This is a genomic window from Streptomyces sp. NPDC038200, assembly GCF_055600785.1.
In genome coordinates this window covers 55,965-111,559 of record NZ_JBVJYH010000025.1, presented here as the reverse complement: position 1 = coordinate 111,559, position 55,595 = coordinate 55,965, and the positions used below count along the sequence as shown (strand labels likewise).

General features: G+C 72.4%; 50 protein-coding genes and 2 pseudogenes (2 of these 52 cut by a window edge). 21 read left to right on the top strand and 31 right to left on the bottom strand.

From position 1 onward, the window contains the following. Window positions 1–372, bottom strand: partial view of a helix-turn-helix domain-containing protein gene (locus tag ACZ7KF_RS36255; RefSeq protein WP_471085063.1) — the beginning only. The gene continues 540 nt to the left of window position 1, outside the view; only the first 372 of its 912 coding nucleotides appear in the window; the start codon lies at window positions 370–372; its stop codon lies off the left edge, out of view. A gap of 172 nt (window positions 373–544) precedes the next feature. Between ACZ7KF_RS36255 and ACZ7KF_RS36250 the strand changes: the two genes are divergently transcribed. Then, window positions 545–1,585, top strand: coding sequence for an NAD(P)-dependent alcohol dehydrogenase (locus ACZ7KF_RS36250; RefSeq protein ID WP_471085060.1), 1,041 nt, complete (start codon window positions 545–547; stop codon window positions 1,583–1,585). Between the two features lie 306 nt (window positions 1,586–1,891). On the opposite strand, the gene ACZ7KF_RS36245 is transcribed toward ACZ7KF_RS36250, so the two are convergent. Together ACZ7KF_RS36245 and ACZ7KF_RS36240 are read right to left on the bottom strand one after the other, a co-directional pair. After that, the gene (locus tag ACZ7KF_RS36245; protein ID WP_471085057.1) at window positions 1,892–2,617 is read right to left on the bottom strand and encodes a type 1 glutamine amidotransferase family protein; all 726 of its coding nucleotides are present in this window, start codon (window positions 2,615–2,617) and stop codon (window positions 1,892–1,894) included. Window positions 2,618–2,690: 73 nt separating this feature from the next. Further along, complete coding sequence (locus tag ACZ7KF_RS36240; RefSeq protein WP_471085054.1) at window positions 2,691–3,506, bottom strand: amidohydrolase family protein; 816 nt, start codon at window positions 3,504–3,506, stop codon at window positions 2,691–2,693. Between the two features lie 82 nt (window positions 3,507–3,588). On the opposite strand from ACZ7KF_RS36240, the gene ACZ7KF_RS36235 reads away from it, so the two are divergent. Further along, complete coding sequence (locus ACZ7KF_RS36235) at window positions 3,589–3,963, top strand: MerR family transcriptional regulator (protein WP_471085051.1); 375 nt, start codon at window positions 3,589–3,591, stop codon at window positions 3,961–3,963. A 138-nt stretch (window positions 3,964–4,101) separates the two neighbouring features. Here the strand turns inward: ACZ7KF_RS36235 and ACZ7KF_RS36230 are convergent, their stop codons facing one another. The 3 genes from ACZ7KF_RS36230 to ACZ7KF_RS36220 form a co-directional block, all read right to left on the bottom strand. Next, complete coding sequence (locus ACZ7KF_RS36230) at window positions 4,102–5,202, bottom strand: hypothetical protein (RefSeq protein WP_471085048.1); 1,101 nt, start codon at window positions 5,200–5,202, stop codon at window positions 4,102–4,104. 36 nt (window positions 5,203–5,238) lie between these two features. Continuing rightward, entirely contained in the window at window positions 5,239–6,870 is a 1,632-nt protein-coding gene (locus tag ACZ7KF_RS36225; protein ID WP_471085045.1) for a M48 family metallopeptidase, read from the bottom strand. A 260-nt stretch (window positions 6,871–7,130) separates the two neighbouring features. After that, window positions 7,131–8,249, bottom strand: a complete 1,119-nt coding sequence (locus ACZ7KF_RS36220) for a hypothetical protein (protein WP_471085042.1) — start codon at window positions 8,247–8,249, stop codon at window positions 7,131–7,133. A gap of 154 nt (window positions 8,250–8,403) precedes the next feature. On the opposite strand from ACZ7KF_RS36220, the gene ACZ7KF_RS36215 reads away from it, so the two are divergent. Then, window positions 8,404–9,558 (top strand): cystathionine gamma-synthase, encoded by a 1,155-nt coding sequence (locus tag ACZ7KF_RS36215; protein ID WP_471085039.1) that lies wholly within the window; start codon window positions 8,404–8,406, stop codon window positions 9,556–9,558. A gap of 46 nt (window positions 9,559–9,604) precedes the next feature. On the opposite strand, the gene ACZ7KF_RS36210 is transcribed toward ACZ7KF_RS36215, so the two are convergent. The 3 genes from ACZ7KF_RS36210 to ACZ7KF_RS36200 form a co-directional block, all read right to left on the bottom strand. After that, window positions 9,605–9,853 carry a hypothetical protein gene (locus ACZ7KF_RS36210; RefSeq protein WP_471085036.1) on the bottom strand — a complete coding sequence of 83 codons (249 nt, stop codon included), beginning with the start codon at window positions 9,851–9,853 and terminating at the stop codon, window positions 9,605–9,607. 70 nt (window positions 9,854–9,923) lie between these two features. After that, window positions 9,924–10,427 carry a sigma factor-like helix-turn-helix DNA-binding protein gene (locus tag ACZ7KF_RS36205; RefSeq protein WP_471085033.1) on the bottom strand — a complete coding sequence of 168 codons (504 nt, stop codon included), beginning with the start codon at window positions 10,425–10,427 and terminating at the stop codon, window positions 9,924–9,926. A gap of 99 nt (window positions 10,428–10,526) precedes the next feature. Beyond that, window positions 10,527–11,033 (bottom strand): MarR family winged helix-turn-helix transcriptional regulator, encoded by a 507-nt coding sequence (locus tag ACZ7KF_RS36200; protein ID WP_225826950.1) that lies wholly within the window; start codon window positions 11,031–11,033, stop codon window positions 10,527–10,529. 162 nt (window positions 11,034–11,195) lie between these two features. Here ACZ7KF_RS36200 and ilvA point away from each other — a divergent pair, with 162 nt between their 5' ends. The 3 genes from ilvA to ACZ7KF_RS36185 all read left to right on the top strand — a co-directional run bounded on the left by ilvA (window position 11,196) and on the right by ACZ7KF_RS36185 (window position 14,551). Next, window positions 11,196–12,425: a threonine ammonia-lyase gene (gene ilvA / locus ACZ7KF_RS36195; RefSeq protein WP_471085030.1), complete on the top strand. Its 1,230-nt coding sequence runs from the start codon at window positions 11,196–11,198 to the stop codon at window positions 12,423–12,425. 288 nt (window positions 12,426–12,713) lie between these two features. Beyond that, the gene (locus ACZ7KF_RS36190) at window positions 12,714–13,697 is read left to right on the top strand and encodes an ATP-binding cassette domain-containing protein (RefSeq protein ID WP_471085027.1); all 984 of its coding nucleotides are present in this window, start codon (window positions 12,714–12,716) and stop codon (window positions 13,695–13,697) included. Continuing rightward, the gene (locus tag ACZ7KF_RS36185; RefSeq protein WP_471085024.1) at window positions 13,694–14,551 is read left to right on the top strand and encodes an ABC transporter permease; all 858 of its coding nucleotides are present in this window, start codon (window positions 13,694–13,696) and stop codon (window positions 14,549–14,551) included. Before ACZ7KF_RS36190 ends, ACZ7KF_RS36185 begins: the two co-directional genes overlap by 4 nt. Before the next feature lie 73 nt (window positions 14,552–14,624). Here ACZ7KF_RS36185 and greA read toward each other — a convergent pair whose 3' ends face one another. Together greA and ACZ7KF_RS36175 are read right to left on the bottom strand one after the other, a co-directional pair. Further along, a complete protein-coding gene (gene greA, locus ACZ7KF_RS36180) occupies window positions 14,625–15,125 on the bottom strand; it encodes a transcription elongation factor GreA (RefSeq protein WP_225826927.1) in 501 nt (166 codons plus the stop codon). 190 nt (window positions 15,126–15,315) lie between these two features. Continuing rightward, window positions 15,316–15,714, bottom strand: coding sequence for a DUF4307 domain-containing protein (locus tag ACZ7KF_RS36175; RefSeq protein WP_471085020.1), 399 nt, complete (start codon window positions 15,712–15,714; stop codon window positions 15,316–15,318). A gap of 156 nt (window positions 15,715–15,870) precedes the next feature. On the opposite strand from ACZ7KF_RS36175, the gene mca reads away from it, so the two are divergent. Then, a complete protein-coding gene (gene mca / locus ACZ7KF_RS36170; RefSeq protein ID WP_471085017.1) occupies window positions 15,871–16,752 on the top strand; it encodes a mycothiol conjugate amidase Mca in 882 nt (293 codons plus the stop codon). After that, entirely contained in the window at window positions 16,745–16,993 is a 249-nt protein-coding gene (locus ACZ7KF_RS36165; RefSeq protein WP_471085014.1) for a hypothetical protein, read from the top strand. Before mca ends, ACZ7KF_RS36165 begins: the two co-directional genes overlap by 8 nt. An 81-nt stretch (window positions 16,994–17,074) precedes the next feature. Here ACZ7KF_RS36165 and ACZ7KF_RS36160 read toward each other — a convergent pair whose 3' ends face one another. Together ACZ7KF_RS36160 and ACZ7KF_RS36155 are read right to left on the bottom strand one after the other, a co-directional pair. Further along, on the bottom strand, window positions 17,075–20,278 hold the full coding sequence (locus ACZ7KF_RS36160) for a tetratricopeptide repeat protein (protein WP_471085011.1): 3,204 nt from the start codon (window positions 20,276–20,278) through the stop codon (window positions 17,075–17,077). 130 nt (window positions 20,279–20,408) lie between these two features. Next, entirely contained in the window at window positions 20,409–20,786 is a 378-nt protein-coding gene (locus tag ACZ7KF_RS36155) for a hypothetical protein (RefSeq protein ID WP_471085008.1), read from the bottom strand. 134 nt (window positions 20,787–20,920) lie between these two features. On the opposite strand from ACZ7KF_RS36155, the gene ACZ7KF_RS36150 reads away from it, so the two are divergent. Further along, entirely contained in the window at window positions 20,921–21,508 is a 588-nt protein-coding gene (locus ACZ7KF_RS36150) for an ArsR/SmtB family transcription factor (RefSeq protein ID WP_471085005.1), read from the top strand. A gap of 278 nt (window positions 21,509–21,786) precedes the next feature. On the opposite strand, the pseudogene ACZ7KF_RS36145 reads toward ACZ7KF_RS36150, so the two are convergent. Both ACZ7KF_RS36145 and ACZ7KF_RS36140 read right to left on the bottom strand, forming a co-directional pair. Then, window positions 21,787–21,969 (bottom strand): annotated as a pseudogene (locus ACZ7KF_RS36145) (hypothetical protein); the annotation flags it as partial. A 25-nt stretch (window positions 21,970–21,994) separates the two neighbouring features. Then, window positions 21,995–22,392, bottom strand: a pseudogene (locus ACZ7KF_RS36140) (Uma2 family endonuclease); the annotation flags it as partial. 140 nt (window positions 22,393–22,532) lie between these two features. Between ACZ7KF_RS36140 and ACZ7KF_RS36135 the strand changes: the two are divergent. Further along, window positions 22,533–24,566 (top strand): thioredoxin domain-containing protein, encoded by a 2,034-nt coding sequence (locus ACZ7KF_RS36135; protein WP_471085003.1) that lies wholly within the window; start codon window positions 22,533–22,535, stop codon window positions 24,564–24,566. Between the two features lie 61 nt (window positions 24,567–24,627). Here ACZ7KF_RS36135 and ACZ7KF_RS36130 read toward each other — a convergent pair whose 3' ends face one another. After that, window positions 24,628–25,824, bottom strand: a complete 1,197-nt coding sequence (locus ACZ7KF_RS36130; RefSeq protein ID WP_471085000.1) for a glycosyltransferase — start codon at window positions 25,822–25,824, stop codon at window positions 24,628–24,630. Next, a complete protein-coding gene (locus tag ACZ7KF_RS36125) occupies window positions 25,821–27,047 on the bottom strand; it encodes a glycosyltransferase family 2 protein (protein ID WP_471085121.1) in 1,227 nt (408 codons plus the stop codon). Before ACZ7KF_RS36125 ends, ACZ7KF_RS36130 begins: the two co-directional genes overlap by 4 nt. Before the next feature lie 513 nt (window positions 27,048–27,560). Here ACZ7KF_RS36125 and ACZ7KF_RS36120 point away from each other — a divergent pair. Beyond that, complete coding sequence (locus tag ACZ7KF_RS36120) at window positions 27,561–28,991, top strand: ArnT family glycosyltransferase (protein WP_471084997.1); 1,431 nt, start codon at window positions 27,561–27,563, stop codon at window positions 28,989–28,991. A 36-nt stretch (window positions 28,992–29,027) separates the two neighbouring features. Next, window positions 29,028–31,529: a galactose oxidase-like domain-containing protein gene (locus ACZ7KF_RS36115; protein WP_471084994.1), complete on the top strand. Its 2,502-nt coding sequence runs from the start codon at window positions 29,028–29,030 to the stop codon at window positions 31,527–31,529. On the opposite strand, the gene ACZ7KF_RS36110 is transcribed toward ACZ7KF_RS36115, so the two are convergent. The 5 genes from ACZ7KF_RS36110 to trhA form a co-directional block, all read right to left on the bottom strand. After that, window positions 31,516–31,863 carry a hypothetical protein gene (locus tag ACZ7KF_RS36110; protein WP_471084991.1) on the bottom strand — a complete coding sequence of 116 codons (348 nt, stop codon included), beginning with the start codon at window positions 31,861–31,863 and terminating at the stop codon, window positions 31,516–31,518. The two genes, ACZ7KF_RS36115 and ACZ7KF_RS36110, sit on opposite strands and share 14 nt — an antisense overlap. Window positions 31,864–31,910: 47 nt before the next feature. Beyond that, entirely contained in the window at window positions 31,911–32,642 is a 732-nt protein-coding gene (locus ACZ7KF_RS36105; protein ID WP_471084989.1) for a Mut7-C RNAse domain-containing protein, read from the bottom strand. A 33-nt stretch (window positions 32,643–32,675) separates the two neighbouring features. Then, window positions 32,676–33,308 (bottom strand): TetR/AcrR family transcriptional regulator, encoded by a 633-nt coding sequence (locus ACZ7KF_RS36100; protein ID WP_471084986.1) that lies wholly within the window; start codon window positions 33,306–33,308, stop codon window positions 32,676–32,678. 5 nt (window positions 33,309–33,313) lie between these two features. Then, complete coding sequence (locus tag ACZ7KF_RS36095) at window positions 33,314–34,906, bottom strand: MFS transporter (protein WP_471084983.1); 1,593 nt, start codon at window positions 34,904–34,906, stop codon at window positions 33,314–33,316. A gap of 113 nt (window positions 34,907–35,019) precedes the next feature. Further along, window positions 35,020–35,733 carry a PAQR family membrane homeostasis protein TrhA gene (gene trhA / locus ACZ7KF_RS36090; protein ID WP_471084981.1) on the bottom strand — a complete coding sequence of 238 codons (714 nt, stop codon included), beginning with the start codon at window positions 35,731–35,733 and terminating at the stop codon, window positions 35,020–35,022. Window positions 35,734–36,012: 279 nt separating this feature from the next. Here trhA and ACZ7KF_RS36085 point away from each other — a divergent pair, with 279 nt between their 5' ends. Next, a complete protein-coding gene (locus ACZ7KF_RS36085; RefSeq protein ID WP_471084978.1) occupies window positions 36,013–37,836 on the top strand; it encodes a phosphoenolpyruvate carboxykinase (GTP) in 1,824 nt (607 codons plus the stop codon). A 112-nt stretch (window positions 37,837–37,948) separates the two neighbouring features. On the opposite strand, the gene ACZ7KF_RS36080 is transcribed toward ACZ7KF_RS36085, so the two are convergent. The 6 genes from ACZ7KF_RS36080 to ACZ7KF_RS36055 all read right to left on the bottom strand — a co-directional run bounded on the left by ACZ7KF_RS36080 (window position 37,949) and on the right by ACZ7KF_RS36055 (window position 44,243). After that, window positions 37,949–38,533, bottom strand: coding sequence for a hypothetical protein (locus ACZ7KF_RS36080; protein ID WP_471085118.1), 585 nt, complete (start codon window positions 38,531–38,533; stop codon window positions 37,949–37,951). 4 nt (window positions 38,534–38,537) lie between these two features. Next, complete coding sequence (locus tag ACZ7KF_RS36075) at window positions 38,538–40,076, bottom strand: vWA domain-containing protein (protein ID WP_471084976.1); 1,539 nt, start codon at window positions 40,074–40,076, stop codon at window positions 38,538–38,540. Continuing rightward, window positions 40,073–41,236: a toxic anion resistance protein gene (locus tag ACZ7KF_RS36070; protein WP_471084974.1), complete on the bottom strand. Its 1,164-nt coding sequence runs from the start codon at window positions 41,234–41,236 to the stop codon at window positions 40,073–40,075. Before ACZ7KF_RS36070 ends, ACZ7KF_RS36075 begins: the two co-directional genes overlap by 4 nt. A gap of 17 nt (window positions 41,237–41,253) precedes the next feature. Further along, window positions 41,254–42,330, bottom strand: coding sequence for a substrate-binding domain-containing protein (locus ACZ7KF_RS36065; protein WP_471084972.1), 1,077 nt, complete (start codon window positions 42,328–42,330; stop codon window positions 41,254–41,256). A gap of 192 nt (window positions 42,331–42,522) precedes the next feature. Further along, entirely contained in the window at window positions 42,523–42,942 is a 420-nt protein-coding gene (locus ACZ7KF_RS36060; protein WP_471084970.1) for an SCO4983 family protein, read from the bottom strand. Window positions 42,943–43,031: 89 nt separating this feature from the next. Next, the gene (locus ACZ7KF_RS36055; protein ID WP_471084968.1) at window positions 43,032–44,243 is read right to left on the bottom strand and encodes a pyridoxal phosphate-dependent aminotransferase; all 1,212 of its coding nucleotides are present in this window, start codon (window positions 44,241–44,243) and stop codon (window positions 43,032–43,034) included. 127 nt (window positions 44,244–44,370) lie between these two features. Between ACZ7KF_RS36055 and ACZ7KF_RS36050 the strand changes: the two genes are divergently transcribed. The 3 genes from ACZ7KF_RS36050 (at window position 44,371) to ACZ7KF_RS36040 (ending at window position 46,944) form a co-directional block, all read left to right on the top strand. Next, entirely contained in the window at window positions 44,371–45,162 is a 792-nt protein-coding gene (locus ACZ7KF_RS36050) for a hypothetical protein (protein WP_471084966.1), read from the top strand. A gap of 161 nt (window positions 45,163–45,323) precedes the next feature. Next, on the top strand, window positions 45,324–45,935 hold the full coding sequence (locus ACZ7KF_RS36045) for a DUF1707 SHOCT-like domain-containing protein (RefSeq protein ID WP_471084963.1): 612 nt from the start codon (window positions 45,324–45,326) through the stop codon (window positions 45,933–45,935). A 157-nt stretch (window positions 45,936–46,092) separates the two neighbouring features. Continuing rightward, window positions 46,093–46,944 carry a trypsin-like peptidase domain-containing protein gene (locus tag ACZ7KF_RS36040; protein ID WP_471084960.1) on the top strand — a complete coding sequence of 284 codons (852 nt, stop codon included), beginning with the start codon at window positions 46,093–46,095 and terminating at the stop codon, window positions 46,942–46,944. Window positions 46,945–47,006: 62 nt separating this feature from the next. Here ACZ7KF_RS36040 and ACZ7KF_RS36035 read toward each other — a convergent pair whose 3' ends face one another. After that, entirely contained in the window at window positions 47,007–48,617 is a 1,611-nt protein-coding gene (locus ACZ7KF_RS36035) for an N-acyl-D-amino-acid deacylase family protein (protein ID WP_471084957.1), read from the bottom strand. 9 nt (window positions 48,618–48,626) lie between these two features. Continuing rightward, entirely contained in the window at window positions 48,627–49,922 is a 1,296-nt protein-coding gene (locus ACZ7KF_RS36030) for an amino acid deaminase (protein WP_471084955.1), read from the bottom strand. Between the two features lie 200 nt (window positions 49,923–50,122). Between ACZ7KF_RS36030 and ACZ7KF_RS36025 the strand changes: the two genes are divergently transcribed. The 5 genes from ACZ7KF_RS36025 to ACZ7KF_RS36005 all read left to right on the top strand — a co-directional run bounded on the left by ACZ7KF_RS36025 (window position 50,123) and on the right by ACZ7KF_RS36005 (window position 54,661). Beyond that, on the top strand, window positions 50,123–51,223 hold the full coding sequence (locus ACZ7KF_RS36025; protein WP_471085115.1) for a sugar kinase: 1,101 nt from the start codon (window positions 50,123–50,125) through the stop codon (window positions 51,221–51,223). Next, the gene (locus ACZ7KF_RS36020; RefSeq protein ID WP_471084952.1) at window positions 51,220–51,984 is read left to right on the top strand and encodes an IclR family transcriptional regulator; all 765 of its coding nucleotides are present in this window, start codon (window positions 51,220–51,222) and stop codon (window positions 51,982–51,984) included. The genes ACZ7KF_RS36025 and ACZ7KF_RS36020 overlap by 4 nt, the downstream gene beginning before the upstream one ends. Before the next feature lie 28 nt (window positions 51,985–52,012). Further along, the gene (locus ACZ7KF_RS36015; protein WP_471084949.1) at window positions 52,013–52,423 is read left to right on the top strand and encodes a RidA family protein; all 411 of its coding nucleotides are present in this window, start codon (window positions 52,013–52,015) and stop codon (window positions 52,421–52,423) included. 119 nt (window positions 52,424–52,542) lie between these two features. Continuing rightward, window positions 52,543–54,021, top strand: a complete 1,479-nt coding sequence (locus ACZ7KF_RS36010) for a GntP family permease (protein WP_471084946.1) — start codon at window positions 52,543–52,545, stop codon at window positions 54,019–54,021. A 37-nt stretch (window positions 54,022–54,058) separates the two neighbouring features. Then, window positions 54,059–54,661, top strand: coding sequence for a hypothetical protein (locus ACZ7KF_RS36005; RefSeq protein ID WP_471084943.1), 603 nt, complete (start codon window positions 54,059–54,061; stop codon window positions 54,659–54,661). 3 nt (window positions 54,662–54,664) lie between these two features. On the opposite strand, the gene ACZ7KF_RS36000 is transcribed toward ACZ7KF_RS36005, so the two are convergent. Beyond that, a protein-coding gene (locus tag ACZ7KF_RS36000; protein WP_471084940.1) for a M14 family metallopeptidase crosses the window boundary here: on the bottom strand, window positions 54,665–55,595 show its 3' portion. 413 nt of this gene lie beyond the right edge of the window; 931 of the gene's 1,344 nt are visible here — the last part of the coding sequence; the start codon falls outside the window, past its right edge — the gene reads right to left on this strand; it ends in the stop codon at window positions 54,665–54,667.

The following is a 55,595-nucleotide window of genomic DNA, read 5'->3' as shown; positions in this document are numbered from 1 at the left end:
CACCTGCTGCTGGCGCCCCGACTGCTTCTTCTTGCCGTGCGCCTTCGGCTTGGCCAGATGCGTGAGGTGCGCGTGCTCGGCGTCCGTCAGCCGCAGCGCCCGGGCGATCGAGTCCAGCACCTCCGCCGAGACGTTCCGGCCGTTCCCCTGTTCGAGCCGGGTGTAGTACGCCACCGACACCCCGGCCAGCTGCGCCAGCTCCTCGCGGCGCAGCCCCGGTACCCGCCGGTGCCGGCCGAAGCCGGCCAGCCCCACGTCCTCCGGTTTCAGCCGGGCCCGCCGGCTGCGCAGGAACTCGCTCAGCTCCGCACGCCGGTCCAGGGGCCGGCCGGCGGCGACCGCTGCGCCCGGCTGCTCGTCCCTGCTGTCCATACGTCCAGTATTCCTGGTCGTACGCTCAGCAGCCTGACCCCGCCGGTGGTAGGCACGGCAGTCGTACGCAAAGGCGTGGTCTGGGCGGACGTCCGCGTGCGCGGCAGGCTGGACGCCGTGCCCCGCCGGAAGGCGGCCGGGCACGCTACCCCCCCGCTAGGAGATCCCCGGCATGACCACTGTTGCCGCGTACGCCGCGCCCGCCGCGAAGGCCCCGCTGGAGCGGACCACCATCGAGCGACGCGCGGTCCGCGAGTTCGACGTCCTGATCGACATCAAGTTCGCCGGCATCTGCCACTCCGACATCCACCAGGCCCGCGAGGGCTGGGGCGAGGCGATCTTCCCGATGGTCCCCGGCCACGAGATCGCGGGCGTCGTCGCCGAGGTGGGCGCCGGTGTCACGAAGTTCCGGGTCGGCGACCGGGTGGGCGTCGGCTGCCTGGTCGACTCCTGCCGCGAGTGCGAGAACTGCGAGGCCGGTCTGGAGCAGTACTGCCTGGGCGGCAGCGTCGGCACCTACAACGCCATCGGCAAGGACGGCGAGCCCACCTACGGCGGCTACTCGGAGAAGGTCGTCGTCGACGAGAACTTCGTCGTCCGCGTCCCCGACGGCCTGTCCCTCGACGTGGCCGCGCCGCTGCTCTGCGCCGGCATCACCACGTACTCCCCGCTGCGCCACTGGAACGCCGGTCCCGGCAAGAAGGTCGCCGTCGTCGGCCTGGGCGGCCTCGGCCACATGGGCGTCAAGATCGCCCACGCCATGGGTGCCGAGGTCACCGTCCTCTCCCAGTCCCTGCGGAAGAAGGACGACGGCCTCAAGCTGGGCGCCGACCACTACTACGCCACCAGCGACCCGAAGACCTTCGAGGAGCTGGCCGGCACCTTCGACCTGATCGTCTCGACGGTGTCCGCCCCGATGGACTTCGGCGCGCTGCTGTCGCTGCTGAAGGTGGACGGCGCCCTGGTGAACGTGGGCGCCCCCGAGGAGCCCGTCTCCCTGAACCTGTTCTCGGTGATCGGCGGTCGCAAGACCCTCGCCGGTTCCATGATCGGCGGTATCCGCGAGACCCAGGAGATGCTGGACTTCTGCGCCGAGCACGGCATCGGCGCCGAGATCGAGCTGATCAGCGCGGCCGAGATCAACGAGGCGTACGAGCGGGTGCTCTCCAGCGACGTCCGCTACCGCTTCGTGATCGACACCGCCACGATCTGACCGAGGACGCCGCACCGGCGGCTCCGCCGGGGGGCCGGCCGTGATGCCGGTGCCGGTGCCGGTGCGGGTGCGGGTGCGGCGGCCGGCTGAGGCGGCCTGCGCGACGGACCCGACCGGCCCGGCCGCCCCCGTCGAGGGGGCGGCGAGGGCCACCCCGAGGGCATCGTCCCGGTGGGCCCGGTGCGCCTGGTGCGCTCGGTGTGCCTGGTGGGCCCGGGGTGCCAGGTGGGCCCGGGTGCCTGGTGTGCCTGGTGTGCTCGGTGCGCCCGGTGTGCCGTGTGCCCGGCGGGGCCGCCGGGCCCCGCGCTACGCCGGAACGAACCCCTCCCCGGCGCCGTACGCCCGCACGACCACGTCCCCGCCGGCCCCGGGCCGTACGACGTGAACCCGCCCGGCCCCGGTCACCCGGGCCTCCGCGTCCCCCACCGCGAGCAGCGTGTTCTCGTCCACGGCGACCCCGAACGGCACCTGGCCCCGGGCGACCGCCGCCACCAGCCGCGGCAGCGTGCCCCACTGGGCCGCGTGCACGTCCACCGCGAACGGCACCAGACCGAGCCCCGCCCGGACCTCGACCTCCGCCAGATCCTCGCCGGTCTCCTCCGGGCAGACGGCGACGCCGTCCACCAGCCATCCGCCGACCACGGCCCGCCGCGCCGCGACGGCCGCACCCGCGGAGAACCCGGCGTACGGCATCCCGCGCGCCGCCAGCAGTCCCGGCAGCCGCTCCAGGCATCCCGCGAGCGCCTCCTGGTAGGCGGGCGTGAGCCCGCCGCACACCAGCAGCCCGTCGACCCCGTCCAGCACGGCCTCCGGCTCGAACCGCCCGCCGAGCGGCACGAGCAACGGCACCGGCGCGCACGCGGGCCCGGCCTTCCGCAGCGCCGCCGCGTACCGCTCGAACTGCGCGGCCCCGTCCCCCTCGTCGACGATCAGACACCCGACTCGCCGCTCGCCGGGCACCTCCCGCAGGAACGGTTCGTACACCTCGGCGTGGTCCCAGCCACCACCGATCAGAAACGTACGACTGCCCATACCCTCCCTTTCACCTTCCGCCTTCCGGCCGAGGGGCGAATCTACGGGGCGGGCGCGGACGCCGTCGCCCGATTTAGCGGGCCCCCGCGCGGGCGGCTTCGCGGGGCACGCCGAACAACTCGGCCGCGGTGCCGCCGAGCACCCGGTCGCGGACCTCGCCGGAGACCGTGGCCCGCTCCACCATCACGCGCGCCACGACCGGGTCGCCGTAGGGCGCGTCGGAGCCGAAGAGGGTGCGCTCGGGGAGTGCGTGGACGGCGAGCCGTACGGCGATGACGAGGAAGGCCGTGGACAGCTCCAGGTACATGCCCGGGGTGTCCCGAACCAGTTCGACCGCCTCCATCCAGTGCAGACCGCCGAGTTGGCTGACGACCAGCGGGACACGGGGGTGACGGCGGGACAGCGCGGCGAGCGTGCGCAGGTCGTCCGCGGTGGTGGGCGCGAAGCCGTGCACGACCACGGGCAGCCCGCCGTGGTCGGCGGCGGCCCGCAGCACCGGCTCCAGCAGGCCGGCCCGCCCCGGCGCCGGCGTCAGCTCGCCGATCCCGCGCAGCCCCCGCCCCACCACGTCCTCGGCGACGGCCCGCTCGACCTCGGCCGCCGGCAGCCCCAACGGCACGGACCCGAAACCGATGAACCGGTCCGGGTGCGCGGCGACCGCCGCGCTCACCTCGTCCAGCGCACCGGCGAACCCCTCCCGGGACCCGCCGTGCCCGCCGAGCGCGCTCTCCAGCACGGCGAACTCCCGCCGCAGGGAGGGCAGGTCCGCGGCGCGCTCGGGGTGCGGCCGGGTCGGGAACAGGACGGCCCTGTCGACGCCGGCGGCGTCCAGGGCGTCCAGATGGAGGCCGACGGGGTCGTGCACGTGCCCGTGCGCATCGATGATCATTGTTTCTCCCGCGGAGTCGCGAAACGACGCTGTCCGGGGGAGAGTTGCAGCCTGACACAGTGGCAAGGTCAAGTGAGCGGCCGTGCGAGAGGGGAGAACCGGCGTGCTGATCGGCGAACTGGCGGCCCGCACCGGCACCGGACCCCGCCTCCTGCGTCACTACGAGGCCACCGGCCTGCTGACCCCGCACCGCCGCTCCAACGGCTACCGCGAGTACACGGAGGCGGACGTCCTCCGGGTCCGGCGCATCCGCACCCTTCTCGCCGCGGGACTGCCGACCCGCGTGGTCGCGTCCCTGCTGCCGTGCACGACGGACACGGCGGCGGGCCCCGCCCTGACCCCCTGTCCCGGTGTCCCCGAGGCGCTCCGCCGCCGCCTGGCCGAACTGGACGAGAAGGCCGGACGACTGGAGGCGGAGCGTAGGGAGCTGCGCCGCCTGCTGACCGAACTGGCCTGACGGCGTCCGCCGTGCCGCGAGGGCGAGGCGAGAGGCTCCCGAGGGCGGCGGCGCGAGGCTCCTGCCACGGCGCGGCGCGAGGCTCCTGCCACGGCGCGGCGAGCGGCGAGGACAACGCCCCGGCGCTCGCCGGCCCGGTCAGGCCCGCGCCGCCGCGGCCTGCGCCACCTCGTGCGCCACCGTGTTGCGGACCTGGCAGTAGTACTCGGCCATGTCGCCGCGGTAGCGCCACGGCAGCGCGTTCACGTGCCCGTCGACCAGCTTGAACTGCTCCAGCGCCGCCTCGTTGCGGTCCTGCAGGTGCAGATAGAACGCCAGCAGGTGACGCAGTTCCGGCAGCCGCGGGTGGGACGGGTCCGCGGCCGCCACGTCCGCGAGGGCCGCTTCGACCCGGGCCACCATCTCCGGCGTGTTGTCGGCCGCGGCGTCCGTCGAGTCGTCGTGCTCGTAGTGCGCGATGAGCGGCAGCGCCGTCAGCAGGCTGCCCGCCGGCGCCTCGGCCGCGGCCCGCTCGGCGAACTCGAACGCCAGCCGCTCGGAGCCCCGCCACTTCGCGCACCAGTACTGCAGTGCCGAGAAATGCGCCTCGTAGTGGTGCGGAGCGCGGGAGGTGATCTCCGCCCACAGCTTGTCCATCTCGGCGTTCGGATAGCCGAGGCCGAGCGCCACCCAGATCTCCGCGATGTACGGGGTCGGGTCGTCGGGGTTCAGCTCCGCCGCCCTGGCGACCTCCTTGCGGGCGGCGGCCAGCGTGCGGTGGAAGCCGTCGAACTGCTCCCGTGTCGTGTACTGCGCCTGCTTGCCGCCCCGCAGCTCCCAGGCCAGGATCACCGTGCTGCGCGCCCGCACCACGGCCGCGTCCGGATCGTCACGCCGCTCGGCCTCCCACGCCAGCAGCCACGTGTCCTCCTCGGCCGCCAGCTCCGCCAGCAGATAGGCGACCGACGACCGCCGGTCCCAGTCCCGGCCGATCTCCGCGAGCAGGTCGGCGGCCGGCCGCCAGTCACCGCCGCGCACCGCGGTGAGCACGGCGGCCCACTCCGCCGGCAGGGGCGCGGCCAGATCGGTGTTCTGCCGCTCGGCGGGCAGCAGGCCGAGCTTCTCCGCGGCCTCCTGGGCCTCCGAGCCGTCGTCACGGCTCGGGGAGAACAGCTCCTTGACGAACACCCAGGCCAGCCACAGCACGAAGATGCCCGTGGGGACGGCCAGGATGCCCAGGATCCAGAAGAGGACGGTCATCGGGATCGGTCCGTTCGTTCGCTCGGAAGGGGCATGTCAGACGTTCTGCACGGCCGGCGGCAGCAGCGCGCGCAGCGGGGCGGTGTCGGGATGGTCGGCGACCGCCGCCTCCAGAGCCGCCTCCAGCGCGGCCTCGGGGGTGTCGTCCGCCGTCTCCGAGGCCCAGCCGGGCAGCCGTACCTCCGCCGGGCGCGTCCAGGAGAACTCCCAGTGCAGCAGCGAACGGGAGCTGAAATCGGCCAGCACCATGGTGCGCAGCGAGCGGTGCAGCCCGGGCCGTACGAACTCGCGGAACGCCCGCCCCTTCGCGACGGACGCCTCCTCCGACAGCGGCAGCCGCTCCGCCAGCCGCCACAGCCGGCCGTCGTCGATGACGTCCAGCAGCGCGGCCAGCGTCGCCGGCCGCCCGGTGTACGCGGCCAGCGCCTGGTGCAGCGGGGTCTGCGCGGACGACAGCCCCGCGGCCATCGAGGCGTCCAGCAGCTCCTGCCAGCCGGCGGCGCGCGGATAGGCCAGCAGCCTGTTGACGAGGACGGCGTTCTCCAGGGCGGCCAGGGTGCGCGCCGGGTCGGCCAGCAGCGCCAGCGCCGCCTCCTTGGCCTCGTCGGTGCGCCCGTCGGCGGGCAGCGACTCGATCCGGCGTACGCGTTCGGCGATCGGCGGGTGCGAGTCGTACGCCCCGGCCGGCTCGTCCGGCAGCTGCCGGCGCAGCTTCGCCAGTTCCGGTTCCCGGGCGGTCAGCAGCCGGCCGAAGCCGCCGAAGAACTCGCCGAGCGGCGGCATCAGCCGGGCCTGGAGGCCCAGGGTGGCGTAGGACTCCACGTAGAAGTCGTGCGAGGCGGACAGCACCGGGATCTCGCGCAGCGCCGACGCGGTCGCGTCGCGTCCGGCGATCCGGGCGGCGGCCAGGTCGGCGGCGTACTCCTGCCCGCGCGCGGTGGAGAGGGAGGCGCGCAGGTAGAGCTTGCCGTAGGCGGTGTAGATCCGCGCCATCGTCCGGTACGTCGCCCCGACACCGGCGGTGTCGACCTGCTTGGCCTTCTTGCCCTTGGCGACCCGCTTGGCGGACGCCCGTTCCTGGCGGGCCCGGTCGGCGGCCACCTTGTCGTCCGCCCGCTCGTGGAACTGGCCGATGACCCGGCCGATCTGCACGCGTCCGCGCACGACGAGCGCGGACAGCCGGGTGTCACCACCGGTGAAGTGCCCGAACTCGTGGGCGAGCACGGACCGCAGCTGGGCCTCGGTCAGACCGATCAGCAGCGGGACGCCGAGCGTGAGCAGGCGCCGTCCGGGGAACAGGCCGAGCAGCCGCGGGTTCTCGCTGACGGAGGCGTTGACCTCGCCGGTGAGCACGATCCGGTGGGGAGCGCGGGTGCCGGCCGCCGCGGCCAGCTCCCGGACCAGTGCCCACAGCCGGGGCTCGTCGGCGTCCGTGACCGGGATGCCGGGCGGGTCCTCGCCCTTGGGGGTGCGCAGCATGAGCAGGCCGCGGACGACGGGGACGGCCAGCAGCACCGTGACGATGCCGACCTTCAGCGTGAGCGGGCCGTGTCCCCAGCTGAAGACGAGGACATCGATACCGATCAGCGCGGCGAGCAGGACGAGGCTCAGCAGATAGAAGCCGAGCAGCAGGACGAGAGCGCGCAGCGCGCGCAGAGTTGCGCCCATTAGGCAGATCCCCCCACAGGACCTCAGAAAGAGGACATGACAAAACGGTTGATAAAGGGCATGGCGGAGCGCCGACCTGACGGACGATCGGTAATGGGTGGTGCGGGTGGTGCGTGTGGGGGGATGCCGGAGTATGCCCTACCGCAGGTCAGGAGGGCAATGCGGGCGGGGGAGGGGAGGGGTGGGGCGGGGACGGCGTGAGGGGGCCGGGGGCGGCGGGGTGCGGGCGGGAGGTGAACCGGCCCCCGGCGGGGTGCCGGTCAGCCGGGCAGGGTGGCCGGGCTGCCGCCGTTGGCCTCGTAACCGGCGACCGCCAGCGCGCGGTGGAGCGCGAACGCGGCGGCCGGGTCGTCGGACAGGGTCCACGGCAGCGCGCCCACGTGCCCGTCCACGTGCACCAGCTGGTCCATGGCCTCCGCCCAGCGCTCCGCGCGGACCAGGAAGAAGGTCAGCAGATGACGCACGTGCGGGAGCGTCGGGTCGTCGGGGTCGGCCGAGTGCACCGCGTGCAGCGCGCCGTGGATCGCCTTGGTGACGACCTCGCTCTGGTAGAAGCTCCTGACCAGGTTCACCTCCGGCAGGTGCTCGAACACCGCGAACAGCGGCAGCGCGGCCAGCGGGGAGCCCTCCGGGGCCCGCGCCGCGGCGGCCTCGGCGAAGGAGTACGCCTGCTCACGCGAGCCGTGCCACTTCTCGCACCAGTAGTGCAGGGCGGCCAGGTGCGCGCCCATGTGCAGCGGAGCACGGTCGAGGACCTTCAGCCACAGCTGCTCGAACTCGGCCTGCGCATAGGCCAGCCCGCGCGCGATGGACAGCTCCACGACGTACGGCACCGGGTCGCCGGGGGCCAGCAGGGCCGCCTGGGCGCAGGCGTCCCGGGCCTCCTCCATGATGATCCGGAAGTCGTCCGTGCCCGGCGTCGCCGTCCGCCAGGCCTGCTGCACCAGGAACTCCGCGTGGACGGCGGCACCGCCCGCGTCCTTGGGCTGCTCGGCCCGCCACACCCGCAGCCACTGGCCGCCCGGCGTCTCGTGCACCCCGCCGGGCCGCTGCTGCAGCTCCAGCGCGGCGGCACCGGCGAACGCCTGGACGCGCTGCCAGCGCCGCTCGCCCTCGGACTCCGTGCCGGCCAGCAGCTGGGCGGCGGCCCGGTAGTCCTGGGTGCGCTGCACCAGCTCCAGGACCGCCAGCAGGTCCTGGTCCGGGCCGGGCAGGCGCACGTCCTGCTCCTCCTCGCGCAGGAAGCCGTACGCCGCCGGGTCGGCGGCATCCGGGTGACCCGGAGGAACCTGCTGGATCATGCCGCGCCTGCGCCGCATGACCGGAAGCAGGACGAGGCCCAGCATGAGCAGCGCCATCAGCAGCCAGAGAATCGCCATGCGTCAAGCGAACCAGACGCCGCCGACAATTGGCGAACCCCGCCGACACCCTGTGGATAACTCCCGGTCAGAGCATGACAGAGAGATTGCAGAACATGACGACCACCTCATTGCGGACGTCAGGAACCTGCCGGGCGCACTACGCTCGATGCACATGAGCGACAGGCATATCAGTGACCACTTCGAGACCCTCGCGATCCATGCGGGCAACACCGCGGATCCCCTCACCGGCGCGGTCGTCCCGCCGATCTACCAGGTCTCGACCTACAAGCAGGACGGCGTCGGCGGACTGCGCGGCGGCTACGAGTACAGCCGCAGCGCCAACCCCACCCGGACCGCTCTCGAGGAGAACCTCGCCGCGCTGGAGGGCGGTCGCCGCGGCCTCGCCTTCGCGTCCGGCCTGGCGGCCGAGGACACCCTGCTGCGCACGCTGCTCACCCCCGGTGACCACGTGGTGATCCCGAACGACGCCTACGGCGGCACCTTCCGGCTCTTCGCCAAGGTCGCCACCCGCTGGGGCGTGGAGTGGTCGGTCGCCGACACCAGCGACCCGGCCGCCGTCCGGGCCGCGATCACCTCGAAGACCAAGGCCGTCTGGGTGGAGACCCCCTCCAACCCGCTGCTCGGTATCACCGACATCGCCGCGGTCGCGCAGGTCGCCCACGACGGCGGCGCCAAGCTCGTCGTCGACAACACCTTCGCCACTCCCTACCTCCAGCAGCCGCTGTCCCTCGGGGCGGACGTCGTCGTGCACTCGCTCACGAAGTACATGGGCGGCCACTCGGACGTGGTCGGCGGCGCGCTGATCGTCTCCGACCAGGGACTCGGCGAGGAGCTGGCCTACCACCAGAACGCGATGGGCGCCGTCGCCGGCCCCTTCGACTCCTGGCTGGTGCTGCGCGGCACCAAGACCCTCGCGGTGCGCATGGACCGGCACAGCGAGAACGCCACGAAGATCGCCGACATGCTGACCCGGCACCCGCGCGTGACCGGCGTGTGCTACCCCGGGCTGCCCGACCACCCCGGCCACGACGTCGCCGTCAAGCAGATGAAGGCGTTCGGCGGCATGGTGTCGTTCCGGGTCGAGGGCGGCGAGCAGGCCGCGCTCGAGGTGTGCAACCGCGCCAAGGTGTTCACCCTCGGCGAGTCCCTCGGCGGCGTCGAGTCCCTGATCGAGCACCCCGGCCGGATGACGCACGCGTCCGTGGCCGGTTCCCAGCTGGAGGTCCCGGCGGACCTGGTGCGCCTGTCGGTGGGCATCGAGAACGTCGAGGACCTGCTGGAGGACCTCAAGCAGGCCCTCGGCTAGCAGTCGGCCGGGGTCATCCAGGCTCTCGGCCGGCAGTCGGCCGGGGTCACCAGCCGCTGATCGGTGGAGTCGTCTGCGAGGGCGGCTCCACCCACGGGCGGGCGTCGGCCGCCCACACGGCGAACGCGACCACCGCCGCGCACGCCAGCAGCCACAGCACCCGCAGGACGAACCGCCGGTGGCGCAGCAGACGCTCCCCGCGGCGCACCGCGTCGCCGCACATGTCCGGCGGCACCGGCGCCACGGACCGCTCCATGATCCGCCGCACGGCGGCCTCCCGCTCGCTCCGCTTCACCCCGCCCTCCCCGGGCCGCCCCCGCGGCTCCGCGTGGCCCCGCCCGGCGAAGCGGCCCGCCCCGCGCCTCTCACGGCGCCGCCGCCTTCGCGCCCACCGCCCGCGGGGCCGGCTTCCGGGCGGGGTGCAGCACGGTGGCCGTCGCCCGGTCGCAGAGGGTGTGGACGCGTTCCGCCGGCAGGCCGAGCAGGGCCGCCGCCTGCTCCTCGGCGACCCCCTCGTAGAGCCGCAGGACGAGGATCAGCCGTTCCCGGGGCGTGAGCGCGGCGAGCGGGGCGCCCGGATCCGGGCGGGCGCGGCCGAAGGCGCCGTACCGGTGCCAGGTGGTGCGGGCGAAACGGGTGGCGAGGTACTGGCGGGCGCAGTCGTAGGGGTCTTCCCCGCGCAGCCGGTCCCAGCGGGCGTAGGTGTGGGCGAGCGTCAGCGTCAGCAGGCGTCGCGCGCGCGGGTTGGCGTCCGGCGCCTCGGCGGTGAGCAGGGTGGCGGCGTGCAGCAGACGCCCGGCCGCGCCCGCGACGAACGACTCGAACTCCCGGGCCCGGCGGACATCGCGGGCCATTTGCCGATCACGCACCGCGCCTCCCCCCGACGGGGCCCGTCCGGACCCGGTCTCATATGAGGCCAGCGGCGGCCCGGGGTCAAGACTCCGGAGCCGTCCGGTAGAGCACCCGGTTCAGGAGGCCGGCGGCTGCTCCGCCGCCGGAACGCCCTGCACCGTCATCCGCGCGGACAGCGCGTGATTGAAGCGAGTGAGGAGCGTGCAGAACTGCTCGCGCTCCTCCGGCGCCCAGTCGTGTGTCAGCTCGGCCATGAGCTGACGCCGGGACGAGCGGACCTCCTCCAGCCGGGCCGCGCCGCGCGGCGACAGCTGCAGCACCACCGCACGCCCGTCCTCGGGGTGCGAGGTGCGCTTGACGAGCCCGGTGTCGACCAGGGGCGCCACCTGCCGGGTGACCGTGGAGGAGTCGATGCCCATGCTCGCGGCGAGCGCCTTGACGCCCATCGGGCCTTCCTTGTCGAGGCGGTTGAGCAGCAGGTACGCGGCGCGGTCCATGGAGTTGCGCACCTGGCCGACGCCACCGAGCCGCGTCTGTTCGGCACGGCGGGCGAACACCGCCACCTCGTGCTGGAGGGTGTCGAGAAGACCGGTGTCACCGACGGTCGTCATGTCCATCGACATTTCAGGTGTTGTGGGCATGGCCGGAGGCTCGCTTCATGAAGGGCTGCTGGGTTGGGGGACAGGGTACGCGGCCCGGCGCCGGGCCGTACCGGCGCTGCGCAAACCGGTCTCGCAGCTTGGTCACACCCGTCGGGCGCAAACGTGAACTGCGATGCTGGAGGCATGAGCTACCGCACGGCCGACTCCTTGCGTTCCGTCACCCTCGACGATGTGCGCGGCGCCCAGAAGATGCTCTCGGGTGTGGCACGGGTGACGGCGATGGAGGGCAGCCGGCACCTGTCCCAGCTGGTCGGCGCGCCGGTGCACCTGAAGTGCGAGAACCTGCAGCGGACCGGCTCGTTCAAGCTGCGCGGCGCCTATGTGCGGATCGCCGGGCTGCTCCCGGAGGAGCGGGCGGCGGGTGTGGTGGCGGCGAGCGCCGGGAACCATGCGCAGGGTGTGGCACTGGCCTCCTCGCTGCTGGGCGTGCACGCGACGGTGTTCATGCCGAAGGGCGCACCGCTGCCGAAGATCAGCGCGACCCGGGAGTACGGCGCCGAGGTGCGCCTGCACGGACAGGTGGTGGACGAGACACTGGCCGCCGCCCAGGAGTACGCGGCCGAGACGGGCGCGGTGTTCATCCACCCCTTCGACCACCCGGACGTGATCGCCGGCCAGGGCACGGTCGGCCTGGAGATCCTGGAGCAGTGCCCGCGGGTGCGCACGGTCGTCGTCGGCATGGGCGGCGGCGGGCTCGCGGCCGGTATCGCGGTGGCGGTGAAGGCGCTGCGGCCGGACGTCCGGATCGTCGGTGTGCAGGCGGAGGGTGCCGCCTGCTATCCGCCCTCGCTCGCCGCCGGCCGGCCGGTGTCGCTGGAGAGCCCGGCGACGATGGCCGACGGCATCAAGGTGGGCCGGCCGGGTGTGGTGCCGTTCGCGATCGTCGAGGAGCTGGTCGACGAGGTGCGCACGGTCAGCGAGGACCAGCTGTCGGCCGCGCTGCTGCTCTGCCTGGAGCGGGCCAAGCTGGTCGTGGAGCCGGCCGGGGCGAGTCCGGTCGCGGCGCTGCTGGCGGCGCCGGACACCTTCGGGGGCCCGGTCGTCGCGGTGCTCTCCGGCGGCAACGTCGACCCGGTGCTGATGCAGCGCGTGCTGCGGCACGGCATGGCCGCGCAGGGCCGCTACCTGGCCGTGCGGCTGCGGCTGACGGACCGGCCGGGTGCGCTCGCCACGCTCCTCGGCGTGCTGTCGGCGGTCGACGCCAACGTCCTCGACGTCAGCCACGTCCGCACCGACCCGCGGCTCGGGCTCAGCGAGGCGGAGGTGGAGCTGCACCTGGAGACGAAGGGCCCGGTGCACTGCCTGGAGCTCGGCCAGGCCCTGCGGGACGCCGGCTACACGGTCATCGACTGACCCCCGGCGCACGGCGCGCCGAGCACACGTCATCGCCACCTGTCCGGGTGAAATGCATTGAGCAACGCGATACATCGCGTTATGGTCTCTCGTGTGCTCGCCGGCCCGCCTGCCCGCGGCCACGGAGACGGCCGTCGCCGTCGGCGGACGCCGCGGAAGGGTGCGGACGTCCGACGGTGGCGCACGCCCGCGGGCACAGGGCGGGCGGAACCAGGCGGGCGCCCACCTCGGTGCGGAATCCGCACGACGATCCCGCACCCCTCTATCCCCGACGACGTGGAGACAGACATGCCAGGTGCCATCCATGCCGAAGGACTGGTGAAGACCTTCGGCGACGTAAGGGCACTGGACGGCGTCGACCTCGATGTGCCCGAGGGCACGGTCCTCGGCCTGCTCGGGCCGAACGGCGCCGGCAAGACGACGACGGTCCGCTGCCTGACCACCCTGCTCCGCCCCGACAGCGGCAAGGCCGTCGTCGCGGGCGTGGACGTCCTGCGGCACCCCGACGCCGTGCGCCGCTCCATCGGCCTGTCCGGCCAGTTCGCGGCGGTCGACGAATATCTGACCGGCCGGGAGAACCTGCAGATGGTCGGCCGGCTGTACCAGATGAGGGCGAAGGCGGCCAAGGCCCGCGCGGCGGAGCTGCTGGAGCAGTTCCACCTCACGGATGCCGCCGACCGCCCCGCCAAGACCTACTCCGGAGGCATGCGCCGCCGCCTGGACCTCGCCGCGGCCCTCGTGGTCTCGCCCCCGGTGATGTTCATGGACGAACCGACGACGGGCCTCGACCCGCGCAACCGCCAGCAGCTGTGGGAGGTCATCAGACAGCTCGTCTCCGGCGGTACGACGCTGCTGCTCACCACGCAGTATCTGGAAGAGGCCGACCACCTGGCCCACGACATCGCGGTCGTCGACCACGGCCGGGTCATCGCCAAGGGCACCTCCGACCAGCTCAAGGCCCGCACCGGCGGCGAGCGCGTCGAGGTCGTCGTGCACGAGCGGGACCGCATGGCGACCGCCGCGCAGGTGCTGCGCGGCTTCGGCAAGGGCGAGACCACGGTCGAGGAGCACACCCGCAAGCTCACGGTGCCCGTCACCGGCGGCGCCAAGCTGCTCGCCGAGGTCATCCGCGAGCTGGACGCGCGAGGCGTCGGGATAGACGACATCGGACTGCGCCGTCCCACCCTCGACGACGTCTTCCTGTCCCTGACGGGACATGCGGCGAAGACCGCCGGCCGGGACGAGCGGAACGACAAGGAGACCGTGAAATGAGTGCCGCCACCGAGGCCGGGCCCGTCGCGGCGCCCGGCAACCCCTTCGGCCGGTCCGTCCGGGACTCGCTGATCGTCGCCGGACGCAATCTGATCCGCATGTCGAGAATCCCCGAAATGATGATCTTCGGGCTCATTCAGCCGATCATGTTCGTGGTGCTTTTCACCTATGTCTTCGGCGGGTCCATGAAGATCGGTGCCAGCACCAGCGCGCTGGACTACAAGAACTTCCTGATGGCCGGCATTTTCGCGCAGACCGTCACCTTCGCCACCGCGGCATCCGGTGCCGGCATCGCCGACGACATGCACAAGGGCCTCATCGACCGCTTCCGCTCCCTGCCCATGGCGCGCGGCGCGGTGCTGACCGGCCGCACCCTCGCCGACCTGGTGCAGACGGCGCTCACCGTGCTGGTCCTCGCCCTGGTCGCGCTGCTGGTCGGCTGGCGGGCCGGCTCCGACGGCGACACGAACGCCGGCAGGGTCCTCGCCGCCTTCGGTCTGCTGCTCCTGCTCGGGTACGCGTTCACCTGGATCGGCGCGCTGATCGGTCTGTCGGTGCGGACCCCGGAGGCGGCCACCTCCGGCGGGCTGGTCTGGCTCTTCCCGGTGACCTTCCTGTCCAACGCGTTCGTGGACACCGGCAACATGACGCCGTGGCTGCGGCACGTCGCCGAGTGGAACCCGTTCAGCGCGACCGTCCAGGCGACCCGTGTGCTGTTCGCCAACCCCGGGCGGTCCGGTTCGGGCGCCTGGCCGATGGAGCACCCGGTCTGGGCCTCGTTGATCTACTCGGTCCTGATCATCGCCGTGTTCCGCACCCTCGCCGTGCGCAAGTACCGCTCCGCCACCGCCTGAGCGCCGCGCACACGATGAAGCCCCCGGCGGCCCTGAGGGCGGCCGGGGGCGCACAGCGAACCGGAGACCTGCATCAGCCCACGTAGGGCTCGGCCTTCAGGATCCGCACCGAAGCCTTCTTGCCGTTCGGCAGCTCGTACTCGGCGTCCTCACCGACCTTGTGGCCGGTGACGCCCGCGCCGAGCGGTGACTGCGGCGAGTACGTCTCGATGTCGGCGCTCGCGTACTCGCGCGAGGCGAGCAGGAACGTCAGCGTGTCGTCCTCGTCACCGTCGAAGGCGATCGTGACGACCATGCCCGGCGCGACGGCACCGTCCGCGGAGGCCGGAGCTTCGCCCACCTTGGCGTTCTCCAGCAGCTGGGTCAGCTGGCGCACACGCAGCTCCTGCTTGCCCTGCTCCTCCTTGGCCGCGTGGTACCCGCCGTTCTCGCGCAGGTCGCCCTCCTCGCGCGCAGCCGCGATCTTGGCGGCGATCTCCGTGCGCGCAGGACCAGTAAGGTACTCAAGCTCGTCCTTGAGCTTGTTGTACGCCTCCTGGGTCAGCCAGGTGACGTTCTCGCTGGTCTGGGTCACAGGGTGCTCCTCGTCGGTACTGGGAATACAAAGCATCGCCCTACCCAGAAGAATGTTCCCTCTTGGATGGGCGAAACCACGAGCCTAACAATTCGCGGGCGGAAGGGGGAGGACATAAGCCATCAGAATCACATCAATGCAGGTCGGAGCCTACGCATTCCGGGTGAAGCGGGGCCGCCCTCGCCGGACGTCAGTCGGTGTGACAGCCCAGCAGCTGGGCCGTCGTCCCCCGTGCGGTGGTGCGGAGCGTGACGACCCGGTCGATCCGCGTGGCGGACCCGGAGAAGCGGAAGTCGGCCCGGCCCACCTCGGCGCCGTCGGCCGACTGGGACCGCACGGTGCAGTAGCCGGAGGCACCGGCGTCCTTGCGGACCTCCAGATGGGCCTTGACCGTGTCCTGTGACGCCTGGAAGGTGATGACCTCGGCGCTGATCTCGTTCTGCGCGACGTAGTGGTAGGCGAAGTAGCCGATCAGTGCGAGCAGGGCCGCGCCCAGCACCGAGCCGGCGATCTTGAGCTTGCGGTCGGCGCGCTCGTCCGAGGAGCGGCCGTAGCGACCCTCGGGCAGTCGCGTGCTCGCGGTACTCATGATCGTCCTCTCCGCGGAATTATTCGCCCCCCGATTCGGTCACTATAGAAGCCTCTCGACCGCCGCCCGACCGCCACCCCTGCAACGACGTCCCTTCGGGACGGCCCCTGCTGAATGCCCCACGAACCGGGGCGCCGACTTACCAAGGATTGAGTCTTGACTGACCAGCTGCGACTGATGGCCGTTCACGCGCACCCTGACGACGAGTCGAGCAAGGGCGCGGCCACCATGGCGAAGTACGTGTCCGAGGGAGTGGATGTGCTGGTGGTGACCTGCACCGGCGGAGAGCGCGGCTCCATCCTCAATCCGAAGCTGCAGGGCGACAAGTACATCGAGGAGAACATCCACGAGGTCCGCCGCAAGGAGATGGACGAGGCCCGCGAGATCCTCGGCGTCAAGCAGGAGTGGCTCGGCTTCATCGACTCCGGCCTGCCGGAGGGCGACCCGCTGCCGCCGCTGCCCGAGGGCTGCTTCGCCCTGGAGGACGTCGACAAGGCGGCCGGTGAGCTGGTGCGGAAGATCCGTTCCTTCCGCCCGCAGGTGATCACCACCTACGACGAGAACGGCGGCTACCCGCACCCCGACCACATCATGACCCACAAGATCTCCATGGTGGCGTTCGAGGGCGCGGCGGACACCGAGAAGTACCCCGAGGGCGAGTTCGGCCCCGCCTACCAGCCGCTGAAGCTGTACTACAACCAGGGCTTCAACCGCCCCCGCACCGAGGCGCTGCACCAGGCCATGCTCGACCGCGGCCTGGAGTCGCCGTACGGGGAGTGGCTCAAGCGGTGGAACGAGATGGAGCGCACCGAGCGCACGCTGACCACCCACATCCCGTGCGCGGACTTCTTCGAGATCCGCGACAAGGCGCTGATCGCCCACGCCACGCAGATCGACCCGGACGGCGGCTGGTTCAAGGTGCCGCTGGAGCTCCAGAAGGCGGTCTGGCCGACGGAGGAGTACGAGCTGGCGAAGTCCCTCGTCGACACTTCCCTCCCCGAGGACGACCTCTTCGCGGGCATCCGGGACAATGCCTGACATGAGCGCAAGCGTGAGCCTGGCAGTGACGCACCTCGTCCCCCTCGCCAAGGAGGTCGACGAGAACAAGGTCACCCCCGGTGTCCTCGGCTTCATCGTCTTCGCGGTGATGGCCCTGGCCGTGTGGGGCCTGATGAAGTCGATGAGCAAGCACATGCAGAAGGTCGACTTCAAGGAGGCCCCGGACGCCGGAGCGGAGCCGGCCGGCACGAAGGCCGACTCCACGGCTCGGCAGAGCTGACCGGACGGCCCGACCGGGCCGACCCGGCGGCTCGCCCGGGCCGACCCAGGTGGGGCCGGCCCGGACAGGGCCGGTCCCGGGTCACCGTTCCGCCGGTACCGCCACCCCCATCACCTCACGGGCGTGGCGGTCCGGAGTCATGCGCAGCCGCCATGCCTGCCAGCCGGCCTCCAGCTGGACGCCCCGCTCCAGCAGCAGGGCGTAGGCCGAGACGTAGTCGCCCAGCTTCTCGTCGCGCAGCGGATGCGTGGCGCGGGCCAGCTGCGCCAGCTCCTCCTCGGCCACCGCCGTGCCCACCTCCACCCCGCCCGGCGCCGCGTACGGCAGCAGGGTGCAGCGCAGGAAGCGGGCCCAGTCCTCGCCGCGCCGGTCGCCGTAGGCCGTGAACAGGGCGAGCGCCTCGTCGCACAGCGCCAGTGCCTGCGGGGTACGGGCGTTGCCCGCGTCCACCACGGCCAGCTCCAGGCAGGTCCAGGCCTCGCCGTGGGCCACGCCGATCCGCTGGAAGTCGGCGCGCGCGTCGACCAGGAGCTGCCGGGCGAAACCGGAGTTGCGCAGCGATCCGGTCTGCGCGGCCCGCTGGTCCCGGGTCGCCCGCGCCGAGTGGTGCCGGGCACAGGCCAGGCCGTACACGTCCCGCATCCGGGAGAACATCGTCCGCGACCGCTCCAGGTCCCGGACCGCCTGGTCCAGCTCGCCGGTCTCCTCCAGCGCCTGGCCCAGGTAGTACAGCGTCCAGGCCTCACCGCGCACGTCCTCGTTGTCCCGGTGCCGGACGACCGCGCGGCGCAGGCTCTCCACGGCGGCGGACGCCTCGCCGGCCACCAGCCGGGCCCGGGCCAGCTGGGTCAGCGCCCATGCCTCCCCGCGGGCGTCGTGCGTCCGGCCGTACCGCTCCAGGGCGGCCCGCAGCTCCGTCTCCGCACGCGGTACGTCCCCCAGCCGCAGCGCCAGCTGGCCCAGCTGGAAGTGCGCCCAGGCCTCGCCGTGCAGCGAGCCGCCCTCGCGGTGCTGGACGAGGGAGCGGGTGAGCAGGTCCAGCGCCTCCGCCAGCCGGCCCCGGTCCCGCTGGACCGCCGCCAGCGCGTGCATCGTCCACGCCCGGTCGGTCGCCAGCTCCGGCGCCGTCTGCAGATCCAGCGCCTCCTGCAGCTTGGCCGCCGCCTCCTGGAGGTTGCCCTGGTGGTGCAGCGTGATCCCGAGCGAGCACAGCGCGCGGGCCGCCCCCGCGTCGTGGTGCGCCTCCCGGTACAGGTCCACGACCGAGGCCAGGGTGGCGCGCGCCTTGTCCAGCTCGCCCAGCTGCCGGGCCGCGATGCCGGTACGCCACTGCACCGAACGCACCAGCAGGCCCTGGTCCACCGACTGCGCCAGCTCGCTGATCTCACCGAGCCGGTACAGGTCGCCGCGCAGCAGGCAGTAGTCGCACAGCGCGCCGAGCAGGTTCAGCACGGCGCCCTGGTCCACGCCCTCCGCGTGCCGCAGCGCCGCCGTGATGAAACTGGACTCGTCGTCCAGCCAGCGCAGCGCCTCGTCGAGCGAGGGGAAGCCGTGCGAACCGAACTGGTTCGACCGCGTGGACATGTTCCCGTCGACCAGGCGCAGCACCGAGTCGGCCAGCTCCGCGTAGTTCACGATCAGCCGTTCCTGCGCCGCGGCGCGCTCGGCCGGGTCCTCCTCGTCCAGCAGCCGGGCGTGCGCGAAGGCCCGCACCAGGTCGTGCAGCCGGTAGCGGTTGCCGCGCACATGGTCGATCAGTCCCGCCCGCGCCAGCGCCACCAGGTGCCGGGTGGCCTCCGCCTCGTCGGTGCCGAGCAGCGCGGACGCCGCCGCCGTGCCCAGCGAGGCCCGGCCCGCCAGGGCGAGCCTGCGCAGCAGCCGGCGGGTGGGTTCGGACTGGTCGGTGTAGCGCAGCCACAGGGCCCGCTCCACCGGCTCCACCGGGCCGTACGCGCCCAGGTCCGTGGCCAGCTGCCGCGGCGAGCGCGGGCCGAGCGCGGAGCCCGCGATCCGCAGGGCCAGCGGCAGGCCCCCGCACAGCCCGCGGACCCGGTCGGCGGACTCGGCGTCGTACGGCCCCGACGCGTCCTCGGCCGCCGCGGTCAGCAGTTCCTCCGCGCCCGCCCCGTCCAGCGCCCGCACCGGCAGCTCGTGCACCCAGGCCTGGAGGTCCCCGGGCAGGGCCAGAGCCGTACGGCTGGTCACCAGCACCAGGCTGTCCGAGTGCTCCGGCACCAGGGCGCGCACCTGCTCCGGGTCCGAGGCGTCGTCCAGCACGATCGTCACCGGCAGCCCGGTCAGATGCCGGTGGTACAGCTCGCCGAGCCGTTTGACCTGCTGGTCGGGGGCGGAACGCTCGCGGAACAGCAGCTGCTCGCGAGGGGCGCCCAGCCGGTTGAGCAGATGCAGCAGGGCGTCCCGGGTGGCCAGCGGCGCCTCCTCCCGGCTGCCCCCGCGCAGGTTCACCACGACCGCGCCCCGGAAGTGGTCCCGCAGTTCGTGCGCCGCGCGCACCGCGAGCGTGGTCCGGCCGGAGCCGGGCTCGCCGTGCAGCACGACCACCGTCGGCCGGGTCTCGGTGGCCGCGCGCGCCGCCTGCGCCCACTGCCGGATTCGCCCCAGCTCCGCCCGCCGCCCCGCGAACGGACCTTCGGCGTCCGGAAGCTGCCCGAACGACTGCTCCAGCACCGAACGCCTGCGGGCCGCCGCGCTCTTGTCCGTGCCGCGCAGCGCCGGGCCGCCGCCCTTCTTCGCGCCGGTGGAGGCGCTGAGCACCCGCTGCTGGTCGAGGAACGGCCGGATGCCCCGGACGTCCAGCGCGGTCAGCCACTGCAGCCGCAGCTGCTCCGGGCCGCCCGGCTGGCCGGCCGCGCCCGCACGGTGGTGGGCGGCGGGCAGATGCGTACCGGCCACCTTCACCACCGTGGTCGCCGCGCCGACCGCGGCCGCCGTGACACCCGCGCCGAGGGCCGTGCCCGTGCCGGTGCCCAGGGTCAGGTCGGCCACGGCGGCGGCGACGGCGGCAACGGCAGCCACCAGCAGGGCCGTTCCGGCACCCGCGCGGGCGTAGCGCTGCCCGAAGGTCAGCCGCCCGGCGTCCGCCTCGTCCAGGGCGCGGGTGTACGCCTCGTACTCCTCGACGGCCGCCCCCGCCATCGCGTCCAGCGCCTCGCGCGCCCGCGACAACAGCACCTGCCCGTCGATCCGCCCGCCCGAGCGCCGTACCTCCTCCTCGACCGCCCGCCCGAGCAACTGCTCGGCCTCCGCCCGATGGCCGTCCCGCATGTCCCGTCCCCCTCCGGCGGCAACTCTGTCGCGTACGAGTGTCCTTGGAGGGAGGCGGCAGCGCGAGAGGGTGACGATCGACGGGATGTGGGGGAAGTGTGCCGGGGCGGCGACCGCGCCGGGAGGGCGGCTACCGGGGCTCCGCACGCCCGCGCCCCTTGGACAGCGCCAGCGCCACGCAGACCCCCGCCACCGCCCCCTCCGCCACCGCGCACGCGGCGGCCTGGAGCAGGGCCGTGCCGGTATGGGCGGTGGTCATGTCGAACCAGGCGTCCAGGACGGCCGCGCTCGCCGTCGCCGAGGCCGTCAGGCGGGCCCGGGGGTCGCCGCGCAGGCCGAGCAGGGCGGTCGTGGCGCAGCCCGTGGCCAGGAGGACGTCCAGGCCGATCCAGGCCAGCGACCAGTGGTGGACGCGGGTGCTGCTCGGCAGCGTCATCGCGAGCACCGCGGTCCACGGCACCAGCACCGCCGCCGCCGCCCCCAGCAGGATCAGTGTCCACTTCCTCATCCCGGCCCCCGGTCCTCGCTCCGATCCGTCACTGCCCCCACCGTAGACCGCAGAGAAATCTCTGCAAAGAAAAATCGGCAGACGTCAGGGACGGCTCAGGGTGTCTCGGGGGTGCCCGGGGTTACCGTGAGCCCATGACCGACGGCCTGCCCGAGATGACCAGCCTGGAGCGCACCGCTCTCTACAAGTCCCTCGGCAACCCCCTGCGCCGCCGGATCCTCGACTACCTCGGCCGGCACGGTGAGGCGAACTCCACCGTCCTCGCCCGCGAACTCGGCGAGAGTTCCGGCACCACCAGCTACCACCTGCGCAAACTCGCCGAACAGCGGCTCATCGAGGAGATCCCGGAGAAGTCCGGCGGGCGGGAGCGCTGGTGGCGCTCGCTGCCGTTCCGGCACACCACGCCCGACCCGGCCACCATGGCCCCCGACGAGTACGCGGCAGCCGCCGAGCTGGCCCACCTGAAGATCGAGTTCGACACCGCCCTCTACCGGCGAGCCCACCAGGAGTACCGCGGCCCCGAGGGCTGGGCCCAGGTCCAGCGCCACGGCACCTGGATGACCAGGGAGGAACTTCACGACTTCCTGCGCGAGTACCACGCGCTGCTCGACCGGTACACCCGCTCGCGCGAGGAGGCCCCGGACGGGGCCCGCCCGGTGCTGATGCGTTTCTACGCCGTCCCCGAGCCCGCGGAGGAGCGGCACGGCGAGCCCACGGGCTGACGACGCCCCGGCCGGTGCGAGGGCACGGCGAAACCGGAGGTCACCCTCTGGGCCTGACGCCCGCTGTGCGGGTGGTGCGGCAGGACGGGGTCATGGCGAACCGGCTGGCCCATGCGACGTCCCCGTACGCGCGGCGCGCAGGCATGACAAGGAGACGTTCGAGGAGCTCGCCAAGCATGTCACGCACTGATCGCCCGTAACGGGCGACGAGCAGTTGTGGGTGTCCGTGCCGTGCCTGAGGGTGCCGGCGATGGTTGCATCCAGGTCGTGTTCCAGAGCTCGCTGGCCTGTCTGGTCGGCCGTCCGGGGAAGTTGCGGGTGGCCCACCAGAGGGTGAGGTCGCGGGCGATGGCGTTGATGCTGGTCGCCGTGGTGGCCGCGTACTCGTCGCGGACGGTGTCGCGCCGGACGATCTCGTAGCCACCTTCGTCCAGGACCGCCACGGAGGCGACCCCGACGGGGGAAGCGGAGTGACTTCTCCGTTTCCTACACGACCCCAAGATCGACTGTGACGGAGAAGGGTGCGGTGGCCTTCACTGTGCCGGTGAACATCTCGCCGTCTCCGTAGGTCTTCGTGGCGGGGTCGAGAACGTACGTGTAGACGATCGGGACCCCGGTGGCGGCCTGTTCGACCCGCCAGTAGAAGGGGATGCCGGCCTTGGTGTACTGGTCGACCTTCACGATCCGGTCCGTGGTTTCCGATCCGGGCCACACGACCTCGACGACCAGGAGTACGTGCTCGGGGCGGGTAGGTGTGAGGTCGATGGTCTCCGCCCGGTAGACAATGACGTCCGGACGGCGGTTGGTGAGCGGAACGTCCTGGAGAGGACATCGAAGTCCGTGTCCGCGTTCCAGTCGGGGCCCGCGGCGGCGTCCAGGGCGTCGTTCCGAGGTATCCGGCCGCCCGGCCAGGAGGGAATGAGGCCGCCCACCACGTGATGGCTCACCAGTGCAATTCAGCCGAGCCGAGCGATCCTGTGAAGGCTCCGTCGGCCGTGCCAGGCGCTGTGAGAGGCTGGGTCTTATGAACCGGTTGGCTGGTACGACCTCGCCTTATCTGCTTCAGCACGCTGATAATCCGGTCGACTGGTGGCCGTGGGGACCCGAGGCGTTCGAAGAAGCGAAACGGCGCGATGTACCCGTTCTGCTGTCAGTCGGATACTCCGCGTGCCACTGGTGCCACGTCATGGCGCACGAGTCCTTCGAGGACCGGGTCACCGCCGACCACCTCAACGAGAACTTCGTCAGCGTCAAGGTCGACCGTGAGGAGCGGCCGGACGTGGACGCCGTCTACATGGAGGCCGTGCAGGCCGCCACGGGCCACGGCGGCTGGCCGATGACCGTCTTCCTCACCCCGGACGCCGAGCCCTTCTACTTCGGCACCTACTTCCCGCCCGCGCCCCGGCACGGCATGCCCTCCTTCCGGCAGGTGCTGGAGGGCGTCCGGCAGGCGTGGGACACCCGGCGCGACGAGGTCGACGAGATCGCCGGGAAGATCGTCCGCGATCTCGCCCAGCGGGAGATCAGCCACCAGGGCACCGAGGCACCCGGCGAACAGGAACTGGCGCAGGCCCTCCTCGGGCTCACCCGCGAGTACGACCCGCAGCGCGGCGGATTCGGCGGCGCGCCGAAGTTCCCGCCGTCCATGGTGCTGGAGTTCCTGCTGCGGCACCACGCGCGCACCGGCGCCGAGGGCGCCCTCCAGATGGCCCAGGACACCTGCGAGCGCATGGCCCGCGGCGGCCTCTACGACCAGCTCGGCGGCGGCTTCGCCCGCTACTCCGTCGACCGTGACTGGACCGTGCCGCACTTCGAGAAGATGCTGTACGACAACGCCCTTCTGTGCCGTGTCTACGCTCATCTCTGGCGGGCCACCGGTTCCGACCTCGCCCGGCGCGTCGCCCTGGAGACCGCCGACTTCCTCGTGGCCGAACTGCGGACGCCCGAAGGCGGTTTCGCCTCGGCGCTCGACGCCGACAGCGACGACGGAAGCGGGCGGCACGTCGAGGGCGCGTACTACGTGTGGACGCCCGAGCGACTGCGCGCCACCCTCGGCGACGCGGACGGGGACCTCGCCGCCCAGTACTTCGGCGTGACCGACGAGGGCACCTTCGAGCACGGGCAGTCCGTCCTCCAGCTCCCGCAGACCGAAGGAGTCTTCGACGCCGCGAAGGTCGCGTCCGTCAGGGAGCGGCTGCTCCGCGCGCGCCGGGAACGCCCCGCGCCCGGCCGGGACGACAAGGTCGTCGCCGCCTGGAACGGGCTGGCGATCGCCGCGCTCGCCGAGACCGGCGCCTACTTCGGCCGGCCCGATCTGACCGAGGCCGCGCTCGGCGCCGCCGACCTGCTCGTCCGCGTCCACCTGGACGACCACGGCCGGCTCGCCCGCACCAGCAAGGACGGCCGTGTCGGCCCCAACGCGGGCGTGCTGGAGGACTACGCCGACGTCGCCGAGGGCTTCCTCGCGCTCGCCTCGGTGACCGGGGAGGGTGTCTGGCTCGACTTCGCCGGACTGCTGCTGGACCACGTGGTCGCCCGCTTCACCGACCCGGAGACCGGTGCCCTGTACGACACCGCCTCCGACGCGGAACAGCTCATCCGCCGCCCCCAGGACCCCACCGACAACGCCGCCCCCTCCGGCTGGACGGCCGCGGCCGGCGCCCTGCTGAGCTACGCCGCCCACACCGGCTCCGAGCCCCACCGGGCCGCGGCCGAGCGGGCGTTGGGGGTCGTGAGGACACTCGGGCCGCGCGTGCCCCGGTTCATCGGGTGGGGGCTGGCCGTCGCCGAGGCGCTGCTCGACGGGCCGCGCGAGGTGGCGGTCGTCGGACCGGCCCTGGACGACGAGCGGACGGCCGCCCTGCACCGTACGGCACTGCTGGGCGCCGCCCCGGGCGCCGTCGTCGCCTGCGGCACCCCGGACAGCGAGGAGTTCCCGCTGCTCGCCGACCGCGTCCTCGTCGGGGGCGCGCCGACCGCGTACGTCTGCCGCGGCTTCGTCTGCGATCTGCCGGTGACGGACCCGGAGGGCCTCCGGGCGAAGCTGACGGCTTCCTGAACAGGCCGTCCGCCCGTCCGTCCGGTCCGCTGTGGCCGGACCGGGCGGACGGGCGGGACGGTCAGCCCAGCGGGTCCGGCACCGGATCCGGCACCGGCTCCACCGCGCCCGGCACGGCCACGGGAGCCGTCGCCCGGACGCGCAGCCGCCGGTACAGCCAGCGGTCCACGACCAGGAAGCGGGCCGTGAACACGATGGCCATGCTGAGCGCGGTCGCCGGCAGTGCCGTCATGCCCCCGCCCGCGATGAACAGCGCGGCGAGCGGAATCCGGGCCACCAGGTCGGCGTTGCCGACGGCCGCGAAGGAGAGCAGCCGCACCGCCCGCCGGTGGTGGCGCCGCTGGTTGCGGTAGACGAAGGAATCGATCAGGGCGAAGTTCCACAGCAGCCCGGCCTGGTTGGCGATGATCTCGGCGGGCACGTACGGCAGTTCGGGGGCCGTGCGGGTCAGCAGCCACAGCAGGACGAGGTTGGGGACGAAACCGGACAGGCCGATCAGCCCGAAGACGACCGCGCGGGCCCGTGGGTCGGCGGTGCGCAGGGTGATCAGATGGCGCAGGAAGCGCATGCCCTCCTTCGCCGTGGACTTGGACGCGCCCGCGTGCCGTTCCCCGAAGGCGTACGGCACCTCGGCGATCCCGCGCGGACGGCAGCGTACGGCCAGTTCCAGCAGGATCTTGTAGCCGAGCGGCTGCAGGCCCTCGTCCTCGGCGGCGGCCCGGTCCACCGCCGTACGGCGGATGGCGAAGAAGCCGCTCATCGGGTCGGTGAGCCCGCTCAGGGCGCGCGGGAACAGGGACTTGGTCAGCAGGGTGGAAGAGCTGGAGACCAGCTTGCGGTAGCCGCCGGCCAGACCGCCGCGGTCGCCGCCGGCGGTGTAGCGGCTGGCCACGACCAGTTCCGCGCCGGTGGACTCGCCCCGCGCGATCAGCTCGAAGACCAGCTCGGGCGGGTGCTGGAGGTCGGCGTCGATGACGACGATCCAGGGTGCCGTGGCGCGGCCGAAGCCCTCCACCACCGCGCCGCCCAGACCGCCGACCGGCTCCGGCCGGTGGTGCAGGACCACGGGGAAGGGGTGGTGCGCGGCCTCCTCCTCGATCACCGCGCAGGTGTGGTCGGTGGAGTCGTCGGCGAAGACCACCTCCGCGCGCAGACCGTCCGGGACGGCGGCGGCGATGCGGGTGAGCAACGCGTGGATGTTGTCGGCTTCGTTGAACGTCGGGACGACGATCGACACGTCGGCGGGCAGCGCCGTCACCGGGCCTCCTGGGGCTGCGGGGTCTGCACGGGCAGGTGGGCGCCGACGTGGGAGGTCAGCTCCCAGTCGTGCCGCCCGGTGTACTCGCGCCACACGGCGCGCAGCGCGGCGGCGGCCAGGACGGCCGCGTACACCGGCCCGCCGGCGATGAGCTTGACGTAGTGCCGGACGCCGATGCGGAAGCCGTACGCCTTGCCGAAGTCGTGCAGTGCCACGGCCTCGAAGACCACCATCGCGGCCATCGGGATCATCGGCAGCCAGGCGAACAGCGAGAACGGCAGCGGTACGCCGCCGATCAGCGCGGCCAGGATGCCGAGCGGGATCATCACGCCGGTCGCGGCCTGCACGAACGGTGTGCTCAGGGTGTAGCGGGCGAGCAGCCGCTGGCCGACGCCGGGCAGCCGGCGCCATTCGCCCTTGCGCAGCACCTGGAGGAAGCCCTGGTTCCAGCGGGTGCGCTGTTTGTAGAGGCCCTTGAGGGAGTCGGGTGTCTCCTCGCGGGTGACGAGCGCGGAGTGGTAGGCGACGACCACCTTGGCGCCGCCGCTGGACAGCCGTACACCCAGGTCGCAGTCCTCGGCGAGGCAGTTGCCGTCCCAGCCGCCGGTGGCCCGCAGCAGCTCGGAGCGGACGAAGACGGTGTTGCCGCCGAGCGGGATGAAGCCCTTGCGGGCGTGCAGGTGCAGCCGGCTGCGGAACCAGAAGAAGTACTCCAGGCAGTTGCGCAGGCTGTACCAGCTGCTCTCGTAGTTGATGAGCTGGACGCCGCCCTGGACGACGTCGGCGTTCTCGCGCCGGAAGGCGAAGTCGACGTGTCCGAGCAGTTCGGGGTGGACGACGTCCTCGGCGTCGAAGACCCCGACGACCTGGCCGCGGGCGTGCGGCAGCGCGGTGTTGAGGGCGCGCGGCTTGTTCTTCACCTCGTGGGTGTCGACGACCGTGCGGACCTTCTCCGGGTGCTCCAGGGCGAGTTGCTCGGCGATGGCGGCGGTGCCCGGGTCGTCGTGGCCGACGATCACCAGGATCTCGTAGGACGGATGGTCGATGCGGAGCATCTGCTCGACGGTGTGCCGCAGGACGGCCTCCTCGTGCCGGGCCGGGACCAGCAGCGAGAAGGACAGGCCGGGCTTGCCGTCGGGCTCGGCGAACGCCGTCGACTCCAGTGTCTCCGGGGTGCGCCAGGCATGGAGCATCCACCACAACGTGACACCGGCGGCGATCATCAGGACGACGGAATCTATGAACAGGACAGCGGAGACCACGAATTCCCCCCTCGGTTCCCTGGTCTTCCTCGTGCTCGCGCAGCGGAACGCGATCGTTCGGGCCCCTCTCAACCCCCCGGTTGCCCCCGGGCCCTTCGGACGGTACTTCCCCCGGTGTTCCGGAGGTATTTCCTGCATGATCGGAAAACGATCGCAGCGAGCTTTCCAGCGAAGTTAGCAGGTTCACCTTTTCTCCGGCAATGTGGCCTCCGGGCACGAGCGGAGTCTTAGGTTCCGCACATCGGGGTGGTCGACCTGTGCCATGATGCTGCGGCCTGCCCGATTTCCAGGGGGTTCGAGGGGGAGTTCCCTGGGCTGTGTCGGGCCATAAGTGGGGGTGGGGGATTCCGCATGGGGACTGCCGTTGTTCTCCGGCCGGAGGCGGAGAATTCACAACAGGACCGGACCGCAGTACGCCGCACATTGTTTCGGGCGGATTATTTCTGGATTGCGCCGGTAATCATCATCGCGCTCGTGGTACGCGCGTGGGGAATCGGTAAATACCCGTTTCCCAATGACGACGAGGGCACCTATCTCGCGCAGGCCTGGGCCGTCCGGCACGGGGAACTCGCGCACTACACCTACTGGTACGACCACCCGCCGCTCGGCTGGATACAACTCTCCGCCGTCTCCTGGGTGCCCGATCTGCTCCTGCCCGACCTGCCCACGTTCGTCCAGGGCCGGATCGCGATGCTCCCGGTGGCCGCCGTGACCTGCGTCCTCGTCCACGTCGTCGGCCGCCGGCTCGGCCTGGCCCGGCCCACCGCCGCGGGCGCCGTCCTGCTGTATGCGCTGTCACCGCTCGCGGTGGTCCTGCACCGGCAGATCTACCTGGACAACTTCGCCGTCCTGTGGGCGCTGGCCGCGTTCGCCTTCGCCCTCTCGCCGCGCCGCCACCTGTGGCACCACGTCGCGGCCGGCATGTCCTTCGCGCTCGCGGTGCTCTCCAAGGAGACCATCGGCGTGCTGCTGCCGGTGCTGCTGGTGGCGATGTGGCAGGGCAGCCACTCCAGCACCCGCAAGTTCTCCCTGGCCGGCTTCTTCTCCGGCTTCGTGCTGACCGGGCTGTTCTATCCGCTGTACGCCCTGCTCAAGGGCGAGCTGCTGCCCGGCGCCGGCCATGTCTCGCTGCTCGGCACGCTCACGTTCCAGCTCGGCGGGCGCGAGGGCAGCGGTTCCGCGTTCCAGACCGGCACCGACGCCCACCAGCTCTTCGCGGACTGGCTCACCCGCGACCCGTACCTGCTGATCGGCGGCGCGGTGGCCGCGCTGTGCGCGCTGCCGGTACGCCGGCTGCGGCCCGCCGCCCTCGGCGTCCTGGTGCTCGCCCTGGTCGCGCTCCGGCCGGGCGGCTATCTGCCGCAGATGTACATCGCGCAGGTGCTGCCCTTCCTCGCGCTGACCCTCGCCGGACTCGTCCAGGTCCTGATCGAGCGGCTGCCCGGCCGCCCCCGGCTGCGGCCCGCCGCCGCGCTCGCCGCGGTCCTCGCCGCCGCGGTCGTCGCCGGCCCCACCTGGTACCACCAGGACCGGCTCGCCACCACCGCCGACGACAACCGCGTCTACCGCGACGCCGCGCGCTGGCTGCGCGAGACGGACACCGGCGACCGCGACAAGGTCCGCCTGGTCACCGACGGCGTGCTCTGGCTGGACGCCGTCGACGCCGGATACCGGCCCGGCACCGGCGTCATCTGGCACTACAAGCTGGACCAGGACCCGGCGGTCACCAGGACGCTGCCGCACGGCTGGCGGGACATCGACTACGTGGTGTCCACCCCCGCCCTGCGCGGCGAGCGCGAGCACCTGCCCACCCTGCGCGCCCTGTTCGCGCACGGCACTCCGGTCGCCACCTTCGGGGAGGGCGGCGGCCGGATCGACATCCTCCGGATCGGCCGCGCCGGCTGACCCCGAGGACCCGCACCGATCGAGGGGGGACCCGCCATGCCGTACACCGTCATGCCCTGCCGCTCCCGCGTGCCGCACCGCTCGGGCAGACCGTCCAGGGCCCGGCCGACCCGGACCCGCCTGCTGCTCACCGCCCTGCTGTTCTTCACCGCCGCGCTCGGCCTCGGCCCGCTCGGCGCGCAGAGCGCCACCGCCGCGAGCAACCTGGTGAAGAACCCCGGCCTGGAGGTCCTCGACGGGCCGTCGCAGTTCCCGCAGTGCTTCGAGAAGTCCGGCTGGGGCGACAACGACTTCTCCTTCGCCGTCACCGACGACGCCCACAGCGGCAGCCGCGCCGTCCGCATCCAGCTGACCCGGCGCGGCGACGGCGACCGCAAGACGATGATGCTGGAGAACTCCTGCGCCCCGCAGGTCACGCCCGGCCACCAGTACGACCTGTCGTTCTGGTACCGGTCCACGACACCGAACGTGGCGTTCACCCTGTTCCGGCACGACACCACCCAGGGCTGGGTCTACTGGACCGACCTCAAGACCCTGTCCGCGTCCGCCGCCTGGACCCGCACCGAGGTGCGCACCCCGGTCATCCCGCCGCACACCGACCAGGTCACCTGGGGCGGCGCCCTCTACGGCGTCGGCACCCTCACCACCGACGACTACGCGATGACCGACGCCACCGTCCCCGCCGCCCCGGACCCCTGCACGACGGGCGGCACCGGGCCGGAGTGCCGGGGCAAGTGGACCGTGCAGTCCGTCGACGCCCCGGTGCGCGCCATCCACTCGGTGCTGCTGCACACCGGCAAGGTGCTGCTGATCGCCGGCTCGGGCAACGACCGGGACGCGTTCGCCGCCGGCACCTTCAGGACCAGCCTGTTCGACCCGGCCACCGGCGCCTACACCGACATCCCGACGCCGGCGGACTTCTTCTGCGCCGGGCACGTCCAGCTCCCGGACGGCCGGGTGCTGGTGGTCGGCGGCAACAAGGACTACGCCTCCCCGGACGGCAGCGTCGGCTACAAGGGGCTGAGGACCAGCTACGTCTTCGACCCGGCCCAGAACAAGTACGTCAAGGTCAACGACATGCTGGCCGGGCACTGGTACCCGTCCGCCACCGAGCGGGGCGACGGTGACGTCATCGCGCTCGGCGGACTCGGCGAGGACTCCGCCGGCACGGTCGTCAACGAGCACTTCTCCTACGCCCGGAACAAGTGGCTGCCGATGGGCGAGGCCAAGCAGGCCTGGTCCTTCTGGGGGCTGTACCCCTCGATGATCCTGCTCCAGGACGGCCGCCTCTTCTACACCGGCAGCCATGTCTTCGGCGGCGGCCTGCCCGGCACCGGCTCCTCCGTCTACGACTACGACGCCGGGACCATCAGCGACGTGCCCGGACTGCGCAGGAAGGACGAGCGCGACCAGTCCATGTCGGTGCTGCTGCCGCCCGCCCAGGACCAGAAGGTCCTCACCATGGGCGGCGGCAACCACACCGTCTCGCCGGACGCCCACCGGCTGGTCGACCTGATCGACATGAAGGCCGCCTCCCCGCAGTACGTCGCCGGCCCCGACCTCCCGCAGGGCCGCTACGCCGACGGCAGCCCGCAGACCGGCGCCCAGGGCAAGGTCTACGTCTCCGCGGTGATCCTGCCCGACGGCAAGGTGCTGGAGACCGGCGGGGCCCTGCACACCTACCGCGAGGACCCCGTCTTCGAGGCCTCCCTGTACGACCCGGCCACCAACGCCTTCCAGGCCGGCCTGGCCACCGACCCCGTCCCGCGGACCTATCACTCCTCGTCCACGCTGCTGCCGGACGGCCGCGTCCTCAGCGTGGGCAACAACCCCGGTGACGGCTCCTTCGACCAGCGCGTGTCGATCTACGAGCCGCCGTACCTGTTCAAGGGCGACCGGCCGCAGATCACCTCGCTCGCGAGCACCCGCTGGACGTACGGCACCGCGCAGCGCATCACCGTCGACAAGCCGGTGGTCAAGGCCTCCCTGATCCGCCCGGCCGCCGTCACCCACTCCTCCGACCCCAACCAGCGCTACGTCGACCTGCCGATGACCGTCGACGGCAACACCGTCGACCTCAGCCTGACCAGCAATCCGAACCTGGCACCGCCCGGCTGGTACATGCTGTCGGTGGTCGACGCCAACGGCGTCCCGTCGGTGTCCAGATGGGTGCGCATCGGCTCCGAGGGCCAGGTCGCCGCGGCCCGGGTGCAGTCCTTCGCCGACGAACTGAAGGTGACGGACACCGGCACGGACCACACGAGCGGCATGGACGGCATGGACGGCATGGCGCACGGCACGGCGCACCAGCACCACGGGGTGAAGATGGCCGCGGGCTACGACGGCTGCGACCACGCCTACGGCCGGATCAACCAGTGCGTGCCGTGGACGTTCCCGAAGATGAAGCAGGCCGACCGCTGCGCCTGGCTCCTCGAGAAGGGCTTCGGCCGTCTGACGGTGCACGGCCGCGACCGGCACCACCTGGACCGCGACAGGGACGGCGTCGCGTGCGGGAAGGGGGACCTCAGCCGAAGCTGAGGATCGAGGCGGCCAGCATCAGCTGGGCGCACCACTGGATCACCACGGCCCCGAGCCTGGCGACCGTCCACCGGGCCCGGGGCCACATCAGCGCGATCACACCGGCCACCAGGGAGGCCCAGAAGCTCCCGGCCGGCAGCCAGCCGGGCGTCGCGGAGCAGTTCTCGCCGTAGGTGACGCACCGGGCGGCGCGCTCGCTGGAGAAGGCCACGAGCGTGCAGAAGACGGCCGTGGGCAGCAGCAGTCCCAGCCCCCACCCCGCCCAGGCGCGGAGCAGGCGGTCGTCCTCCGCGCGGTCGGCTGAGCGGTCTGCGGGCGTCCGTACCGGGTTCATGCCCCCAGCCAAGCCGAGAGCCGGTCCCCGATGATCGGCTGCCGTACTCAGCTTTCCTGGGTACGCATGCTCAACGCACGCTCCACGACCGCCTCCAGCTGCTCGTGGTGGGCGCCCTTCCAGTACGCGCGGCCGCAGGCCGTGCACTGGGCGAAGACGTCGTACGACCGCTGGGTGCCGCCCTTGAGCTGGTCGGCGACCTCCTCCTTGGTGGCCTCCTTCAGCAGGCCGTTGCAGGCGGTGCAGCGGGTCCAGGGGCGCAGGTCGGGGGCGAAGCGGTCGAGGACGTCCTGGAGCTGGTCCTCGGGGCTGGTGCTGTAGACGTACGCCCCGGCCCACAGCTCGCGGCGGCGCAGCAGGCCGCGGTCGCGGCTGAGCATGACCCGCTTCTCGGCCGCCGAGCGGGCGGCGAGCGCCGGGTCGCCGATGTCCGTCGCCTCGTACGCCGTGTCCACGCCGAGCAGCCGCAGCCGGCGGGCCAGCGTGCCGAGGTGGACGTCGAGGAGGAAGCGGAGCGGCGCTCCGGGCACCCGCTGGGGGCGCTCCACCGGGCGGACGACGACCCGCTCGGCCGCCCCGGGAATGTGCGAGGGCGGGACCGTGCGGCCGTCCACGACCAGGGCGCCGACCTCGGTGAGCGGCACCCCTAGGGACTCGATGACATGGCCGAGGGTCGAGACGCCGTCCGTGGCCAGGGCCGTGGCTCCGCCGCGGCGGGCGGGCGGCACGAACAGATGGAGGGCGGGGGCGACTTCGACGTGGATCTCGGGTCCGTTCACCCCGTCAGGATGGCACGGACGGCGTCGGGGGCCTCAGGGGTTTTCGGGGCCGAGACCGTCCTTCATGACGTCCAGGGCCTGCTCCATGAGGTCCCGCAGCTCGCCCTCGAAGCCGCTCTCCGCCCAGTACATGGAGACCTCCATCATGCCGCCGATGAGGGCCATCGCACTGACGCGCACCTCCAGGCTGTCCGGGTCGCGGCCCGTGCGCTCCGCGAGGGCCTGGCGGAGCAGGCGGCCGGTCTCCGTCATGCTCTCGAAGTAGCGCGAGCGGATGGCGGGGACCTGGGCCCCGAGGTGCGCCCGCAGGCGGAGCACCTCGGGATCCTCCTGCTCGCTCAGTTCGAGGGTCCTGCGCATCACGTGCCGGACGGAGTCGATCCACGGCTCGTCCCCGGGCCGTGCGCGCAGCTCCTCCAGCATCAGGGGGTCGTACTCGTCCGTGAGGACGATGTCCTCCTTGGTCGGGAAGTACCGGAAGACGGTCGACGGCGACACCTCGGCCCGCTCGGCGATCTGCTCGATCGTCGTGGCGTCGTATCCCTGCTCCCTGACCAGTGCGTAGGTCGCGGCACGGATCGCCGCACGGGTCTTGATCTTCTTCCGCTCCCGCAGCCCGAGTCGGGGGCGGTCGGCGGGGGAGTAGGGGGAACGTGCGGCCGTCATGCGGGTCATTGTCCGGCATCGGTCCCCGACGTGACCATCTGCGGGGCGTCCCCCGGCCCGGCCGGCGCGGGGGACCCGGTGCCCGGCAGGAACGCGGCGGCCAGCAGCGCCGAGACGAGGGCCGCCGCGCCGCACACCAGCAGGACCAGGCCCATGCCGTGGACGTACGCGCTGTCCGCGGAGGCCGCCAGGTGGGCCGAGCCCGTCCGCCGGGCCACGAGGTGCGCGGCGACGACGGAGTCCCCGGCGGTGTCCGCGAGCCCCGCGGGCAGCCCGGTCACGTCCAGCCGGTCGCGGAAGGCGCCGGACAGCAGGCTGCCGAGCAGGGCGATGCCGATCGCGCCGCCGACCTGGCGCAGCGTCATGAGCAGTCCCGAGCCGCTTCCCGCGCGGTCCCTCGGCAGGGTGGCCAGCGCCCCCGACATGGCCGGGACCAGTGCGAATCCGAAGCCGACGCCGGCGATGGAGAGCCACAGCGCGGTGAAGCCGTAGCCCGACCCGGCCGTGGTGCGGCTGCCGAGGAACGCGGCGAACGCCAGGACCACCAGGCCCGCGCCGACCGTGGCGCGGGCGCCGAAGCGCTGGGCGGTGAGCGGTGCCCCGCGGGTGGCGACCATCAGGCCGCCGATCATCGGCAGCAGCCGGACCCCGGTGCCGAGGGCGTCGCTGCCGAGCACGGCCTGGAGGTACTGCGGGAGCACGAACAGCAGACCGGACAGGACGAACATCACCAGGGTCGCGGCGACGGTGTTGAGCAGGAAGCCGCGGTGGGCGAGCAGCGTCATGTCGAGCATGGGGCGTGCCGTCCGGCGCTCGCGCAGCACCAGCAGGGCGATCAGGGCCGTGGCCGCGAGGAGCAGGGCGAGGACCAGCGGGTCGCTCCAGCCGCGGTCGGGGGCCTCGATGATCGCGTAGACGAGGGCGCCGAGGCCGGCCGCGGTGCAGGCGGTGGAGAGGATGTCGACCCGGGGGGAGGCGGGGTCCCTGGTCTCGGGGAGCAGGAGGACGCAGGCCGCGATGCCGAGCGCCGCCATGGGCACGTTGACCAGGAAGACCGAGCCCCACCAGAAGTGGTCGAGCAGCCAGCCGCCGATGACGGGGCCGAGCGGGAGGCCGAGCGCCGAGGCGGTCGAGATGATGCTGACGGCCCTGGTGCGCTCGTCCGCGCCGAACAGCGAGGGCAGTACGGACAGGGCGAGCGGGGTGACCAGCGCCGCGCCGACGCCCATGACGGCACGGGCGGCGACGACCGCGTGCACGTCCCCGGCCACGGCGCCCAGCAGCGAGCCCGCGAGGAAGATCCCGAGACCGGTGATCAGCATCAGCCGTCGGCCGAAGCGGTCGCCGAGCAGGCCCGCCGGGAGCATCAGCGCCGCGAACACGACGATGTACGCGTCCGCCATCCACTGCTGCTGGCCGGTGGTGGCGCCCAGCTGCCCGGCCATCGTCGGCAGGGCCACGTTGAGGATCGTCGTGTCGAAACCGAGCACCAGCATGCTCGCGACCAGGGCCCCGAGGGCCCACCAGCGGCGCGGATCGCGCCGCGTCCCGTCTCCCTGTCCGTCCGGAGCGAGACCGTCCTGAGTGATAGTCACCATGAAATGAAAGTAACTCTCAAAATAATGAGACTGTCAATGGCGAGCCGGAGTCAGGGCGCACGAAGAACGGCCACGACTCGGACGAGTCGTGGCCGGGAGGGGCGGGAGGGGGGTCAGGCGTGCTGGTACGCCACCAGGGAGATGCCGACGTAGTGGACGACGAACGCGGCGAGCGTGAGGGAGTGGAAGACCTCGTGGAAGCCGAACCAGCGCGGTGAGGGGTTCGGGCGCTTGATGCCGTAGATCACGCCGCCGGCGCTGTAGAGCAGGCCGCCGACGACCACCAGGACCAGGACGGCGATGCCGCCCGTGCGCAGGAAGTCGGGCAGGAAGAACACGGCGGCCCAGCCCATCGCGATGTAGCAGGGTGTGTAGAGCCAGCGCGGGGCGCCGACCCAGAAGACGCGGAAGACGATGCCGGCCGCCGCGGCGGCCCAGATGCTCCACAGCAGCCACTGCCCCTTCCCGCCGGGCAGGAGCAGCAGGGTGAGCGGGGTGTAGGTGCCGGCGATGATCAGGAAGATGTTCGCGTGGTCGAGGCGGCGCAGTACGCCGTCCATCCGCGGGCTCCAGTTGCCCCGGTGGTAGAGCGCGCTGACGCCGAAGAGGAGACAGGCCGTCAGGACGTAGACGCCGCAGGCGATGCGGCCTCTGGTCGAGTCGGCGAGGGCGGTGAGTACGAGGCCCGCGATGAGTACGGCCGGAAACATGCCGAGGTGCAGCCAGCCGCGGAGTCGGGGCTTGAGTGGATGCGGCAAGGAGAGCGCGGCGGGACCGCGGCCGGCGGCCGGCGTGTCCGTGGGCGCGTCGGGGACGGACGCAGTCATGTGCCGCATGGTACCCACGCCGCCGTAAGTCGCCCATCAGCGCAGGGTCGTCGAAATCGCCGGGCAAAAAGTCTCTCAGCCGAAGTCAAGGTGGACGCAAAGAGTCGTGGACATCGTGGGATTCCTCACGCTGCTCACCTGTGATGCCCTCTGGACAGATGGGCACTAGACTCGGATGATCAAATGAGTGCGGTCGGCACCGGATGAGCGGCTACGAAGCATCCGGGTCGCGGCCCCCACGGGGCGAACAACACAAAAATCCCTCATTTAGGAGCAATCGTGGCGCGCGATATCGCGGCTCCCACCGTCGTCCCCACCAACCACCAGGAACTGATCTCGTGGGTCAACGAGATCGCTGAACTGACGCAGCCGGACAGCGTGGTCTGGTGTGACGGCTCCGAGGCCGAGTACGAGCGACTGTGCGAGGAACTGGTCGAGAAGGGCACGTTCAAGAAGCTCGACCCGGTCAAGCGCCCGCACTCCTACTACGCCGCCTCCGATCCGACCGACGTCGCCCGCGTCGAGGACCGGACCTTCATCTGCTCCGAGAAGGAGGAGGACGCCGGCCCGACCAACCACTGGAAGGCCCCCGCCGAGATGCGGGAGATCTTCGCCGGTGAGAAGGGCCTGTTCCGCGGCTCGATGAAGGGCCGGACGATGTACGTCGTCCCGTTCTGCATGGGCCCGCTCGGCTCCCCGCTGTCCGCGCTCGGCGTGGAGATCACCGACTCCGCGTACGTCGCCGTGTCCATGCGCACGATGACGCGCATGGGGCAGGCGGTCCTGGACGAGCTGGGCGACGAGGGCTTCTTCGTGAAGGCCGTCCACACGCTCGGCGCCCCGCTGGAGCCCGGCCAGGAGGACGTCCCCTGGCCCTGCAACCAGACCAAGTACATCTCCCACTTCCCCGAGTCGCGCGAGATCTGGTCCTACGGCTCCGGCTACGGCGGCAACGCCCTGCTCGGCAAGAAGTGCTACGCGCTGCGTATCGCCTCCGTCATGGCCCGTGACGAGGGCTGGCTCGCCGAGCACATGCTGATCCTCAAGCTCACCCCGCCGCAGGGCGAGTCGAAGTACGTCGCCGCCGCCTTCCCCAGCGCCTGCGGCAAGACCAACCTCGCCATGCTGGAGCCCACGATCTCCGGCTGGACGGTGGAGACCGTCGGCGACGACATCGCCTGGATGCGCTTCGGCGAGGACGGCCGCCTGTACGCGATCAACCCCGAGGCCGGCTTCTTCGGCGTCGCGCCCGGCACCGGTGAACACACCAACGCCAACGCGATGAAGACCCTGTGGGGCAACGCGGTCTTCACCAACGTCGCCCTCACCGACGACGGCGACGTGTGGTGGGAGGGCATGACCGAGGAGTCCCCGGCCCACCTGACCGACTGGAAGGGCAACGACTGGACCCCGTCCTCCGGGGTCCCGGCCGCCCACCCCAACGCCCGCTTCACCGTGCCCGCCTCGCAGTGCCCCATCATCGCGCCCGAGTGGGAGGACCCCAAGGGCGTGCCGATCTCGGCCATCCTGTTCGGCGGTCGCCGCGCCACGGCCGTCCCGCTGGTGACGGAGTCCTTCGACTGGAACCACGGCGTCTTCCTCGGCGCCAACGTCGCCTCCGAGAAGACCGCCGCCGCCGAGGGCAAGGTCGGCGAGCTGCGCCGCGACCCGTTCGCGATGCTGCCGTTCTGCGGCTACAACATGGGCGACTACATGGCCCACTGGGTCGACGTGGCCAAGGACAAGGACCAGTCCCTGCTGCCGAAGATCTACTACGTCAACTGGTTCCGGAAGAACGACGAGGGCACGTTCGTCTGGCCCGGCTTCGGTGAGAACTCCCGTGTCCTGAAGTGGATCGTGGAGCGGCTGGAGGGCAAGGCCGAGGGCGTGGAGACCCCGATCGGCATCCTGCCGGCGAAGGGCGCGCTGGACACCGACGGCCTGGAGCTGTCCGAGTCCGACCTGGACTTCCTGCTCTCCGTCGACAAGGACGTGTGGCGCGAGGAGGCCGCCCTGGTCCCCGAGCACCTCGACACCTTCGGTGACCACACCCCGAAGGAGCTGTGGGACCAGTACCGGGCCCTGGTGGAGCGCCTGGGCTGAGGCCCGCCGAAGACTCCACGGCCGGCCAGGATGTGCCCTGACCAGCGATCGTCACGACCGGCCGTGGACATACCCCGAGGGCCCCGCACAACGGCGTGCGGGGCCCTCGCCTTCACCGTGAGCGGTCCTCCAGATACCGGGTGTGCGACTCCTGCCTGCGCTGCTCGGCGTCCCGCAGCACCGAGGCCAGCTGTCCGGCCTCCTCCTGGAGCAGGCCGAGCTGGCGCTCCAGATGCCGCTCGGGAGGCTCGGCGCCGGGGGTGAGACGGGTCCACCAGCGGGTGCGGACGAAGGCGTCCACGGCCTCGGGGATGTCCTGCCGTACCGCCCGGGAGACCGTGTGCACGCCTTCCGGGTCCCGGGCGAGCGCCTCGGCGACCCAGCCCGGTTCCAGCAGCGCGGTCAGCAGCTCCGTCAGTGCGGTGAGCCGGTCGGCGGCCCCGGGCGGCAGGTCGAGGTCCGCGAGATAGCCGCCGAGCCTGCCGAGGTCGGCGCGGATCTCCTCCAACTGCTCCGACGGGCCGGGGAAGTCCGGCGGGGCGGGCCGCTCGGGCGGTGCGGCCAGCGCGCCCGCGCCGTACAGCCCGGCGACCACGACCGGCCAGTACGGTCCGGCGACCCCGGTGAAGGTCAGGACCAGGCCGGCCACCCCGCAGGCGCCGCCGGTGAGGTTCTTGCGGGATTCCAGGAAGCCCAGGACCTTACTGGTAGCCACGGATCTCCTCGAAGGCGCCGTCCAGCGAGCCCTGCCGGGCGTCGAAGAGCCGGCCGCCGGTCAGGTCGGCGATGTGCTGGAGCTCGGAGCGCGAGGAGTCGCCGAAGAGGATCGGGAAGACGGGGATGTCCCGCCGGGCACCGCCGAGGCCCCGGTAGAAGCCGTCGAAGTCGCCGGCCTCCACGCCGGCGGTGTTCTCGCCGTCGGTCATCAGCACGATCGACGTGAAGGTGTCCTTGCCGGTGCCCAGGTGGTCGTACGCCTGCTCCAGCGAGGTGTAGATCGCGGTGCCGCCGTCGGCCGACAGGGCATCGGTGTCGCGGCGGACGGCGGCCAGAGCGGCCTTCGGGTCCCCGGGCTCGACGACATGGGTGCGCACGCTCTTCACGGCCGAGCCGAACGGCATCAGCGTCACCTCCTCCCGTTCGCGGAAGTCGCCGGTGAGACCTCTCAGCGCCTTCTTCAGCGCCTTGAGCCGGTCGCCCTTCATGGAGCCGGAGGTGTCCAGGACGTACACCGTGCGGGAGGGGCGGCGCAGCTCGTTCTCGTACGCCTCCAGCAGGCCGTCGGCGACCGAGCGGCTGCCGGGGAAGGGCAGTTCACGGCGCCGGCTCGGGTCGAGACCGGCGGCGGGCCGTACCGAGGCGACGACCGGGCGGCGGTGGGTGGTGCGGGTGATCAGCTCCTGCACGGCGCCGGTGCGCAGGTCCGCGGTCACCTTGCGGACGTCCTCGCGGGTACGGGCGTCGGTGGCGGCGAGCGAGGACAGCGGGTAGTCGGCGGTGACGACGCCGTCGCGGGGACGGATCACGGTGAGACCCCGGATGCCCTGGAGGACGGACTCGTAGTTGAGCAGGGCGTCGACGGTGCCGCGCCGCCGGTAGGCGGTGGCCAGCCAGCCCGACGAACCCGAGGTCAGCTTCTGCCCCTGGAAGAACTCCTTCAGCCGGGGCGTCGCCTCGGCCACGTCGGCGTCGGTGAGCGCGGACTGGGCGCCGGAGAGCGCGGACGCGACCGACATCAGGGTGGCGAAGCCGGAGTTGGAGCGGGCCGGGTCGGTCATGCCGTAGGTCAGCCTGCCGTCCCGTACGGCCTGTTCGACCTGGGACCAGGTGACGTCCTCCGGCCGCCAGCCGAGGGCCCGCACGGTGGCCGGCCGGACTCCGACGGCGACCGGGCTGGACATGACCGGCGTCTCGGACACGACCTTCCTCGCGGCGTCGGGCCGCAGCCGCAGATAGTCGTCCGAGGACAGCCACAGCGCGTCGTACCTCCCGTCCGCCCCACCCCTGGCCAGCAGGTCCACGGCGTCCAGGGTGCCCAGGTAGGTGGGCCGGACGGTGATGCCGGTGTCCTCGCGCACGCGGTCGAAGACGGCGGTCATGTCGCTGAGTTCGCTGGAGGCGAGGACCCGGAGGGTGCCCGGCCTCGGGGCGGCCGGGTCGTCCTCGTGCTGCTTCTCCGCCGTGCAGGCGGTCAGCAGGGCGGCCGTGGCGGCGAGCAGGGCCAGTACGCGACGTCTCATGCGGGGCCGCCCTCCCGTACGCCCTGGGAGCGGCTGCGCTCCAGGTGGGCGGCGGCGCTGTGCAGTTCGTCCGTGAGCGACCGGACCGTGCCGGCCATCACCTCGGTCGCCTGGACCCGGTAGCTGTCGATGGCGTCGAGGGTGCGGTAGATCTGCTGGAACGCGGTGCGCAGGGTCTCCACGCCGACGGCCGGGTCGGCGGCGATCCGCTGGATCTCCCCGCTCTGCGTGGCGAGCATGTCGGCGTTGCCCCGGACGAGGTCCTCGGTGGTCCCGCGCAACGCGTCGACCTGCTCGACGACCTTCTTCTGGCTGTTCAGGGCGGAGGCCAGCATCACGGAGATGCGCAGCGCCGAGACGGTGGTCGTGGCGGCCCGGTCGACGCCCTTGACCAGCTCGTCGTTGGTACGGCGTACGACGTCCATGGCGAGGTAGCCCTGGGCGCACACCGCGAGCTGGGTGAGCAGGTCCTGGTGCTTCTGCCGGACCGGGAAGAGGACGTCGGCGCGCAGCGCGTCGGCCTCCTGCGCGTCGCCGATCCCGGCGATGTGCTCCTCCACCGCGGTGTCCAGGGCCTGCGTGAGGACGACGTACTCCTGGAGCTTGCCCATGGTCTCCCACAGTCGCACCCGCTCGGTCTGCAACGCGGCGTTGTCCCGGCGCAGTTCGTCCTGACCGCCGCGCAGCGCGCCCACGATCTTGTTCAGGTTGCCCTGCGCGGAGGCGTACCGGGCGAGGTGGTCGCGCAACTTGTTGCCGCCGGGCAGCCGGGAGAGGAACCTGCGGCCCGTGTGCGCGGACAGGTCGCGGGGATCGAGGTCCTCCACCACCCGGCGCAGCTCCACCAGCGAACCGGCGACCTTGGCCTGGGCGTCCCCGCCCTGGTCGGGCAGGCTGCGCACGGCGCGCTCCAGCATGCGGTTGGACTGCGCGGCGGCGGTGCGCATCTCCCCCGCCCCGAGCGCGGTGATCTCGCCGACCTTGCCGGCGAACTCGGGCGAGCGGGCGTCGAGCGAGGCGAGCTGCTCGACGAAGGCGGCGGCCTTGCGGGCCGTGTCGATGCGCACCGCGTCCTCGACGGGCACCAGCCCGCCGGCCTTGTCCTTCGGGACGGGCGGCACCGGGTCGGGCGGGGTGAGCAGGAAGTCGCTGTCGGTCATGCGGTGTGTCCCCCGTGTCATCCGCGCGCCCGGCGGGCCATCTCGTGCAGCACCGCGGAGGTGGGCACGGGCGCCTGCCGGACGCCGGTCAGCTTCTGGTTGAGGTAGGCGGTGCGGCCGGACGTGTGCCCCACGAACTCGGCGGCGTCGCCCTGCGGCCGGAACCCGTGCCGCACGGCGAGCATGCGCAGCGTCGGGTCGGTGCCGAGCAGTTCCCCGAGCGTCCGGCCGGCCGCGTCGAGCGGTACGACGGTGTGGTCGCTGTTGACCGTGGTGTCCGGGTACAGCACCACCAGGTCGTTCACGGTGCGCTCCTGTTCGAGCAGCGCGGCGACCTGTGACTCGTACACCAGCACCAGCGGGTTACCGGCGCCGCTGACGAAGTCCCGGAACACCGCGTCCGTGCTGGACTGCTGGGCGCCCTGGACGCTGACGAGCCGGTGCAGCACGGGCGCGGTGCGGTCGAGGTCCGCCCCGCCGGTGACGACCTTGCCGCCGGCCGCGACGTAGGAGGCGGCGGCCAGATACAGGGCGCCCGAACTGGAGGTCTCCGGGTCGGTGCTCGCGATGTAGAGCGTGCCGGTCAGCTCCGCGTGCGCCTCGGCCCCCTTGAGCTGCTGCCAGGTGCGGTCGTGGCGGGCGGCGTCCAGGTAGGCGCTCATCCTCAGCGTGCCGCGGTTCTTCCCGTCGAGCACCGCCAGCCCGTTGGCGGCGAGCACGTCGGCCGCGCCGCGGTGGGCGACGACGACCAGCGGCGAGTAGAACGGCCGGGGCAGCGGCTGCCGCGCGTGGTACTTCTCGGCCAGCCGGTCGGCGGGCGCCTGGCTGGAGGGGAAGGCGAAGTCGTACCCCTTGAGGTCCAGGCCCTCCATGGCCCAGGACCCGGACGACTCGACCTTCACGGTGTAGCCCTTGGCGGCCAGGGCCTTCACCACGTCGGGATCGGCGAAGAAGTCGGCCTTCTCCGATCCGATCACACCTCGCACGGTCTTCGTTGCCGTGCCCTTGTCCTCTCCTTGCCGGCCCGCGACGACGGCGGCCACCACGCCACCGATCAGCAGCACCGCGAGGACGATTCCAGCGATACGTCTCACGCGGGGGAGCGTGCTCCCGGAACCCAACATTCCCCGAGGTGGCCGATGAACGGGGGGTGACAGACCGGCCCCGGCACTGCAACGCGCCGCGGAGCGGGGCGACTTTCGTCGGTCGCGTGGTGTGTGGCGCCCGGTCCGCGCGTCGCTGCGGGTGCACGCGGACCGGGGCCGATCGAGGGACCCCCGCGGGGGTCAGCGGGCCGCGCTGAGTTCCGGCGAGCCGGCCAGCGCGGCGGTGTGGGCGTCCATGCGTTCCGCGGCGAGGATCGCCGCCGAGGTGTCGGCGCGTGAGGCGGCGACCACGAGCGCGCGCCCGGCGAGGGCGTGCGCGCGCCGGTGCAGGGCGGCGCGGTCACCGGTCGCGTCCGGCGCCGCGCGCAGCGGCGCCCGTCCGCCCCGGAGCCGGCTCACCTCGCCGGCCAGGCGCTCCGCGGCCGTGTCCAGGTCCGCGGACGGGGTCAGGGCGCGCAGCTCGTCGGTGACGGCGAGCAGTGCGGCGAGATGCCCGGCGAGCTGGATGTCCAGCTCCTCCTCGCGCGAGCGGTGCGGGAAGTCCGAGGCGGTGTCGGCCATCGTGCTGTGGACCGACTTGGCGCGGATCGGTTCGTACATGGTGGATGGCCTCCTGTGCTCTGACAGGAAGCCATCCTAGCTTAGATTTCGTCTAAAGTTGAGTCGGGTCACGGAATGAGGTCCGTCGACTACGGCTGGCTGTACCCGTCCAGGAAGGTGCCGATCCTCGTCACCGCGTCCCGGAGGTCCCCGGCGGTCGGCAGGGTCACCACCCGGAAGTGGTCCGGTTCGGGCCAGTTGAAGCCCGTGCCCTGGACGACCATGATCTTCTCCTGGCGCAGCAGGTCCAGGACCATCTGCCGGTCGTCCTTGATCTTGAAGACCTGAGGGTCGAGCCGCGGGAAGAGGTACAGCGCGCCCTTCGGCCGTACGCAGCTCACGCCCGGGATCTGGGTCAGCAGCTCGTACGCGGTGTCCAGCTGCTCCTTCAGTCGCCCGCCCGGCAGCACCAGGTCGTTGATCGTCTGGCGGCCGCTGAGCGCGGCGACCACCCCGTGCTGTCCCGGCATGTTGGCGCACAGCCGCATGTTCGCCAGGATCGTCAGGCCCTCGATGTAGGAGGCGGCGTGCGCGCGGGGGCCGGAGATCGACATCCAGCCGACGCGGTAGCCGGCCACCCGGTACGCCTTCGACATGCCGTTGAAGGTGAGGGTGAGCAGATCGGGGGCGATCTTGGCGGTGGGGGTGTGCGTGGCGCCGTCGTAGAGGATCTTGTCGTAGATCTCGTCGGAGCAGACCAGCAGGTTGTGCCGGCGGGCGATGTCGGTCAGCCCCCTGAGCATCGCCTCGTCGTAGACCGCGCCCGTGGGGTTGTTCGGGTTGATGACGACGATCGCCTTGGTGCGGTCGGTCACCTTGCGCTCTATGTCGGCGAGGTCGGGCATCCAGTCGGACTGCTCGTCGCAGCGGTAGTGCACCGCCGTACCGCCGGAGAGGGAGACGGCCGCCGTCCACAGCGGGTAGTCCGGCGCCGGTACGAGCACCTCGTCGCCGTCGTCCAGCAGGCCCTGCATCGCCATCACGATCAGCTCGGAGACGCCGTTGCCGATGAAGACGTGCTCGACGTCCGTCTCGATGCCGAGGGTCTGGTTGTGCATCACGACCGCGCGGCGGGCGGCGAGCAGGCCCTTGGCGTCGCCGTAGCCGTGCGCGGTGGAGACGTTGCGGAGGATGTCCTCCAGGATCTCCGGGGGGCAGTCGAAGCCGAAGGCGGCCGGGTTGCCGGTGTTGAGCTTGAGGATGCGGTGGCCTGCCGCCTCCAGCCGCATGGCCTCTTCGAGAACCGGGCCGCGGATCTCGTAACAGACGTTGGCGAGCTTGGTCGACTGGATCACCTGCATGCCCGCGAGCTTACGGCCCGGTTATGCCTCATGGGTCGTGTTTTCCGCCACGTGAGACACCGAAGATTTGCCCGGATATCGCCGTCGACTGTCTCAGGGCTCACTTGCCTCCCTAGAATCCGCTGGCATGTCCACGGAATGGGAGCACGAGGCGGAGGCGTACGGCGCGTACGGACCGGGCGGCGCGCCCGAGATCCGGCCGAACGTGTACCACCCGCAGTCGGCTCCGGCCCCCGCGTACGACGAGTACGCCGACCCGGCCGCCGCGCACGGCTGGCAGAACACCTACGACGAGACCCGCGAGCTGCCCGCGCTCGCCGGGCCGGGTGAGCCGTCCGGGCCGGCGGGGCCGGCGGGCCCGGCCGAGTCGGGCGAGCCGTCCGGGCCGGGTGAGCCCGGTGGGGCGGGTGGGCCGGGCCGGACGGGGGAGGGGCGGGCGGAGCGGCGGCGGGCCGGGCGGCGGTCCGCCGGGCGGCGCAGCGGTGTCCGCCGGGCCGTGGTCGCCGCCGGGGCACTGGGCGCGGCCGGCACCGTGGCGGTGCTCGTCGGCGTGCTGGGCTCCGGCTCCTCCACGGACGCGCCCGACGCCGTGAAGGGCGGACGGATCGCGGACCGCGGTGCCACGCCGAGCCCTCGCGCGGACACGCACTCCTCGTCCCCGGCCGCTTCGTCGGCCGCCGCCGCACCCACCGCCACCCCACCGCCCCGCTCGTCCGCACCGGCGTCCGCGCCCGCGTCCGCCTCCCGGGCCGGGGCGCCGAGCGGCCCGGGCGAACAGCCGGCCGGCACGCCCTCCGCCTCGTCCGCCACGGTGTCCGCCGCCCCGACCTCCGCGGCCCCGACGGCGAGCCCCACGACCACCGCTTCCGGCTTCCCCGGCGGCCGGGGGCGGGGGCGCGGCGGCGGCCCCCACCACTGACCGGCCGGGCGCGCGTTCCGCGCGCCGAAGTCCGCACGCGGTCCGCTCGCCGAAGCCCGACGCGTTCCGGCCGCCGAGCGGACCGGCCGCGGCGGCGGCCGGCCGGACACGCCGGGCCGGACCCCTGCTCCCGCCGCGGCGGGCGTGGGAAAGTTGCGTACATGACCGAACAGCCCGCGAAGGAAGCCGAGTTGCGGCAGATGACCCTCGCCGTCTCCGCCGCTCCTGACCTGCTCGCCTCCGACGAGGACCGCGACGGGGCGGCCGAGCGGGTGCGCGCGGCGGTGGCCGACGGGCGCCTGGAGCTGGGCGAGCTGGACGGGCGTCTCACCGGGGTGTACCAGGCGCGCACGCTGGGCGAACTGGCGGTGGCCGTGCGCGGGCTCCCCGAACCCGGCCCCCGGGACCGGCTGGTGGTGGACCGGGCGCCCACGTCCCGGTTCGCGCTGGGCCTGTTCGGCGGGTTCCGGCGGGCCGGCCGGTGGATCGTGCCGGCGAAGTTCACCGCCTGGTCGATGTGGGGCGGCGGGCGGCTCGACCTCACCGAGGCCCGGTTCGCCGCGCGGGAGACGGTGATCCGGGCCGTCGCCCTGTGGGGCGGCACGGGGATCGTCGTACCGGACGACATCGACGTCGAGGTCAGGGGCTTCGGGCTGTTCGGAGTGGTCGGCAGGCGTGGCGCCCGCGAGGTGGCCCGGCCGGGCGTGCCGCGGGTCGTCGTCAAGGGGTTCGCGCTGTTCGGTGCCGTCGTCACCAAGCCCGGACGCCGTTGAAACCCGTCCTGCCGACGGCTGCCGGAAGTACAGGGAAACCCCTATGACCTGACCCGGCTCCTTGTTCACACCCCCTCCGTGCATTGAGAATGCGCATGACAAAGCAAGGGCGGCCGGAAGATCTCCGGTCGCCCAAGTCGTAAGAGGGGACCCCCACATGAACAAGCCTCTCCTTGCCGCGCTGTCCTCCCTGGCGATAGCCGGGCTGGGCGCGACACCGGCGATCGCCGCCCCGCACACGGCCGTCAAGGACGCCGCCCCGCACGCGGTCAAGGCGACCGTCGACTTCGCCGGCACCGTCTCGCTCAGCAACTGCTCCGGCTCCGTGATCCGCTTCCCCAACTCCGCCGACACCGACCCGGCCCTGGTCCTGACCAACGGCCACTGCCTGGAGACCGGCATGCCGGACGCCGGCGAGGTCATCACCGGCCAGTCCTCCAGCCGCACCTTCGGCCTGCTGAACTCCGCCGGCACCAAGATCGCCACCCTCCGCGCCAACCAGGTCGTCTACTCGACCATGACGGACACGGACGTCACGATCTACCGCACCACCACCACCTACGCGGCGATCAAGAACTCCTACGGCATCAGCCCGCTCACCGTGCAGGACACGCACCCCGTCGCCGGCACCGCCATCAAGGTGGTCTCCGGCTACTGGAAGCGCATCTACAGCTGCAACGTCGACGGCTTCGTGTACCGCCTGAAGGAAGGCGACTGGACCTTCAAGGACTCGGTCCGCTACACCTCCGCCTGCAACACCATCGGCGGCACCTCCGGCTCCCCGGTCATCGACACCGCCACCGGCAAGGTCGTCGCCGTCAACAACACCGGCAACGAGGACGGCGAGCGGTGCACGGTGAACAACCCGTGCGAGGTCGACGCGAGCGGCAACGTCACCGTCCGCCAGGGCATCAACTACGCCCAGGAGATCTACAACATCCCGGCCTGCTTCACCACCGGCAACAAGCTCAACCTGAGCGCGGCCGGCTGCACCCTGCCCAAGCCGTAACCGGCGGCGGCGGGCGGTCGCACCGGGGTACGCCCGCCCCAGCCGTAACCGGCGGCGGGCGGTCACACCGGGGTGCGCCGGACCGCCCGCCCCGCCAGCACGTCCGTCCGCCCGCCGTCCTCGATGACGAACCGGCCGTCGACCAGCACGTACGGGATCCCGGTCGGCGGCGTCCGCGGCTCGGCGAAGGTGGCGCCGGGCGCGACCGTCCGCGGGTCGAACAGGACCAGGTCGGCCCGGTACCCCTCACGCACCAGCCCGCGGTCCGGCAGCCGCAGCCGCGCCGCGGGCCGGGAGGTGAGGTGGGCGACGCACTCCTCCAGCGTCAGCACACCCAACTCCCGCACGTAGTGGCCGAGATAGCGCGGGAAGGTGCCGTACGCGCGCGGGTGCGGCTTGCTGCCCCGCAGGATGCCGTCGGAGCCGCCGGTGTGGGCGCGGTGCCGCATGATCGCGCGGACGTTCTCCTCGTGGCCGACGTGCTGGAGGATCGTGGTGCCGAGCCGGTCCGCCACCAGCAGGCGGTGCGCCGTGGCCCACGGGTCCTCGCCGCGCAGCCGCGCCGACTCGCGCACGGTGGCGCCCACGAAGCCGGCCAGGGCCGGATCGGTCACCCCGGAGACCTCGATCGTCTCCCACTCCACCGGCACCCCGTGACAGCCGTCCGAGCCGGTCACCTCCAGGTCGTGCCGGATGCGCTCGGCCGTCGCCGGGTCGGTGAGCCGGGCCAGCACCTCCTCCGGGCCGCCCTCGCTCGCCCAGCTCGGCAGCAGCGCGGCGAGGGTCGTGCAGCCGGGGGTGTAGGGATAGGTGTCCAGCGTGATGTCCGCGCCCGCGTCCAGAGCCTCGTCGAGCAGTGCGAGCAGCTCCGGCGCCCGGCCCTTGTTCACGCCGAAGTTCATCGTCGCGTGCGCCAGGTGCAGCGGGCAGCCCGCGTCCCGGGTCAGCGCCACCATCTCGGCGTAGGCCGCGAGGGCGCCGGCGCCGTAGGAGCGGTGGTGCGGGCAGTAGTAGCCGCCGTACGCGGCCACCACCCGGCACAGCTCGGTCAGTTCGGCGTCCTTCGCGTACATGCCCGGGGTGTAGGTGAGTCCCGAGGACAGCCCCACCGCGCCCTGCTCCAGCCCCTCCGCGACCAGCTGCCGCATCCGCTCCAGCTCCCGGGGCGTCGCCTCGCGGTCCTCCCAGCCGACGACGAGGGCCCGGACCGTGCCCTGCGGGATCAGGTAGGCCGCGTTCACGGCGATGCCCCGGTCCAGGCGGTCGAGGTACTCGCCGACCGACCGCCAGTCGAAGTCGACGTCCTCGCCGTACCCGTTCCACCCGGTGATGGCCTGCCGCACCTCCGCCAGCGTGCGGTCGTCCACCGGGGCGTACGACAGCCCGTCCTGCCCGAGGACCTCCAGCGTGACCCCCTGCGCGGCCTTCGCGCTGTGCTCGGGGTCGCGCAGCAGGGCCAGGTCGGAGTGGGCGTGCATGTCGATGAAGCCGGGGGAGAGGACCAGGCCCTCCGCGTCCAGCTCGCGCACGGCACGCGGCCGTTGGCAGCCCGCCGCGGCGGCCTCCTTGACGATCGAGACGATCCGGCCGCCGTCGATCACGACGTCGGCGCGGTAGGAGTCCGCCCCGCTGCCGTCGACGACGTCGACGTCCCGGATGACCAGGTCCTCCACGCGGGCCTCCTAGAAGAACGTGCGGATGTACGCGACGACCGTGCCGTCCGCCTCGGCCACCGGGATCAGCTGCCACTTGTCGAAGGACGTGCACGGATGGGACAGGCCGAACCCGATCCAGTCGCCGACCTCCAGGTCGGCGCCCGGCTCGGTGCGCAGCCAGGTGTGCTGGTCGGACAGGCCGGTCACCGTGACACCGGTGGCGGCCCGCTCCTCGCCGTCGCGGCGAACCACCTGGGCGGCGGGCAGGTCGAGATCGTACGCCGCGTCACGCTTGCCCGCGTTGGCGAAGGCCTGCTCGGGGGTGGGGCGGGAGACGACCTGCGCCCACAGCCGGAACGCGGGCTCCAGGGCACCCTCCTCGGGGACCCGGGCGAACGGGGTGAGCCTGCGGTAGTGGCCGTCGTCGTGCGAGACGTACGCCCCCGAGCGCAGCAGCTTCAGCACCGGCCGGGAGAGTCCGGGGATCCGGGCGAAGACATCGGCCACCGCGTCGAACCAGGCACTGCCGCCCGCGCTCACCACGATCTCCTCGGCCGCGTCGAACCGTCCGCCGCGGTCCAGTTCGGCGGCGAGCGCCACCAGCCGCCGCAGATACGACCGCACCCGCTCCGGGTCGGCCCGCGGCACCTCGCCCTCGTAGCCCGCCACCCCGACCAGGCGCAGGGTCGGCACGGCGGCCACGGCCGCCGCGACGGCCGCGCCCTCCTCCGCCGTCCGCACGCCGGTCCGCGCCCCGTCGCCCGCGCCCAGCTCCACGACCACGTCCACCGGCCGGGCGGCACCCCGCAGCGCCGCGTCCATCAGCTCCACCCCGCGCACGGAGTCGACGTAGCAGAGGAAACGGAACTCCGGGTCGGTCTCCAGCTCGCCGGCGATCCAGCGCAGGGCGGGGGCCTCCACCAGCTCGTTGGCGAGGAAGACCCGCTGGACGCCGAACGCCCGCGCCACCCGCACCTGGTGGGGCACCGCCAGAGTGATCCCCCAGGCGCCGTGCTCGATCTGGCGCCGGAAGAGCTGCGGGGCCATGGAGGTCTTGCCGTGCGGGGCGAAGGCCAGGCCGTGCCGGGAGGCGTACGTCTCCATCAGCGCGAGGTTGTGCTCCAGGCGCTCGGCGGACAGGGCGAGGACGGGGGTGGTGAAGCCGTCGCCGTCCCGGAAGAGGTTGCGGCGCTGGGCGGCCAGCTCCCCGACGGTGAGCCCGTCGGCGTCCGGCGGGAGGCCCTTGAAGCGGTGGTCGACGCGTTCCTCGGCCAGGCGGGCCAGGCGTTCCGCGGCCAGGCGGGCGAGCGCTTCGGTGCTCATGGGGCCCCTCTCTCGGGCGTTGCGCTATATGCAACGGCCATTGCATGCGGTGCTTACTGGTGTCTAGCATCTCGCCGAACACCGGGTCAACGGAGCCGCCACCCGGAGCATCGACAGGAGTCATCATCGACGACGCTGCTTACGCCTCGGCCGTTGCGCGCCCGTTGAACCTCGTGGACGTGGTCGCGCTCGGCGAGTCCATGGTCACCTTCCTGCCCGGCCGCCCCGGCCGCCTCGCCGACGTGCCCTCCTTCGACCGGGCCATCGGCGGCGCCGAGTCCAACGTGGTCTGCGCCCTGGCCGCCTTCGGGCACCGGACGCGCTGGGTCAGCCGGGTCGGCGCGGACGGCTTCGGCGACCATCTGGTGGAGCGCATCGGCGGCTACGGAGTCGACGTCTCCGCCGTACGCCGGGACCCGGCGCGCCCCACGGGCGTCTACTTCCGCACGGCCGGCGACCGGGGCACGGGCGCCCACGAGGTGGCCTACTACCGGGCGGGCTCGGCCGCGTCGGCGATGTCGGCGCGGAACACCGACCTGGCGGCGGTACGCGCGGGACGGGTCCTGCACCTGTCGGGGATCACGGCCGCGCTGTCGGGGGAGTGCCTGGAACTGCTGCGCGAGCTGACCGCACCCGGCCCGGATCGCCCACTGGTCTCCTTCGACGTCAACCACCGCCCCGGTCTGTGGCGGGACATCGGCGGCGGCGGGGTCCTGCTGGAGCTGGCCCGGGGTGCGGACGTCGTGTTCGTGGGCGAGGACGAGGCGGTGGAGGCCTGGGGGATCTCCGGCGGTCCGCGAGCGATCCGCGAGGCCCTGCCGGAACCGGCACTGCTGGTGGTCAAGCAGGGCGCGCAGGGAGCGACCGCGTTCGCCCCCGGGCCCGGCACGCCCCCGCGAGCCTCCGTGCCCGCCCTCGACGCGGACGTCGCGTCCACCGCCGTGCCCGCCCTCGACGCGGACGTCGCGTCCACCGCCGTGCCCGCCCTCGACGCGGACGTCGCGTCCACCGCCGTGCCCGCCCTCCACGTGGACGTCGTGGCCACCACCGGCGCCGGAGACGCCTTCGCCGCCGGCTTCCTCTCCGCCACCCTGCGCGGCCTGCCGCTGCGGGACCGCCTCCGCCACGGCCATCTCTTCGCCGCCGCCGCCCTCACCACCCCCGGCGACCTCGCGGCACCCCCCTCCCGCCACCATGCCGACCGCCTCGCCGCCCTGGACGACGACGCATGGGGGAGACTTCGACTCGGCCCCGGCTGGACACAGGCCGAGCAGGCCGTAGAGGAGGCGAACACCCCATGAGTCAGACCGTCGACCGCGCCCTGAGCATCCTGCCGTTGCTCGCCGAGGGCCCCGCCGACCTCGGGCAGGTCGCCGACCGCCTCGGCGTGCACAAGTCCACCGCCCTCCGCCTGCTGCGCACCCTGCACGAACACGGCCTGGTCTACCGCCAGTCCGACCAGCGCTACCGCCTCGGCGCCCGCCTCTTCGCCCTCGCCCAGGAGGCGATGGAGAACCTCGACATCCGCGAGATCGCCCATCCCCATCTCGCACGCCTCAACGAGCACTGCGGCCACACCGTCCACCTCGCCGTCTACGAGGAGAACGAGGTGCTGTACATCGACAAGGTGGAGAGCCGCTACCCGGTCCGGATGTACTCGCGGATCGGCAAACCGGTCGCCATCACGGTCGCCGCCGTCGCCAAGCTGCTCCTCGCCGACCTGCCCGAACCCGAGCGCCGCGCCCTCGCCGAGCGGCTCGACTACCCCACCTACACGGCCCGTTCGACGCCGAACGCCGAGGCATTCCTGAAGGAACTCGCCGCGGTGCGCGAACAGGGCTGGGCCACCGACCTCGGTGGCCACGAGGAGTCCATCAACTGCGTCGCCGCCCCCATCCGCGGCGCCGACGGCCGGGTGGTCGCCGCGATGTCGGTGTCCGCGCCGAACGTCGTCGTCACCGCCGAGGAACTCCTCACCCTGCTCCCGCTGGTGCGCCGTACGGCGGACGCGATCAGCGGCGAGTACTCCGGCAGAACACCGGTGAAGGGCACCCCCGCATGACCGAAACACCAGGGAAGGGCACCCCCGCATGACCGAGAAGACCGCGCTCACCCCGAAGACCCACACCACCCCGCCCGCGCAGTTCTCGCACGGCGTGAGGAAGGGCAACATCCTCCAGGTCGCCGGCCAGGTCGGCTTCCTGCCCGCCGAGGAGGGCAAGCCCCCGACGCCGGCCGGCCCCACCCTGCGCGAGCAGACCCTCCAGACCCTCGCCAACGTCAAGGCGATCCTCGAGGAAGGCGGCGCGAGCTGGGACGACGTGATGATGATCCGCGTCTACCTCACGGACGTGGACCACTTCGCCGAGATGAACCAGATCTACAACGCCTACTTCGAGGAGCAGGGCCTCACCCAGCCGCCCGCCGCCCGCACGACGGTCTACGTCGGTCTGCCGGCCGGACTCCTCATCGAGATCGACGCCCTCGCCGTACTGAGCTGACGGCCGATCGCCCCCCGCACATCCCGCACGTCCCGCACGGCACGGCGCCCCCTTCGGGTGGTGCCGTGCCGCGATCCCCCCTGCCCGAAAGCAGTATGCATTTACGTAGAGGACCCCCAATGTCCTATCCGCTCGCCGCACCCACCCCCGCCGCCCCACCCCACACCGGAGGCCTGCTCCTCCTCGTCGACGGCACCCCCGGCCTCCTCACGGTCGCCGGACTGGGCATAGCCCTGCTCCTCTTCCTGATCATCAAGGTGAGGCTCCAGCCGTTCGTCGCCCTCCTCGCCGTCTCCGTGGCGGTCGGCCTGCTGGCCGGTCTCTCCGTCACCGAACTCTTCGGCACCGTCCAGCGCTCCGACGCCGTCTCCACCGTCGAGTCCGGCATGGGCGGCATCCTCGGCCATGTCGCGATCATCATCGGCCTCGGCACCATGCTCGGCGCGATCCTCGAGGTCAGCGGCGGAGCCGAGGTGCTGGCCTCGCGCCTGCTGACCCTGTTCGGCGAGCGTCGAGCCCCCCTCGCGATGGGCCTGACCGGCCTCGTCTTCGGCATCCCGGTCTTCTTCGACGTCGGCATCTTCGTCCTCGCGCCGATCGTCTACGCCGCCGCCAAGAGGTCCGGCAAGTCGATCCTGCTCTACTGCCTGCCGCTGCTCGCGGGCCTGTCCATGACCCACGCCTTCCTGCCGCCGCACCCGGGCCCGGTCGCCGCCGCCGGACTGCTGCACGTGCAGCTCGGCTGGGTCATCCTCATGGGCATCGTCTGCGGACTGCCCGCCGTGCTCGCCGCCTGGGCGTACTCCGCCTGGATCGGCAGGCGGATCTTCGTCGCCGTACCGCAGGACATGGTGGAGGCGGCCGAGGAGGCGAAGCGGGCCGTGCTGGCCGAGCAGCGGGCCCAGGGGGTGGCGCCGCGGGAGCATCCGGTGCCGCTCGGCACGGTCCTCGCCATCATCGGTACGCCCCTGGTCCTGATCCTCGCCGCGACCTTCTCGTCGATCGCGCTGGACGCGTCCCCCGGCCGCTCGGTCCTGGAGTTCTTCGGCAGCCCCTTCGTCGCCCTCACCCTCGCCCTGCTCCTCGCGTACTACCTTCTCGGCATCCGCCGCGGCTGGTCCCGCAAGTCCCTGGAGACGGTGTCGACGTCGTCCCTCAAGCCCGTCGGCAACATCCTGCTGGTGGTCGGCGCGGGCGGGGTCTTCGGCGCCGTCCTCAAGGCCGGTGGCGTCGCCCAGGCGCTGTCGGACACCTTCCACGACGTGGGCCTGCCGGTGCTCGTCCTGGCGTACCTGATCTCGCTGGTGCTGCGGGTGGCCCAGGGCTCGGCGACCGTGGCGATCGTGACGACGGCCGGCATCGTGGCCCCGCTCCTGACGGAGGGTCACCACTCCCAGGCTTTCGCCGCCCTCGTCATCATGGCCATCTCGGCGGGCTCCATCTTCGCCTCGCACGTCAACGACGGCGGCTTCTGGATGGTGGCCAAGTACTTCGGCATCAGCGAACGGGACACGCTGCGGACCTGGACCGTCCTGGAGTCGGTGCTGTCACTGGCGGGGTTCGTGGTGGCGGCGGTGGTCAGCGTGTTCGTGAGCTGACTGGTTCCGGCACAGGGAAGTCGTCCATACTGCCGCCGTGGAGCAGCGCATAGGATCGAACAGCAAGCCGTCCAAGGCCGAGCCGTTGAAGGCCGAGCCTGTCACGGGCGCCGGTTTCGACCCGGCCTTCATCCCGGGGATCACGGGACCGACGCCGACGGGCCCGGTGCCGAAGGGCCCGGCCGACAAGGCGCCGGAGGACAAGGCGCCGGAGGGCGAGGTGCCGGCCGACGAGGCACCGGAGGAAGCCGGGAAGCCGACGGTCGAGCCCCCGGCGGCCGACGACTCGGCGGCTGACGACTCGACTGAAGGGGACTCGGCTGAAGACGACTCGGCCGAGCCCGCCGAGGACGCGGCGGACGGCCCGGTCTTCGAGGCGTCCGACCGCCGGGCGAGGATAGTGGCCGACCGCAAGGGCGTCCGCCTCAGCCTGGACGAGGAGGTCTGCGAGTTCCGCTGGGACGAGATCGCCGCGGTGGAGTCGGAGTCGCCCCGCTTCGGCAAGCGGTACACGATCACCGTGCACACCCCCGACCGCCGCTGGTACCCGATCGAGATCGAGGCGGCGGCCAGGGCGCGCTTCAAGGAGTGGGACGAGCAGCTCGACGCGGTGCTCGACGCCTACTTCGAGGAGGCCTGACCGCTAGCTGCAGTACTGGGCGGCCTTGCCGATCGCCCGGTACATGCAGTCGGCGTTCTCCAGCAGCTGCAACACGGCGTCCTTGTTCCGGGAGGTCTCCCGCTCGATGACTTCGTCGGGCGGGTAGAACCCGCCGTTCAGGCTGGACGTCGGATACATCTCGAAGGTGTAGTCGAAGATCTTGTGCACACCCCAGAGATAGTCGTCGATGGACCCGTCGGTGATGTACAGGTCGCTGGACTGCTCCGCCGTGTACCCGTTGCTCGCGGCCATCTTCTGCCCCACGGCCTTGAACGCGGCGGCGTCGTCGGCCGTCATCCCGGTCGCCGTGTCGTTGTACGTCCACCCGAACGGCCACAGCACCAGTTCGCTGTAGGTGTGGAAGTCGATGCCGGCCTTGATCTGCTGCCTGCCGCCGACGACCCGGCCGCGCACGAAGTCGGAGACGACCTTGACCTCGGGTGCGGACTCGGCCGCGGACCCGCGGTAGGTCTCGGAGGACGCCGACCCGGAGGACCCGCCGCAGCAGCCCCACTTGTAGTCCCAGTTCCGGTTGAGGTCGGTCCCCACGTACGAGGAACCGGAGTTGGGCTGCCGGTTCTTCCGCCACGACCGGTACGACCCGCTGGCGATGTCGTACTCGCCGCCGTCCGGGTTCAGATCCGGGACGATCCATATCTCCCGGCTGTTGACGATGCCGGTGATCCGGGAGTCCGACCCGTACCCCGCGCCCAGCTCGCGCAGCAGATACAGCGCCATCTCCACCGTCAGGTGCTCACGCGCGTGCTGGTGAGCGGTGAACAGCACCTCGGGTTCGTCCTCGTCGGTGCCGACGTTGTCGCTGACCTTGATGGCGACGATGTCCCGGCCCTGGTACGACTTCCCGATCACCCGCTTGCTCATGATGCCCGGGTAGGCGGCGAGCCGCTGGTCG

Bases quoted from the DNA above. Each gene is read 5' to 3' on its own strand.
- ACZ7KF_RS36250 (WP_471085060.1), top strand. From the start codon at position 545: ATGACCACTGTTGCCGCGTACGCCGCGCCCGCCGCGAAGGCCCCGCTG.
- ACZ7KF_RS36245 (WP_471085057.1), bottom strand. From the start codon at position 2,617: ATGGGCAGTCGTACGTTTCTGATCGGTGGTGGCTGGGACCACGCCGAG.
- ACZ7KF_RS36240 (WP_471085054.1), bottom strand. From the start codon at position 3,506: ATGATCATCGATGCGCACGGGCACGTGCACGACCCCGTCGGCCTCCAT.
- ACZ7KF_RS36230 (WP_471085048.1), bottom strand. From the start codon at position 5,202: ATGACCGTCCTCTTCTGGATCCTGGGCATCCTGGCCGTCCCCACGGGC.
- ACZ7KF_RS36225 (WP_471085045.1), bottom strand. From the start codon at position 6,870: ATGGGCGCAACTCTGCGCGCGCTGCGCGCTCTCGTCCTGCTGCTCGGC.
- ACZ7KF_RS36220 (WP_471085042.1), bottom strand. From the start codon at position 8,249: ATGGCGATTCTCTGGCTGCTGATGGCGCTGCTCATGCTGGGCCTCGTC.
- ACZ7KF_RS36215 (WP_471085039.1), top strand. From the start codon at position 8,404: ATGAGCGACAGGCATATCAGTGACCACTTCGAGACCCTCGCGATCCAT.
- ACZ7KF_RS36200 (WP_225826950.1), bottom strand. From the start codon at position 11,033: ATGTCGATGGACATGACGACCGTCGGTGACACCGGTCTTCTCGACACC.
- ilvA (WP_471085030.1), top strand. From the start codon at position 11,196: ATGAGCTACCGCACGGCCGACTCCTTGCGTTCCGTCACCCTCGACGAT.
- ACZ7KF_RS36190 (WP_471085027.1), top strand. From the start codon at position 12,714: ATGCCAGGTGCCATCCATGCCGAAGGACTGGTGAAGACCTTCGGCGAC.
- ACZ7KF_RS36185 (WP_471085024.1), top strand. From the start codon at position 13,694: ATGAGTGCCGCCACCGAGGCCGGGCCCGTCGCGGCGCCCGGCAACCCC.
- ACZ7KF_RS36175 (WP_471085020.1), bottom strand. From the start codon at position 15,714: ATGAGTACCGCGAGCACGCGACTGCCCGAGGGTCGCTACGGCCGCTCC.
- ACZ7KF_RS36165 (WP_471085014.1), top strand. From the start codon at position 16,745: ATGCCTGACATGAGCGCAAGCGTGAGCCTGGCAGTGACGCACCTCGTC.
- ACZ7KF_RS36160 (WP_471085011.1), bottom strand. From the start codon at position 20,278: ATGCGGGACGGCCATCGGGCGGAGGCCGAGCAGTTGCTCGGGCGGGCG.
- ACZ7KF_RS36155 (WP_471085008.1), bottom strand. From the start codon at position 20,786: ATGAGGAAGTGGACACTGATCCTGCTGGGGGCGGCGGCGGCGGTGCTG.
- ACZ7KF_RS36150 (WP_471085005.1), top strand. From the start codon at position 20,921: ATGACCGACGGCCTGCCCGAGATGACCAGCCTGGAGCGCACCGCTCTC.
- ACZ7KF_RS36135 (WP_471085003.1), top strand. From the start codon at position 22,533: ATGAACCGGTTGGCTGGTACGACCTCGCCTTATCTGCTTCAGCACGCT.
- ACZ7KF_RS36125 (WP_471085121.1), bottom strand. From the start codon at position 27,047: ATGATCGCCGCCGGTGTCACGTTGTGGTGGATGCTCCATGCCTGGCGC.
- ACZ7KF_RS36115 (WP_471084994.1), top strand. From the start codon at position 29,028: ATGCCGTACACCGTCATGCCCTGCCGCTCCCGCGTGCCGCACCGCTCG.
- ACZ7KF_RS36110 (WP_471084991.1), bottom strand. From the start codon at position 31,863: ATGAACCCGGTACGGACGCCCGCAGACCGCTCAGCCGACCGCGCGGAG.
- ACZ7KF_RS36100 (WP_471084986.1), bottom strand. From the start codon at position 33,308: ATGACGGCCGCACGTTCCCCCTACTCCCCCGCCGACCGCCCCCGACTC.
- ACZ7KF_RS36095 (WP_471084983.1), bottom strand. From the start codon at position 34,906: ATGGTGACTATCACTCAGGACGGTCTCGCTCCGGACGGACAGGGAGAC.
- trhA (WP_471084981.1), bottom strand. From the start codon at position 35,733: ATGACTGCGTCCGTCCCCGACGCGCCCACGGACACGCCGGCCGCCGGC.
- ACZ7KF_RS36075 (WP_471084976.1), bottom strand. From the start codon at position 40,076: ATGAGACGTCGCGTACTGGCCCTGCTCGCCGCCACGGCCGCCCTGCTG.
- ACZ7KF_RS36070 (WP_471084974.1), bottom strand. From the start codon at position 41,236: ATGACCGACAGCGACTTCCTGCTCACCCCGCCCGACCCGGTGCCGCCC.
- ACZ7KF_RS36060 (WP_471084970.1), bottom strand. From the start codon at position 42,942: ATGTACGAACCGATCCGCGCCAAGTCGGTCCACAGCACGATGGCCGAC.
- ACZ7KF_RS36055 (WP_471084968.1), bottom strand. From the start codon at position 44,243: ATGCAGGTGATCCAGTCGACCAAGCTCGCCAACGTCTGTTACGAGATC.
- ACZ7KF_RS36050 (WP_471084966.1), top strand. From the start codon at position 44,371: ATGTCCACGGAATGGGAGCACGAGGCGGAGGCGTACGGCGCGTACGGA.
- ACZ7KF_RS36045 (WP_471084963.1), top strand. From the start codon at position 45,324: ATGACCGAACAGCCCGCGAAGGAAGCCGAGTTGCGGCAGATGACCCTC.
- ACZ7KF_RS36040 (WP_471084960.1), top strand. From the start codon at position 46,093: ATGAACAAGCCTCTCCTTGCCGCGCTGTCCTCCCTGGCGATAGCCGGG.
- ACZ7KF_RS36030 (WP_471084955.1), bottom strand. From the start codon at position 49,922: ATGAGCACCGAAGCGCTCGCCCGCCTGGCCGCGGAACGCCTGGCCCGC.
- ACZ7KF_RS36025 (WP_471085115.1), top strand. From the start codon at position 50,123: ATGGTCACCTTCCTGCCCGGCCGCCCCGGCCGCCTCGCCGACGTGCCC.
- ACZ7KF_RS36020 (WP_471084952.1), top strand. From the start codon at position 51,220: ATGAGTCAGACCGTCGACCGCGCCCTGAGCATCCTGCCGTTGCTCGCC.
- ACZ7KF_RS36015 (WP_471084949.1), top strand. From the start codon at position 52,013: ATGACCGAGAAGACCGCGCTCACCCCGAAGACCCACACCACCCCGCCC.
- ACZ7KF_RS36010 (WP_471084946.1), top strand. From the start codon at position 52,543: ATGTCCTATCCGCTCGCCGCACCCACCCCCGCCGCCCCACCCCACACC.